General features: G+C 68.8%; 60 protein-coding genes and 1 pseudogene (1 of these 61 running past the window's edge). 45 read left to right on the plus strand and 16 right to left on the minus strand.

Translation table 11 applies throughout. The features are described from left to right. The 8 genes and pseudogenes from WYO_RS15820 to WYO_RS15855 form a co-directional block, all read left to right on the plus strand. A pseudogene (locus WYO_RS15820) lies at positions 1 to 394 on the plus strand (ATPase); the annotation flags it as partial. Between the two features lie 13 nt (positions 395 to 407). Further along, positions 408 to 1,766 carry a hypothetical protein gene (locus tag WYO_RS15825; RefSeq protein ID WP_007564254.1) on the plus strand — a complete coding sequence of 453 codons (1,359 nt, stop codon included), beginning with the start codon at positions 408 to 410 and terminating at the stop codon, positions 1,764 to 1,766. Beyond that, complete coding sequence (locus WYO_RS15830; RefSeq protein ID WP_007564256.1) at positions 1,763 to 3,130, plus strand: peptidoglycan-binding protein; 1,368 nt, start codon at positions 1,763 to 1,765, stop codon at positions 3,128 to 3,130. The genes WYO_RS15825 and WYO_RS15830 overlap by 4 nt, the downstream gene beginning before the upstream one ends. A gap of 12 nt (positions 3,131 to 3,142) precedes the next feature. Further along, positions 3,143 to 4,426, plus strand: a complete 1,284-nt coding sequence (locus WYO_RS15835; RefSeq protein WP_007564258.1) for a hypothetical protein — start codon at positions 3,143 to 3,145, stop codon at positions 4,424 to 4,426. Positions 4,427 to 4,599: 173 nt separating this feature from the next. Continuing rightward, positions 4,600 to 5,232: a cadherin-like domain-containing protein gene (locus tag WYO_RS15840; RefSeq protein ID WP_244424191.1), complete on the plus strand. Its 633-nt coding sequence runs from the start codon at positions 4,600 to 4,602 to the stop codon at positions 5,230 to 5,232. Positions 5,233 to 5,308: 76 nt separating this feature from the next. Next, complete coding sequence (locus WYO_RS15845) at positions 5,309 to 6,436, plus strand: hypothetical protein (protein ID WP_244424192.1); 1,128 nt, start codon at positions 5,309 to 5,311, stop codon at positions 6,434 to 6,436. Positions 6,437 to 6,456: 20 nt separating this feature from the next. Continuing rightward, on the plus strand, positions 6,457 to 6,942 hold the full coding sequence (locus WYO_RS15850) for a hypothetical protein (protein WP_039903096.1): 486 nt from the start codon (positions 6,457 to 6,459) through the stop codon (positions 6,940 to 6,942). Positions 6,943 to 7,102: 160 nt separating this feature from the next. Then, entirely contained in the window at positions 7,103 to 7,441 is a 339-nt protein-coding gene (locus tag WYO_RS15855) for a hypothetical protein (protein ID WP_007564265.1), read from the plus strand. A gap of 62 nt (positions 7,442 to 7,503) precedes the next feature. Here WYO_RS15855 and WYO_RS15860 read toward each other — a convergent pair whose 3' ends face one another. Next, positions 7,504 to 9,693, minus strand: coding sequence for a TonB-dependent siderophore receptor (locus tag WYO_RS15860; protein WP_244424193.1), 2,190 nt, complete (start codon positions 9,691 to 9,693; stop codon positions 7,504 to 7,506). Positions 9,694 to 10,154: 461 nt separating this feature from the next. Between WYO_RS15860 and WYO_RS15865 the strand changes: the two genes are divergently transcribed. The 6 genes from WYO_RS15865 (at position 10,155) to guaA (ending at position 15,753) form a co-directional block, all read left to right on the plus strand. After that, the gene (locus WYO_RS15865; protein ID WP_007564269.1) at positions 10,155 to 11,060 is read left to right on the plus strand and encodes an aldo/keto reductase; all 906 of its coding nucleotides are present in this window, start codon (positions 10,155 to 10,157) and stop codon (positions 11,058 to 11,060) included. Beyond that, on the plus strand, positions 11,050 to 11,793 hold the full coding sequence (locus WYO_RS15870; RefSeq protein WP_007564271.1) for an NADPH-dependent F420 reductase: 744 nt from the start codon (positions 11,050 to 11,052) through the stop codon (positions 11,791 to 11,793). Before WYO_RS15865 ends, WYO_RS15870 begins: the two co-directional genes overlap by 11 nt. 7 nt (positions 11,794 to 11,800) lie before the next feature. Next, positions 11,801 to 13,162, plus strand: a complete 1,362-nt coding sequence (locus tag WYO_RS15875) for an MFS transporter (RefSeq protein WP_007564274.1) — start codon at positions 11,801 to 11,803, stop codon at positions 13,160 to 13,162. A 141-nt stretch (positions 13,163 to 13,303) separates the two neighbouring features. Continuing rightward, positions 13,304 to 13,684 (plus strand): hypothetical protein, encoded by a 381-nt coding sequence (locus WYO_RS29985; RefSeq protein WP_007564276.1) that lies wholly within the window; start codon positions 13,304 to 13,306, stop codon positions 13,682 to 13,684. Further along, positions 13,681 to 14,100 carry a hypothetical protein gene (locus WYO_RS15880; RefSeq protein WP_007564278.1) on the plus strand — a complete coding sequence of 140 codons (420 nt, stop codon included), beginning with the start codon at positions 13,681 to 13,683 and terminating at the stop codon, positions 14,098 to 14,100. The genes WYO_RS29985 and WYO_RS15880 overlap by 4 nt, the downstream gene beginning before the upstream one ends. Before the next feature lie 96 nt (positions 14,101 to 14,196). Further along, positions 14,197 to 15,753, plus strand: coding sequence for a glutamine-hydrolyzing GMP synthase (guaA, locus tag WYO_RS15885; protein ID WP_007564280.1), 1,557 nt, complete (start codon positions 14,197 to 14,199; stop codon positions 15,751 to 15,753). A gap of 81 nt (positions 15,754 to 15,834) precedes the next feature. Here guaA and WYO_RS15890 read toward each other — a convergent pair whose 3' ends face one another. From WYO_RS15890 to tsaA, 5 genes are all read right to left on the minus strand, one after another. Next, a complete protein-coding gene (locus WYO_RS15890) occupies positions 15,835 to 16,260 on the minus strand; it encodes a type II toxin-antitoxin system VapC family toxin (RefSeq protein ID WP_007564282.1) in 426 nt (141 codons plus the stop codon). Beyond that, the gene (locus tag WYO_RS15895; RefSeq protein WP_007564284.1) at positions 16,260 to 16,502 is read right to left on the minus strand and encodes a type II toxin-antitoxin system prevent-host-death family antitoxin; all 243 of its coding nucleotides are present in this window, start codon (positions 16,500 to 16,502) and stop codon (positions 16,260 to 16,262) included. Before WYO_RS15895 ends, WYO_RS15890 begins: the two co-directional genes overlap by 1 nt. 94 nt (positions 16,503 to 16,596) lie before the next feature. Then, positions 16,597 to 17,205: a LysE/ArgO family amino acid transporter gene (locus WYO_RS15900; RefSeq protein ID WP_007564286.1), complete on the minus strand. Its 609-nt coding sequence runs from the start codon at positions 17,203 to 17,205 to the stop codon at positions 16,597 to 16,599. 258 nt (positions 17,206 to 17,463) lie between these two features. Next, on the minus strand, positions 17,464 to 18,156 hold the full coding sequence (locus tag WYO_RS15905; RefSeq protein ID WP_007564289.1) for an SGNH/GDSL hydrolase family protein: 693 nt from the start codon (positions 18,154 to 18,156) through the stop codon (positions 17,464 to 17,466). After that, positions 18,153 to 18,650, minus strand: a complete 498-nt coding sequence (gene tsaA, locus WYO_RS15910) for a tRNA (N6-threonylcarbamoyladenosine(37)-N6)-methyltransferase TrmO (RefSeq protein WP_007564290.1) — start codon at positions 18,648 to 18,650, stop codon at positions 18,153 to 18,155. The genes WYO_RS15905 and tsaA overlap by 4 nt, the downstream gene beginning before the upstream one ends. 111 nt (positions 18,651 to 18,761) lie before the next feature. On the opposite strand from tsaA, the gene WYO_RS15915 reads away from it, so the two are divergent. From WYO_RS15915 to dprA, 23 genes are all read left to right on the plus strand, one after another. Then, entirely contained in the window at positions 18,762 to 20,255 is a 1,494-nt protein-coding gene (locus WYO_RS15915) for an AMP nucleosidase (protein ID WP_007564292.1), read from the plus strand. Positions 20,256 to 20,533: 278 nt separating this feature from the next. After that, complete coding sequence (locus WYO_RS32190) at positions 20,534 to 20,779, plus strand: hypothetical protein (RefSeq protein WP_165486559.1); 246 nt, start codon at positions 20,534 to 20,536, stop codon at positions 20,777 to 20,779. Continuing rightward, positions 20,776 to 21,012, plus strand: coding sequence for a hypothetical protein (locus WYO_RS32195; RefSeq protein WP_007564296.1), 237 nt, complete (start codon positions 20,776 to 20,778; stop codon positions 21,010 to 21,012). Before WYO_RS32190 ends, WYO_RS32195 begins: the two co-directional genes overlap by 4 nt. A gap of 191 nt (positions 21,013 to 21,203) precedes the next feature. Further along, positions 21,204 to 22,505: an SLC13 family permease gene (locus WYO_RS15925; protein ID WP_007564298.1), complete on the plus strand. Its 1,302-nt coding sequence runs from the start codon at positions 21,204 to 21,206 to the stop codon at positions 22,503 to 22,505. 132 nt (positions 22,506 to 22,637) lie between these two features. Continuing rightward, entirely contained in the window at positions 22,638 to 23,039 is a 402-nt protein-coding gene (gene sdhC, locus WYO_RS15930) for a succinate dehydrogenase, cytochrome b556 subunit (protein WP_007564300.1), read from the plus strand. Positions 23,040 to 23,049: 10 nt separating this feature from the next. Continuing rightward, on the plus strand, positions 23,050 to 23,469 hold the full coding sequence (gene sdhD, locus WYO_RS15935) for a succinate dehydrogenase, hydrophobic membrane anchor protein (RefSeq protein ID WP_007564302.1): 420 nt from the start codon (positions 23,050 to 23,052) through the stop codon (positions 23,467 to 23,469). A gap of 32 nt (positions 23,470 to 23,501) precedes the next feature. Further along, positions 23,502 to 25,319 (plus strand): succinate dehydrogenase flavoprotein subunit, encoded by a 1,818-nt coding sequence (gene sdhA, locus WYO_RS15940; protein ID WP_007564304.1) that lies wholly within the window; start codon positions 23,502 to 23,504, stop codon positions 25,317 to 25,319. A gap of 93 nt (positions 25,320 to 25,412) precedes the next feature. After that, positions 25,413 to 26,237, plus strand: a complete 825-nt coding sequence (locus WYO_RS15945; RefSeq protein WP_007564306.1) for a succinate dehydrogenase iron-sulfur subunit — start codon at positions 25,413 to 25,415, stop codon at positions 26,235 to 26,237. Positions 26,238 to 26,402: 165 nt separating this feature from the next. After that, entirely contained in the window at positions 26,403 to 26,984 is a 582-nt protein-coding gene (locus WYO_RS15950; protein WP_007564308.1) for an AprI/Inh family metalloprotease inhibitor, read from the plus strand. A 163-nt stretch (positions 26,985 to 27,147) separates the two neighbouring features. Further along, positions 27,148 to 29,013: an ABC transporter ATP-binding protein gene (locus tag WYO_RS15955; protein WP_007564309.1), complete on the plus strand. Its 1,866-nt coding sequence runs from the start codon at positions 27,148 to 27,150 to the stop codon at positions 29,011 to 29,013. Between the two features lie 203 nt (positions 29,014 to 29,216). Then, complete coding sequence (gene petA / locus WYO_RS15960) at positions 29,217 to 29,810, plus strand: ubiquinol-cytochrome c reductase iron-sulfur subunit (RefSeq protein WP_007564311.1); 594 nt, start codon at positions 29,217 to 29,219, stop codon at positions 29,808 to 29,810. A 13-nt stretch (positions 29,811 to 29,823) separates the two neighbouring features. After that, positions 29,824 to 31,110, plus strand: a complete 1,287-nt coding sequence (locus tag WYO_RS15965; RefSeq protein ID WP_007564313.1) for a cytochrome b N-terminal domain-containing protein — start codon at positions 29,824 to 29,826, stop codon at positions 31,108 to 31,110. Positions 31,111 to 31,128: 18 nt separating this feature from the next. After that, positions 31,129 to 32,040, plus strand: coding sequence for a cytochrome c1 (locus WYO_RS15970; RefSeq protein WP_039903104.1), 912 nt, complete (start codon positions 31,129 to 31,131; stop codon positions 32,038 to 32,040). Between the two features lie 297 nt (positions 32,041 to 32,337). Then, positions 32,338 to 33,213 carry an S-methyl-5'-thioadenosine phosphorylase gene (locus WYO_RS15975; protein WP_007564318.1) on the plus strand — a complete coding sequence of 292 codons (876 nt, stop codon included), beginning with the start codon at positions 32,338 to 32,340 and terminating at the stop codon, positions 33,211 to 33,213. 88 nt (positions 33,214 to 33,301) lie between these two features. Then, entirely contained in the window at positions 33,302 to 33,889 is a 588-nt protein-coding gene (gene hisB, locus WYO_RS15980; RefSeq protein ID WP_007564319.1) for an imidazoleglycerol-phosphate dehydratase HisB, read from the plus strand. 76 nt (positions 33,890 to 33,965) lie between these two features. Continuing rightward, positions 33,966 to 34,445: a DUF2628 domain-containing protein gene (locus tag WYO_RS15985; protein ID WP_039903114.1), complete on the plus strand. Its 480-nt coding sequence runs from the start codon at positions 33,966 to 33,968 to the stop codon at positions 34,443 to 34,445. Between the two features lie 19 nt (positions 34,446 to 34,464). Next, entirely contained in the window at positions 34,465 to 35,124 is a 660-nt protein-coding gene (hisH, locus tag WYO_RS15990) for an imidazole glycerol phosphate synthase subunit HisH (RefSeq protein ID WP_007564323.1), read from the plus strand. 37 nt (positions 35,125 to 35,161) lie between these two features. Continuing rightward, a complete protein-coding gene (gene hisA / locus WYO_RS15995; RefSeq protein ID WP_007564325.1) occupies positions 35,162 to 35,905 on the plus strand; it encodes a 1-(5-phosphoribosyl)-5-[(5-phosphoribosylamino)methylideneamino]imidazole-4-carboxamide isomerase in 744 nt (247 codons plus the stop codon). Positions 35,906 to 35,954: 49 nt separating this feature from the next. Beyond that, the gene (locus tag WYO_RS16000; RefSeq protein WP_007564327.1) at positions 35,955 to 36,440 is read left to right on the plus strand and encodes a DUF29 domain-containing protein; all 486 of its coding nucleotides are present in this window, start codon (positions 35,955 to 35,957) and stop codon (positions 36,438 to 36,440) included. Positions 36,441 to 36,452: 12 nt separating this feature from the next. After that, a complete protein-coding gene (hisF, locus tag WYO_RS16005; RefSeq protein WP_007564329.1) occupies positions 36,453 to 37,256 on the plus strand; it encodes an imidazole glycerol phosphate synthase subunit HisF in 804 nt (267 codons plus the stop codon). Then, the gene (locus WYO_RS16010) at positions 37,253 to 38,557 is read left to right on the plus strand and encodes a dihydroorotase (RefSeq protein WP_007564331.1); all 1,305 of its coding nucleotides are present in this window, start codon (positions 37,253 to 37,255) and stop codon (positions 38,555 to 38,557) included. The genes hisF and WYO_RS16010 overlap by 4 nt, the downstream gene beginning before the upstream one ends. Beyond that, positions 38,557 to 39,162, plus strand: a complete 606-nt coding sequence (plsY, locus tag WYO_RS16015) for a glycerol-3-phosphate 1-O-acyltransferase PlsY (protein WP_007564333.1) — start codon at positions 38,557 to 38,559, stop codon at positions 39,160 to 39,162. Before WYO_RS16010 ends, plsY begins: the two co-directional genes overlap by 1 nt. 37 nt (positions 39,163 to 39,199) lie before the next feature. Further along, positions 39,200 to 40,402: a DNA-processing protein DprA gene (gene dprA / locus WYO_RS16020; RefSeq protein WP_007564335.1), complete on the plus strand. Its 1,203-nt coding sequence runs from the start codon at positions 39,200 to 39,202 to the stop codon at positions 40,400 to 40,402. Here the strand turns inward: dprA and ruvX are convergent. Both ruvX and WYO_RS16030 read right to left on the minus strand, forming a co-directional pair. Next, a complete protein-coding gene (ruvX, locus tag WYO_RS16025) occupies positions 40,392 to 40,886 on the minus strand; it encodes a Holliday junction resolvase RuvX (RefSeq protein ID WP_007564337.1) in 495 nt (164 codons plus the stop codon). The genes dprA and ruvX overlap by 11 nt on opposite strands. A 9-nt stretch (positions 40,887 to 40,895) precedes the next feature. Further along, a complete protein-coding gene (locus WYO_RS16030) occupies positions 40,896 to 41,483 on the minus strand; it encodes an SMI1/KNR4 family protein (protein WP_348270292.1) in 588 nt (195 codons plus the stop codon). 150 nt (positions 41,484 to 41,633) lie between these two features. Here WYO_RS16030 and WYO_RS31600 point away from each other — a divergent pair, with 150 nt between their 5' ends. The 5 genes from WYO_RS31600 (at position 41,634) to gatB (ending at position 45,724) form a co-directional block, all read left to right on the plus strand. Then, complete coding sequence (locus WYO_RS31600; protein ID WP_165486560.1) at positions 41,634 to 41,774, plus strand: hypothetical protein; 141 nt, start codon at positions 41,634 to 41,636, stop codon at positions 41,772 to 41,774. Positions 41,775 to 41,910: 136 nt separating this feature from the next. After that, entirely contained in the window at positions 41,911 to 42,198 is a 288-nt protein-coding gene (gatC, locus tag WYO_RS16040; RefSeq protein ID WP_007564343.1) for an Asp-tRNA(Asn)/Glu-tRNA(Gln) amidotransferase subunit GatC, read from the plus strand. Positions 42,199 to 42,272: 74 nt separating this feature from the next. Next, positions 42,273 to 43,751, plus strand: coding sequence for an Asp-tRNA(Asn)/Glu-tRNA(Gln) amidotransferase subunit GatA (gene gatA, locus WYO_RS16045; protein ID WP_007564345.1), 1,479 nt, complete (start codon positions 42,273 to 42,275; stop codon positions 43,749 to 43,751). Continuing rightward, entirely contained in the window at positions 43,748 to 44,047 is a 300-nt protein-coding gene (locus tag WYO_RS16050) for a hypothetical protein (RefSeq protein WP_007564346.1), read from the plus strand. The genes gatA and WYO_RS16050 overlap by 4 nt, the downstream gene beginning before the upstream one ends. Before the next feature lie 204 nt (positions 44,048 to 44,251). Further along, positions 44,252 to 45,724, plus strand: coding sequence for an Asp-tRNA(Asn)/Glu-tRNA(Gln) amidotransferase subunit GatB (gene gatB / locus WYO_RS16055; protein WP_007564349.1), 1,473 nt, complete (start codon positions 44,252 to 44,254; stop codon positions 45,722 to 45,724). Positions 45,725 to 46,251: 527 nt separating this feature from the next. Here the strand turns inward: gatB and WYO_RS16060 are convergent. From WYO_RS16060 to WYO_RS16080, 5 genes are all read right to left on the minus strand, one after another. Next, a complete protein-coding gene (locus WYO_RS16060; RefSeq protein WP_007564351.1) occupies positions 46,252 to 46,737 on the minus strand; it encodes a DUF3280 domain-containing protein in 486 nt (161 codons plus the stop codon). Positions 46,738 to 46,816: 79 nt separating this feature from the next. Then, on the minus strand, positions 46,817 to 47,872 hold the full coding sequence (locus WYO_RS16065; RefSeq protein WP_007564352.1) for an HlyD family secretion protein: 1,056 nt from the start codon (positions 47,870 to 47,872) through the stop codon (positions 46,817 to 46,819). After that, positions 47,873 to 48,067: a DUF1656 domain-containing protein gene (locus WYO_RS16070; RefSeq protein WP_007564354.1), complete on the minus strand. Its 195-nt coding sequence runs from the start codon at positions 48,065 to 48,067 to the stop codon at positions 47,873 to 47,875. 24 nt (positions 48,068 to 48,091) lie between these two features. After that, positions 48,092 to 50,128 (minus strand): FUSC family protein, encoded by a 2,037-nt coding sequence (locus tag WYO_RS16075; RefSeq protein ID WP_007564356.1) that lies wholly within the window; start codon positions 50,126 to 50,128, stop codon positions 48,092 to 48,094. 119 nt (positions 50,129 to 50,247) lie between these two features. Next, positions 50,248 to 50,541 (minus strand): hypothetical protein, encoded by a 294-nt coding sequence (locus WYO_RS16080; protein WP_007564358.1) that lies wholly within the window; start codon positions 50,539 to 50,541, stop codon positions 50,248 to 50,250. A gap of 236 nt (positions 50,542 to 50,777) precedes the next feature. Between WYO_RS16080 and WYO_RS16085 the strand changes: the two genes are divergently transcribed. After that, positions 50,778 to 51,413: a glutathione S-transferase N-terminal domain-containing protein gene (locus WYO_RS16085; RefSeq protein WP_007564360.1), complete on the plus strand. Its 636-nt coding sequence runs from the start codon at positions 50,778 to 50,780 to the stop codon at positions 51,411 to 51,413. 3 nt (positions 51,414 to 51,416) lie between these two features. Here WYO_RS16085 and WYO_RS16090 read toward each other — a convergent pair whose 3' ends face one another. Beyond that, positions 51,417 to 51,881: a DUF2147 domain-containing protein gene (locus WYO_RS16090; RefSeq protein WP_007564362.1), complete on the minus strand. Its 465-nt coding sequence runs from the start codon at positions 51,879 to 51,881 to the stop codon at positions 51,417 to 51,419. 269 nt (positions 51,882 to 52,150) lie between these two features. Here WYO_RS16090 and ndk point away from each other — a divergent pair, with 269 nt between their 5' ends. Continuing rightward, a complete protein-coding gene (gene ndk, locus WYO_RS16095) occupies positions 52,151 to 52,573 on the plus strand; it encodes a nucleoside-diphosphate kinase (protein ID WP_007564364.1) in 423 nt (140 codons plus the stop codon). 168 nt (positions 52,574 to 52,741) lie between these two features. Further along, positions 52,742 to 53,107 carry a hypothetical protein gene (locus WYO_RS16100; RefSeq protein WP_007564365.1) on the plus strand — a complete coding sequence of 122 codons (366 nt, stop codon included), beginning with the start codon at positions 52,742 to 52,744 and terminating at the stop codon, positions 53,105 to 53,107. 57 nt (positions 53,108 to 53,164) lie between these two features. Here WYO_RS16100 and purN read toward each other — a convergent pair whose 3' ends face one another. Together purN and purM are read right to left on the minus strand one after the other, a co-directional pair. Beyond that, complete coding sequence (gene purN, locus WYO_RS16105; RefSeq protein ID WP_007564367.1) at positions 53,165 to 53,815, minus strand: phosphoribosylglycinamide formyltransferase; 651 nt, start codon at positions 53,813 to 53,815, stop codon at positions 53,165 to 53,167. Beyond that, positions 53,815 to 54,875, minus strand: the 3' portion of a protein-coding gene (gene purM / locus WYO_RS16110) for a phosphoribosylformylglycinamidine cyclo-ligase (protein WP_007564369.1). The gene runs 7 nt beyond the window's last position; the window shows 1,061 of its 1,068 coding nt (coding positions 8–1,068); its start codon lies beyond the right edge, outside the window — the gene reads right to left on this strand; it ends in the stop codon at positions 53,815 to 53,817. Before purM ends, purN begins: the two co-directional genes overlap by 1 nt.

A 54,875-nucleotide genomic window follows, 5' to 3' on the forward strand; every position in this document is an offset into this window, starting at 1 on the left:
CATCGTGATCGTCGCCGGCTATACCGACGACATGGCCCGGTTCATCGATACGAATCCGGGGCTCGCCGGGCGCTTTACCAAGACGATCGAATTCCCCGCCTACGATCCGTACGATTTGGTCGAGATCCTGCGTCTGATGGCGTCGCGGCAATCGTTCCGCCTGCCGCCGCGCTTCGAGACCTTGCTGATCCCGTGGATCGAGCAGCGCGCCCGGGCGCGCGACTGGTCGAACGCCCGCGAGATGCGGACGTTCTTGGAAAAGCTCCGCGAGGCCCAGGCCATCCGGCTGTCGAGCGATCCGCTCGGCGATCACGGGCAATTCGAATTGGTGGATGTCGAGCGCGCCCTGCAGGGCCGCGGCGGCGGCACCGTGTATCCGGCGACGGCGTCGTGATCCGGTCGAAACGATGAGCGTCGCGCGAGAGGATTGGCTCCGCGCGCACGGAGCCTTGTGGTACGGCGATGCCCGCTACCGGCTGGTGTGGTTCGTCCTGCCGCCGGCCGTTACCTGCGCGGTGGCGGGCCTGTGCCTGGCGCTCGCCGCGCACGGCGAATGGGGCCGGCCGGCGACGGCCTCGAAGGCGCGGGTCGCGGAACTCACGGCCCTGCGCGATCGGGCCGGAAAGAACGGCGACCGCAAGGCGTTCGAGGAACTGAGCGCGGCAGCCACGCGCAACCAGATCGACGCGTCGACCAAGCTCGGGACGCTCTACGATCCCCTGACAGCCCCGTATTTTCCGAAGAAGCCGTCGCCGGACGACTTCTCCCGGGCCACCGCGCTCTACGGCCCGGGTGCCGCCGCCGGCGAACTCCTGGCGGTCACGCGTCTCGCCGACGTGCTCCTCGACCCGGCGAATTCCAACGGCGACCTGAAGCGCGGCTGTCGCCTCGCCCAAGCCTGGATCGACGATCCGGAGACGCTCAACCGCACGATCACCGGGGAGGAGCGCCTCACCGTCAAACTGGCCAAGTGCTACGTCCACCCCGAGAGCGGCTTGCCGCAGAACCCGGTCCGGGCGGGCGAATTGGTGACCGCGGTGCTGTGGCGCAAGCATCGGCCGACGATCGACGCCTTCATCAACAATCTCGGCGCGCAGGACCCGGCGCTCATAACCGGCATCCAGCGGCACCTGGCCAAGCAGGGGCGCTACATCGGCCTCGTCGATGGGCGTGCCAACCCGGCCCTGATCACGGCCCTGCAGGTCGAGGCGGGCATCAAGGATACGCTCGCCACCCCGAGGCCGGAACCGCGCCGGGTGACGCCGAGCGGACCGGCTCCCGAGGTGTTGGCGCTCGCCGGCGCGGCCCGCACCGATCGCCAGGCGTTGGCGCGCCTGAAGAGCCTGGCCGAGTCCGGGAATGCCGACGCGCTGATCTTCTACGCCGACCTGTTCAACCCGGTCAGCAACAAGGGCGAGGTCTTCGCGCCGGATGCACAGGTCGCCGTCGCCTATTACGAGCGGGCCGCGGCAGCAGGCCAAGGCAGGGCCGCCTCCCAGGCCGCCGCGATCTACGACGAGGGCTGGGGCAACGTCGCGAAGGATCCCAAGAAGGCCGCAGCGCTCGCGATACAGGCCGTCGATCTCAAGGACTACCAGATGGAATTCTGGCTCCTGTTCGAGGAGGGCAGCAGCTGGAGCGGCGCCTTCTGGGGGGCGCTCCAGGCGGAATTGAAGGCCCGCGGCTTCTACACGCTCCCGGTCGAGAACAAGCGCAACCCCGCCGTCATCACGGCCGTGCGCGCATATCTGAAGGCGAGGTCATGAGCGGCACCGATCGAGTCAGAGCGCACGCGGCGCTCTGGTACGCGGATGCGCGTTACCGCCTCGCCTGGCTGGTCCTGCCTCAGGCCGCCGTCGCCCTCGCGGCCGGCCTCGCCCTCGCGGTCCTGAAGCCGACCGGCGGATGGGGCAAACCGGCCGACAGCAAGGAGGACGAGAAGCTCTACCACGAATTGCTGGATAAGGCCGGCAAGGATGGCGACAAGGCCGCCTTCGACAAGCTGAAGGCCGGGGCGGATGCCGGCAATATCTCGGCGCGCTCGTTCCTCGGGACGCTCTACAATCCGGAATGGGCCTCGCTCTACCCGAAGAGCCCGGTGAAGGCCGACGCGGCCAAGGCCCTGACCTACTACCAGCAGCCCGCCGACCTCGGTTATCCCGGCGCCCAGCGCGGCATGACCGAACTGCTGCTCAATCGCGGGCGCGGTCAGTACGACCTCAAGCGGGGGTGCCGCTACGGCCTCGCCTTCTACGGCAATCCGGCCGCGATCCGGGACAACCACTTCGATTCCTGGTCGACGCTGTTCTGGATCGCAGGCTGCTATATCGACTCGGACAGTGGCGTGCCGCGCGACGCGCAGAAGGCCGCCGACATCTACATGGATACGGTGGCAGCCAAGCTGCCCCTGTCCGTCACGACCTTCACCGACGACCTCGGACGCCAGCCGCCCGATCTCGTGGCGGCGATCCAACACAATCTCGCGCGCCGCGGCTTCTATTCCGGTCCGGCCGACGGATCGGCGACGCCGCAGACGCTCGCGGCCGTACGGGCGTTGGCCGGCAAGGCTGCCGGAACGGGCGGCGGAAACACCGGGAGGCCTGCGGGCAACACGCCGCCGGCACCGCCATCCGGGCCGAAGCCGACCGTCGAGGAACTCATCGCGCTCGCCAAGAGCGCGACCACCAACGCTGCCGACGAGGCGAAGCTCCGCGACCTGGCGGAAGGCGGCACGATGGTCGCGCAGTACCTCTACGCGCAGCTTCTGTCCCCGACCAACACGGTCCAGCGGATCACCGCCCCCGATGCCGCCCGGGCGATACAGTATTTCGAGCGGCTAGCGCGCGAGGCGTCCTTCGCCCCCGCCGCGACCTCGGCCGCCTTCCTGTACGATATCGGCGCCCCGAACCTGCCGCGCGATCCCGAGAAGGCGGCGGACATGACGATCCGCGCCCTCGAGCTGAAGGACGCGGACATCCTGAAGAACATCGAAGAGGACAAATGGGGCACCGGCTTCTGGGCCGCCCTGCAACAGCGCCTCGCCCAGCGAAACCTCTACCAGGGCCGTATCCTCGACCAGCGCAACGACCGGACCGTCCAGGCGGCGCGCAGTCTCCTCGGCAAGCAATAGGCGGCGGGCATCATGGCTCTCGATCGTGTGACGGCTCGGATCCGGACGGCCCGGCATCGGCTCGCCCTGCTGCTCTGTGCCATCGCGGTCGGCCTCCTCCTGCCGGAGGCCGCGCAGGCCCAGATCCGTGTGCGCCAGGCCGATTGCTTCCTCGAGGCCGACGGCAAGACCTACATCGACGGTCCCTGCGAGTTCCTGACCGACCCGCGCAGCTATGGGAATGGCGGCTTCCGCCTCGCCAGCTACGAGAACGGCTATCTGCGCTACGGCGCGGTTGTCACGGTGACGGCTCCCGGTAGCGGCATGGCGACCTGGACCGAGAGGCCCGGATCAAAGCCCGATGATGGCCCCTCCGACATCGTCAGATCCCCCGGCGGCGCCTGCTGGACCGGATCGCGCGTGCGGGCCTGTGCCTGGAAGATCGGGGAAGGCCGGCCGGGCTTCACGGCCGCTGCCGCACCACCCGATCCCGGCACGGCCCGTACCGCCGATTGCCTGCTGGAAGTCGGGGGCGAAACCCGCATCGACGGGCCCTGCCAGTTCCGGCCGGATACCGGACGCGACGGCGGGCGCGGGTTCGAGGTGCGCTCCTATGTCGGCGGCAAGCTGGACATGATCGCGCAGCTCATCCGCGATCCCAAGGCACCGCTGGAGGCCACCGGTTTCTGGAACGGCCGTTCCGGCGCGCTCCGGGCAGCCGATCCCCTCGGCGGCCTATCTCCGAACGGCCCGTGCTGGGAGAACGGCGATGTCCGGCTCTGCGTCTGGCAGCCAGGCCAGCCCCGCGGCGCCTGGAACCGGCGTGCCGGCGACCGGCCGGCCGAGGCACGATCAGCGCCTCCCCCGGCGCCGCCCGCGCCCCGCGACACCGCGGAGGCGAAGGATCCGCCGCCCGGCACGTTCCTGAAGCTGTCCTTCATGGGCCGCTGCGAGTCCCTGGTGATGGACGGGGAGGACCTCACCGCCATCTGCGTCCCGGCGGCACAGAACACCTCCGTCATCGGCAGCGCGAAGGCCGGGTTCATCTTCGGCACCACCGACGGCAAAGCCATGGCCTTCATGGCGTCAACGAAGGGCTTCGTCGAAGGCGGCACCCTGCACCAACCCATCGACGAGCTCGTCTACGCCGAGCGCGACCAATCGACGATCAAGGTCAAGGGCACCTGCGAGATGCCCAACCCGATGGGCGGCCCCGTGGTCATCACCTGCAACGCCCAATCGGCGAACAGCAGCTATGCGGCCCGGTTCCGCACCGACGGCAGCAAGCCGACGCTGGAGCAATCCCCACCGAAGTGAGCGTCCCACCACGGACAGCGAGCACCCCGACCGCGTCACATCCGAGGAGCAAACCCATGGGACGAAGCATCCTGAGGACGGCCGTAGCTGCGGGCGTCTCGGTGGCGCGGTCCGGCCTCGCCGGTGTCCTCGCGCTCAGCCTGACGCTGCCAGCCCAGGCGGAGACCGTGAGCATGAACGCCCGCCCGGGCCAGCGGACCTTCCTCCAGGGCTTCACCCATTATTTCCCGGATCAGGGCTGCCGCTCGCAGGCAGCCTCGATCGAGCTCGTCGCGCCACCGCGGGGCGGACGGATCGAGCAGCGGCGCGAGTTCAAGGTCCTCAGCGGCAAGCTCGATCAGACCGGCGGTTCGATCGACGTCGTGGACGGCTGCGAAGCCGTCAAGAAGGATTCGATGTCGATCTACTATACGGCGCGGCCCGATTTCTCCGGCCTCGACACGCTGTCCGTCGCCGTGACCTTCGGAGACGGTTCGACGGTCCCCTACACGTTCAGGATCAAGGTGGCGGACGTCGAGCGTCGCCAGGCTCCGGCGGTGACGCGAGCGCCGGCCCCGCGCGACGGCGACCCGGGTCGAGCAGCCCAGACGGCGCGCGAAGCCCCTGCGGAGCGAGCGGCCAGCACGGGCGACTTCCTCCGCGATACGGTTCGCCACGCAACGCCCACGTCCAGACCCGCCGCGGCTATCGCGCCTCCGAAGGCAGCCGGCACGACCGAGACGGACGCCCCAATACCGCAGCCTCCTGCACCGCGCGCAATGATGCCGCCCCCGAGCCCCCGGCCGCCTGCCATGCCCCAGCTCTGAAAAGCCCGGACCTGCGCCGGATGACGGGGTCACCACTCAAAGTCCGCGAAGATCGCAAGATCTTGGCCCGACCGCGATGCCCGGGCGGCACCGTAGATGCCGCGCCATCGAATGGCGCCCGGAGATGTCTGCACGCATTCATGGGCCACCGTGCCAGAAGACCGGATGCGAAAGAATGTGGCCGGTCGTCTTCAAACGAGACGCGGCTTTTGCTGTCGTCCTGCCTGACCGGTCCTGCCTGTTCGCGATGCGGCTCGATCTTCAACGGCGAAAACCCATGACGACGATTTCGTGGACGTCTCGACAGAGCGGACGGGTCGAGCGCCAGGGCAAGCAAACGACTCGGGAGGAGGTGACGATGCGATGGTTCGACCGTGGGTCCGGCGCCGCCGTGCTCGGTGCGGTCTTGGCCCTCAACCTCGCCGCCGCGGGGCGGGTCGCCGCGCAGGCGCAGCAATCGGTGCCGCGCGTCGAGTCCGCCGTGACGGATCTGCGCTTCGTCCCTTTGAGCGATCTGCCGCGGGCCCCCGAGCGGCGGGCGATGCCCGACGCGTGCAACGATGTTGCGGTGCCGGCGCGGTCCGAGGCGGCACGATCGGTCGCGGAGCGTGGCTGGTCGATCACGGGGGAGGCTGCGCTTGGCCGCTACCGGGCGGTCAGCTTCGCTGGCCACCTCGGCCGCGGTCCAAGCGGCACCTGCCTGATCGGTGACGGCAATGTCGGCGTGTTCGACGGGCAGCGTCTCGTCGCCCTAATCTACGGACGCGACGGGGCGCAGCGTATCGGCCGTATCGGCGCCCGCGACGACGGCACCGTCCGAATCTGGGACGGTGATGGACAGCGTTTGCCGGTCGGCGACCTGACGATGCGTGCGGACGGAAGCCTCCTGCTGGCTTCGCTCCCGAGCGAAGACACCGTCTGTGGGGGACGCGGATCGGTTCCCGCCATCACCACCATGCCGATCGACAAGGCGCGGGCCGCCCTGATCGCCAAGGGTTGGACGCCAGTTCGCGGCGCACCGAGCCCGGATTCCCGAGAACAGGACCTCGCCCGGCAGGGCATCATCGAGGTCGACAGCTGTTCCGGGACCGGACTGGCCTATTGCGCCTTCGCGTATACCGGCCCGGCGGGCAGGCTCTCGGTGACGACCATCGGCGACGCGGAGATGCCCGAAGTATCCGCCTACGAGGTGACGTGCCGATGAGCCGATCATCCCGCGGCGGGTTGCCGATCCTGGTGACGGCCATGCTCCTGTGCGGCCCCGCCGCAGCCGGGTCACCGGTCCAGCACTATAGCAACGACCGCTTCGGCTTCTCGGTCGATCTTCCGGCCGAACTGATCGCGGAAACACCACCCGATAATGGCGACGGACAGGCCTTCCACGCCCCCGACAACACGTTGCGCGTGACGGTCTCGGGCCTGAACAACGCGCTCGACCAGACTTTGCGGGACTTCATCGCGTCCGACCGCGCACGCTGCCGGCACCAGCCGCCGGACTACCTCCTGGAGCGGCCGGACCGCATCGTCTTTTCCTGCATGACCGCGGACGGCATCCTTTATCAGAAGACCATCCGGTCGGGCCGCGGGACCGACACGGCTTTCGTCAGCCTGCGCATCCGCTACCCTGCCAGCGAAAAAGCCCGGTGGCAGGCGGCGGTGGTCACCGCGTCGAACACCTTCCGGATCCTGGCTCCAGCGCGGGAGCGATGAGGGCGCGACATTCTCAACGGTCGCGCGCGGCTGAAGCGCGTTTGCGATAGGCGACCGACACGCGCCAGGTCCGAAATCCGGCGACATTTTCACCGCCCACCCGGTGACCCCTCCCGCAAATGATGCTTAGGCGGATCATCCCAAGCCGCCGGAGGTGCCGATGAAGCAGATTGAGGCCATCATTGCGTGGACGCCCGCGCGATGGGCGGAACTGAAGCCCGAGACGGCGGGGCAGGTCGTCGTGGTGCCGGTGCCGGACGAAGCCGGCACTTCCAAACGCTACATGATGCGGGCGGGCGCCAGTTCCTCGGCGTTGGCCGCATTGTCGGACGAGGCGCGGATCGCCCGATTGTTCATCGATTTCCAGACGCTCGTGGTCCGCGACGGCCTCGATCCGCAGACGGTCCACCAAGCCTTCCTGGCGATCGACGAGTACCGGTTCCGAATCGCGCCGGACACCGAGGGCGCCGAGTTCGAGGACCCGCCCGAGGAGGATTGAAGGCGCCGGTGAGACCGCGGTCGGACTGGGCCGCTGCGCGGTCTCGGCGGCAGCCGACGGTTTCAGAGGTCGGCCGTCAGCGACAGTTTGAAGGTGCGCGGCATGCCAAGGATCAGTTTGCCGGCGCCGGTCGAGGCGTAATAATCGCGGGCGGCGACATTCTCGACATTGAAGCTCGCGATCAAAGGTGTGTCGTTGATCGCGAACCGATAGCGCATACCCAGGTCGAAGCGCGTCCAATCCGGGATCTTCTGGGTGTTCGCCTGGTCGTAATACTGCGCAGCCGTGTAGAGCACCCGACCCGCCAGCGAGGCACCTGGAAGCAGATGGCGCGGCAGGTCGACCTCCGCGGTGAGGTTGAGTTGCACCGCCGGAACGCCGGGCGCAACCTTGCCGTCGAACGCACCGCCGGCGGTTTTGACCAGCCGGCCGTCGAGCAATGTGATGCCGCCCAGGAGGCGGATGCCATCGACCGGCGAGCCGAAGACGTTGAAATCGATACCCTTATTGTGCTGCTCACCGGTCAGCCCGTAGATGCGGGTGACCGGGTCCAGGAACGGTGACGGCAAGGCGATGTCGTAGAAGGCGAGCGTCAGGCCGAGTTCGCCGAGATCGAACTTGGCGCCCGTCTCGAGTTGGGTGGACACGGTCGGCGGGAAGACCGCGCCGGCATTCCGGGCGTCGCTGGGCGCCGTCGGACCGAGGCTCAGACCTTCGGCATAGCTGGCGTAGAGCGACATCCACGGCACGGGTTTGACCACCAGGCCGGCGAGCGGCGTGACGGCACTCTTGGCGTAGGTGGACGCCAAAGCGGCCGTGACAGGATCGTAATTCCGGTTTTCGACGGATTGCCCGCGGACCCCGACGATCAGATCGATGACGTGCGGGACGACCGATACGGTGTCGACCGCCGCCAATCCCTTCAGCTCAGCCGGTTGCTGCGCGACGATTCTCGGAATGTAGGCGAAGTTCGGCGGCAGGCTCGCCAGGGGCCTGTAGAGGTTGGAGACCACGGACGGCCCGAGGCCGGACGCGTATGGATTGTCGTTGCTGTACGCCGTTCCCACGATGGCGACCGCATGGTGGACGGTGCCGGTGTCGAAGCTGCCGCGGATTCCAGCCTCGGCCGTGAGCTGCGACTGTCGATCCGGGAAGAGGATCGTCCGCCCGTTCAAGTCCCCGCGGGCATTGGTGATCGTGAAGGTGGGATAGGTGAAGAACTCGCTCGTCCGTGAGCCGCCGCCGGCCGCGAAGAGCGTCCAGTCCGGCGCGACGTCGTATTCCGCCCGGGCCACGGCAAAGCCGGACTCGGAATCCGTGAAAGCCCAGCGCGGCTGCTGGTTGATCGTGAGGTCCGGCGCCCGCGGGACCGCTATGCCGGGCAGGATGCTGAAGGCTCCCGTCGGGCTGCGGTAGGCGAGGTTGTGATAGCCGGCATCCAGGCTGAAGCGGAACGCCTCGCCCCGGTAATCGAGCCCCAGCGTGGCGCCGCCGTTCCGGATCGCCTGCTGATCGATCGGGGTCTGGCCGTCGCTGTAGAACGCGTTGAGACGCACGCCCAGCGCATTGCCCTCGCCGAACCGGCGACCGACATCGACCTGGGTGCCACCGTTGGCGCGCGACATGTAGGTCGTCGTGACCCGCGTGACCGGGACGTCGCCCGCGCGTTTGGGGATCAGGTTCACGACACCGGCAACGCTGCCGTTCGGCGGAAATCCATACAGGAACGCCGCCGGGCCGTGTTGAACCTCGAACCGCTCGATGCCTTCGATGATCGGCTTACGCGCATCGCTGATGCCGTAGAGGCCGTCGAAGGCGAAATCGCGCGAGTTCAACACGACGCCGCGGACGAAGACGATGTCCTGGCTGCCGAACGGGGGTTGGGCTGTGCGGACCGCGGGGTCGTTGGCGAGCACATCGGCGACGGTGCGGGCACCTTGGTCGCGGGCCAGCTCGGCCGCGTAATTGTTCTGCGTGAACGGCGTCTCGAAGATGCTTCGGTTGCCGAGCAGGCCGACGCGGCCTTGCACGGCGACCTGCCCGCCCGCGTAGAGCGGCGACGGCTGACCGATCGTGCCGGAGGGTGGCGGCCGGCCGATGCCCGTCTGCGTCACGCTGAGCTCGTCCAGCGTCACCGCGTCTGCAGGCTCCTGCGCGACAGCCGGCGTGGCAACGGTCGCCCCGACAAGTATCGCGCACGCCGACGCCATCGAAACGAGATATCCGTGTCGCGATCCAGGTTCCGCAACCATCATGATTCTTGATACTTCGTAATTTGGAGTAAAACGCGCGGAACCGTCGAAATAATTGATCGAACATGCTCGCGGCATGGCGGCGATATCGCGATCGATATGAAATGAGTCAAGAATTTTATTCGTATTATTGAGTTAGAAAATTTCTAATTATCTGATAATCATGAGTTAATTAGGGTAAAATGTGTATTATAACCGATCAAAAACATAAGCCTTCTATCGAAAACATGATCCTGAGTACATGAGTTGCAACGTGCCGATATTTACTGCCGATATTTACTGAAGCCGCGCTCTATATCCCGTGGCTCGGGTCGTGCAGCGCACATGTCGTCATCGGATCTCGCAGCGGCTTCACGACCTCCTCGCAGCCGACGCTCGCGCAAGCGTGAGAATAACGAATACACTTCTCCCGAGAACCGCCCTATCTTCCGGTTGTGTCCTGACACCGCCGGAGGCCGGCCATGCCTGTATCCCGTCGTGCCGTCATCGCGGCCGCCGCCCTCGCGCCCCTCGGGGGGCGCCTGACCTGGGCCGCGGAGCCGCTGATCCGGCGGCCGATCCCGTCCAGCGGCGAGATGCTGCCGGCGATGGGGATCGGGACATCCCGGCGCTACGAGGTCGAGCCCAATGCCGAGGCGGTGGCGCCCCTGAAAGCCGCGGTGCAGAGCTTCGTGTCGCTCGGCGGCTCGGTGATCGACACCGCGCCGAGCTACGGCACGGCCGAGGACGTGCTCGGCCTGATCCTCGCCGAGCCCGGCCTGCGCCAGAAGATCTTTCTGGCCAGCAAGGTCGACACCCAGGGCCGCGACGCGACGCTCGCCGAGTTCGAGCGATCCCTGAAACGCATGAGGGTCGAGAGCCTCGATCTCGTGGCGGTCCACAACCTGATCGACGTGAACGAGAATCTGGCGGTCCTGCGCGACCTCAAGCGGGACAAGCGGATTCGCTATGTCGGCGTCACCGTCTGGCGGGACGGCCAGCTCGACGCGCTCGAAGCCGTGATGAAGCGCGAACCCCTCGACTTCATCCAGGTAAACTACGCCATCGACAACCGGGCCGCGGCCGAGCGCGTGCTGCCGCTCGCCGCCGAGAAGGGCATCGCCGTGATGACCAACGTGCCCTTCGGCCGCGACCGCCTGTTCAAGGCGGTGCAGGGCAAGGAGCTGCCGCCGGTGGCGAAGGATCTCGGCTGCACCAGCTGGCCGCAGGTGTTCTTGAAATACGTGCTCGGCCATCCGGCCGTGACCTGCCCGATCCCTGGCATGGCGAAGGTGGCCTATGTCGAGGACAACCTCGCCGCCGCCCGGGGGCCGCTGCCGGATCCGGCCCAGCGCAAGCAGATGGAGACCTTCATCGATGCGGTCTGATCGCACCACGCGGCGCGTTGCGCTCGCCCTCGCCGCCGGCCTCCTCACGGCTTCCGCCATACCGGCCCTGGCGCAAGACAATCCCAAAAAAATTCGGATCGGGGTGATCGGGGCCGGGAATATCGGCGGCACGATCGGGACCCTCTGGGTGAAAGACGGCCACGAGGTGATGTTCGCCTCGCGCCATCCCGAGACCCTGGCGCCGCTGATCGCCGAGCTCGGGCCGAAGGCCAAGGCCGGGACGCCCGACGAGGCGATCAAGTTCGGCGACGCGGTGTTCGTTGCGGTGCCGTACAAGGCCTATCCGGACCTCTCCAAGGACCTCGCCTCCGCGCTCTCCGGCAAGGTCGTGCTCGACGCCGGCAATGCAACGCAGAAGCGCGACGGCGCGCTCTACGACGAGGTCCAGGCGAACGGTATCGGGGCGACCTCGGCCAAGTATCTTCCCGGCGCCAAGCTGGTCCGGGCGTTCAACGCCGCCAACTACAAAGTGTTCGCCAAAGCCGGCGCCGATGGCGGCAAGGACCGGCCCGGCGGCCGGATGGCGATCCCGATCGCGGGTGACGATCCGGCCGCGCTCAAGGTGGCCGAGGGCCTCGTCCGCGATGCCGGTTTCGACCCGGTCGTGGTCGGTTCGCTGAAGGACGCCGACAAGTTCGCCATGGGCTCCCCGGGCTTCGGCCACGAGGCGACCGCGCCGGAACTGCGCGAGAAGCTCGGGCTGGGGAAGTAAGGGGCGCGTGGCCGAGGCTTCGACTCCCCGCGGCCCACTGGCGCGCCTGATCGACATCCGGCCCGGCGAGGGCCAGGCGCTCGCCTGGTCCTGGGCCTACATCTTCTCGATCCTGGCCGCCTATTACGTGCTGCGCCCGATCCGCGACCAGATGGGCGTGGCCGGGGGCATCGAGAACCTGCCCTGGCTCTTCACCGCCACGCTGGTCGGCATGCTCGCCCTCAACCTGCCCTTCGCCTACCTGGTGAAGCGCATGCCGCGGGCGCGGTTCGTGCCGATCACCTACCGGTTCTTCGCGGCCAACATCGTCGCCTTCGCGCTGACCCTGTACCTGGCGCCTCCCGATTGGGGCATCTGGATCGGGCGGGTATTTTTCGTCTGGCTGTCGATCTTCAACCTGTTCGTGGTCTCGATCTTCTGGGCCACCATCGTCGACGTGTTCTCGAACGACCAGAGCAAGCGCCTGTTCGGCTTCATCGCGGCCGGCGCGACGCTGGGCGCCATCGCGGGCTCGGCCACCACGGCGATCCTCGCCAAGAACGTGCCGACCTGGGGGCTGATGCTCTGCGCGGTGGTGCTCCTCGAAGTCGCGGTGTTCTGCATGCGCGGGCTCGCCGCCCTGTCGGCGCGGCTCCACGCGGTGCCGGGCAGCGCCGACATGGCCCATGACGGCCAGGACCGCACCATCGGCGGCAGCGTGCTGGCCGGCGTCACCCGCACCCTGGCGTCGCCCTACCTGCTCAACATCTCGCTGTTCCTGCTGCTGTTTTCCGTCACCTCGACCTTCCTGTATTTCGAGCAGGCCGGCATCGCCAAGAACAGCTTCCCGGACCGGGGCGCCCAGACCGCGTTCTTCGCCAGCGTCGACCTCGCGGTGAACGTGCTGACTTTGGGCGTGCAGCTGTTCCTGACCGGACGGATCGTGAAGCGCCTCGGCGTCGGAGTCACGCTGGCGCTGCTGCCGGCCTTCAGCGTGCTGGGCTTCGCGGCCTTGGCCGTCTCGCCGACCATCGGGGTGATCGTGGCGTTCCAGGTCCTGCGCCGAGCCGGCAATTTCGCCATCGCCCGCCCGATCCGGGAGGTGCTATTCACCGTGGTCCCCCGGGAGGACCGCTACAAGGCCAAGAGCTTCATCGACACGGTGGTCTACCGCCTCGGCGATCAGGTCGGGGCGTGGTCGTTCACGGGTATCCAGGGGCTGGGCTTCGGCAGCACCGGCATCGCCGGCGTGGCGGTGCCGCTCTCCGTGGCCTGGCTGCTCAACAGCCTCTGGCTGGGCCGCGCCCAGGATCGGCGGCGGGCGGCTCTAGACGTCGATGGCACCGAGCCCGCGCCGGTGCCGGTCACGACGCCGCGCCCCGCGATCTAGCGGGTCTCATTGCGGCCCGTTCAGGCGTCGGGGCGGGTGTCGACGGCCCGCCGGATGCGCCATACATCGCCAGGATGTTAAGCGGCGGTTTACCATGAGGCGCGAGGTCTCCGGATCGGCTCAGCGGGGGGCGGGGACGGCATGACGTGTGCGGCGCAGCCGGTTGCAGGCCCGAGATTGCGCGCCCTGGCGCTCCTCGCGCTTCTGGCCGCCACCCCGGTTCCGGCCGTCGCGGAGGAGCCGCTGTTCATCCGCATCCGTCCATCCCCCGAGGGCGAGCGCGCCGCCCGGGAAGCCCTCTGGGCGCGCCGTCAGGCCCATGCCCGGGCGGTGATCGAATCCGTCTGCACCGGCTGCCTCGGGGCCTGGAAACCGGAGCCGGCGCCGCCGCCGGCTGCGACGCCGGGTCCCGTGCAGGCCAGGATTGCGGACCTGACGGCACCCGCAGGGCTTGAAACCGACACCGGCTCCGGGGCATCCGGGCCAGCTTCCGATCCATCGCTTCCCGAGAGCCAACCATGACGCAAGCGCACCCGACCAGCGGCGCCGAGCCCGAAGTCGATTGCCCCGTGAGCCTCGAGGTTCTGGGCGAGGTCTACCGGGCCGATGAGTTCGACCTGCCGATGATCCTGGAGCAGATCCCGCCGCTCAAGCGCGCCCAGCTGGCCGCCTACCTCTACGGCAAGAGCCACATGCACAAGCTCGGCCTCAAGGTCGCCCGGTCCTGCGACCGGGAGGACCTGATCCGGGTCGCCGGCGAGATCGGCTCGGTGATCCACGGCCAGGCCCATCTGAAGCCCGCCAAGCCGGCGCCGGCCGCCGCCCCGGAGCTGCGCGCCAAGACCCTGCCGGGCCAGAAGAAGGTCAGCCTCGCGGGCGCTCCGGCTAAGCCCGCGATCAGCCTCGGCGGCTCGGCCAAGGTCCGCAACTTCGACTGACCGTACCCGCGTCTGGCGCGGGCCTTGCGCGGCGATCCCCAGCCTGAGACGGGCGCATGCGTTGCGTGCGCCCCGACCTTCGGATAATCGCCCGCGATGAACACCGACCACGACAAGATCCTGATCGTCGATTTCGGCTCTCAGGTGACCCAGCTCATCGCCCGACGGGTGCGGGAGGAGGGGGTCTATTGCGAGATCGTGCCCTTCACCAAGGCCGAGGCCGCGTTCCGCGAGCAGAAGCCGAAGGGCGTGATCCTCTCCGGCGGCCCCGAATCGGTGACCGTCGAGGCGAGCCCCCGGGCACCGCAGCTTGTGTTCGAATCGGGCGTGCCGGTCTTCGGCATCTGCTACGGCCAGCAGACCATGGCGGCCCAGCTCGGCGGCGCGGTTGAGGGCGGGCACCATGCCGAGTTCGGCCGGGCCGAGGTCGAGATCCTGGCCGATTGCCCGCTGTTCAACGGCGTCTGGCACAAGGGCGAGACCTACCCGGTCTGGATGAGCCATGGCGACCGGGTTACGAAGCTGCCGGACGGCTTCACCACCGTGGCGATCTCGAAGAACGCGCCCTTTGCGGCCGTGGCCGACGCGGCACGCAACTACTACGCGGTGCAGTTCCACCCCGAGGTGGCCCACACGCCCCACGGCGCCCTGCTGATCCGCAACTTCGTGCGGGACATCGCCGGCTGCTCCGGCGACTGGACCATGGGCGCCTATCGCGAGGAGGCGATCGCCAAGATCCGCGAGCAGGTCGGCTCCGAGAAGGTGATCTGCGGCCTGTCCGGCGGCGTCGATTCGGCCGTGGCGGCGGTGCTGATCCACGAGGCGATCGGCGACCAGCTCACCTGCGTGTTCGTCGATCACGGGCTGCTGCGCCTCGGCGAGGCCGAGCAGGTCGTGGCCCTGTTCCGCGACCACTACAACATCCCGCTGGTCCATGTGGAGGCGAGCGGCATGTTCCTCTCGGCGCTGGACGGCGTCAGCGACCCGGAGGTCAAGCGCAAGACCATCGGCCGCCTGTTCATCGACGTGTTCGAGGCCGAATCCAAGAAGATCGGCGGGGCGGCCTTCCTGGCGCAGGGCACCCTCTACCCGGACGTGATCGAGAGCGTGTCGTTCACCGGCGGCCCGTCGGTGACGATCAAGAGCCACCACAATGTCGGCGGCCTGCCCGAGCGCATGAACATGAAGCTCGTGGAGCCGCTGCGCGAGCTGTTCAAGGACGAGGTTCGGGTGCTGGGCCGTGAGCTCGGCTTGCCGGACGCCTTCGTCGGCCGCCACCCGTTCCCGGGCCCGGGCCTGGCGATCCGCTGCCCCGGCACGATCACGCCGGAGAAGCTCGAAGCCCTGCGCAAGGCGGATGCGATCTATCTCGACGAGATCCGCCAGGCCGGCCTCTACGACACGATCTGGCAGGCCTTCGCGGTGATCCTGCCGGTCAAGACGGTGGGCGTGATGGGCGACGGCCGTACCTACGACCACGTCTGTGCGCTCCGCGCCGTCACCTCGGTGGACGGCATGACCGCCGATTTCTACCCGTTCGACATGGCCTTCCTGGGCCGCGTCGCGACCCGGATCATCAACGAGGTGAAGGGCATCAACCGGGTGACCTACGACATCACCTCGAAGCCGCCCGGCACGATCGAGTGGGAGTGACGGGCGGGCGCCCTTGATTCGGATCACCTCGGCTGCAGCCGCGAACGTGTGATGCAATCTTATGCGTCGGGGCGGCTCGGTTCACGCCAACAGTTGAGTCGGAATGCCGAGCGCCGGCCCGGCAGCGGCTAACCGTTGGTCGAGCATATGCACCGTGGCGCCGTGCTCCGACGCAACAGCGAGGTGCAATGCGTCGCCGCCCCGAAGTCCGAGGGAGTACTGGTCCGCGAACTTCGCTGCCAAGCGGAAATGGCTGCTCGTCACGCCAAGGACAGTGAAACTCTCGGCGAACAGTTGGGCGAATATGGCGAGTGCCGCCGCACGCTGTTCCAAGTTGACCTGTTTCGTCCGCACCTTGATGGCCATGGCCGAGGACATTTCGGTGATAGTCCAATCACTAATCAGAAGCTCGGCTTGGTTTTGCTCGGCCAGCCACGTCTGAACACGGGACGTCATCGCTTCATTCGAGAGCGCCGCGACGATCAGCGACGTATCGAGATAGATCATCAGTATCGGTCGCTGTCCCGCATCGACCGCACGAGATCGACGGCGCTCTCGGATTGTGGCGGCATCGCTGCCGTCAGCGCTTGAAGCAGCGCGAGGTCGATCGGCTTCCGCGGCTTCGTTACGGCTGTCAGTCGAGCAACCGGCTTGCCGCGACGGGTGATCTCTATCGAATCGCCTGCCTCGACCCGGTCGACCAGGGCGCTCAGTCGGGCCTTGGCATCTGCCAGCGTGATCGCGTCCATGCCGTGCTCCTGCCTATCGCAGTTCAAGTAGCGTGTTGCGCTTCGCAATTCGAGCAGGCCTGATCAGAGCCTGTCCGGAAAGTGCGACCTGTCGTTACGGCCCGCTCAGCAGCAACTCGGCCGCGATCACCCACATGGTGAGCGCGATCACGCCTTCGAGCACGCGCCAGGCGACCGGCTTGGCGAACAGGGGCCGCAGGATGGCCGCGCCGTAGCCCAGCGAGAAGAAGAACGCGACCGAGGCCGTCATGGCACCGGCCGCGAAGGCGGGTTCCTGGCCCGGGAAGCGCGTCGAGATCGAGCCGATGAGCAGAAGGGTATCGAGATAGACGTGCGGATTGAGCCAGGTCAGCGCGAGGCATGTCGCCAGCGTCCGTCCGAGGCCGGCCGCGGATCCCGGCGCGGGTCGCAGCGCCTCGGTGGCCGCGAAGGCCGACCGGAGGCTGCGCGCCCCGTACCAGATCAGGAAGGCCGCCCCGGCATACAGCATCGCCGGCCTCAACCAGGGGGCGAGGACGACGAGGCTTCTGAAGCTGGTCACGCCCACCAGGATCAGGAGTGCGTCGGAGGCCGCGCAGGTGGCGCAGACCAGCGCGACGTGCTCACCGCGCAGGCCCTGCCGCAGCACGAAAGCGTTCTGCGCGCCGATCGCCAGGATCAGCCCGGCGCTGACGGAGAAACCGGTCAGGTAGACTTCGAACACGCGCTGTCGCTCATCGAGGGTCGAAGGTTGACGCCGTCATCTCTTCACATCGTCATCGCCAGCGCGCCGAAGCAGACGAGGGCAGCACGCGATCGCGGGACGTAGCGCCACACGGGGTTGCTTCGCTGCGCGCGCAATGACGGTGAGAACGGCAGATCTCTCAAAGCCAAGGCCGCAGGGAAAGCACGATCGCGTCCGGTGGGCCGGCACAAGCGGTCGCTCTGCAGCCCGACGCCCTGCGCGCTCTGCACGCATCGCTCACGGCCCGCATAGGACCGGCTCCAGGGCTGCCATGGCCGGCCGGTAGGCGGCGAGGTGCAGGCCGTCCCGGAGCGCGCCGGGCTTGGCGTACCCGGTGTCGCCGTCGCGGAGCATCGCGAACGGGTCCGCAAAAATGCAGCCGAGGCGGGTGCACAGGGTGTGCAGGCGTTGCGAGTAATCCGGTACGGCCGCGGCATCGAGGAAGCGAGCGCTCTCGCGGCCGATGGGGGGGAGGGCGGTGACGACCACCCGAGGGCTCAAGGCCTGCAGGCGCTTCACGATCGCTTCCGCACTCACCGCGAAGCGTGCCGCCGCCTCGGCCGAGCGCGGATTGTTCTTGAGCAGGATGTCGTTGGTCCCGATCGTCAGCGCAGCGACTTTCGGATCGTGGCGGAAGGTCAGGCCGGCGAGGTGATCCTGATAGGCCGCGGCAGTCGCACCGCTGAAGCCGCCATTGATGAAGTCCAAACCGCAGGGTCGCTGGCCGCCGGGCTGCAGCTCCACCTGGGAGTCGCCGGCCCAGAACATGTAATCGGCCGGCGCCTCATCCAGGCTGACTTGGACGGCGATGCCGCGCATCACCGCGTAGGCGCGGGCATCCGCGGCGGGCTTGTGCAGGTGCCATCCGGCAAGTCCGCCGAGCGCCAGCAGAACCAGGCCCGCGAGGATTGTGAAAAGGAGCCGCCTCACGGTTCGGCGCCGGCGCGGTCGACTTGCGCCTCGGGCCGCGAATCCGTCGTCGCGTAATACGGCTTGATGTCGAGGAGCGGCGTTCCGTCCAGGCAATCGAGCCCGCGCACGCGTAGAAGATCGCCCTCCCGGGCGATCAGCTCGACCACCGACAGGGCGATCGGGTTGGGCCGGGCCGGGGAGCGCAGCGAGAAGGTCCCGCGCGGTCCGTCGGCGTGGCGCGGCTGCTGCACGATCAGGCCCCGGGTGGCCTGGTCCATCCAGTAGAGCAGGATCAGATGGGTGCAGCCCGTGATGGAGCGCAGGCCGGGCGCGTAGGCCGCATCCACCTCGACGGTGCAGACAGCATCGCTCTGCAGGCCGTTCTTCGGGCAGTCCTGCCGCGCCTGCCAGGGGGTGCGCAGCCGGCCGATGAAGTACAGGCCGGCGTCGAAGCGCGCGGGCAGGGCCGCCATCTCCTCGCCGGGACGGATCCCGAACTCGTCCGTGCCCATGCATCCTCGCTCCAAGAACGCCGGGTTCTCGGGCAAGCGCCGTCTGGCCGCAAGCCCGGGTCGCGCGGCCGGGCGGGGCGGTGTAGATCCGGGCCGGGGACGGGAGGGTTCATGATCGAGCGGGAATTGCGTCCGATGCGAGCCGTCGCCGATGCCGGCAGCGCGGTCGACCGTCTGGCCGAGCTCTATGACGGCGCCGCCGAGGCCCTCCGGCAGGCGCTGGAGCGCTACCTCGCGGGCGGTCCGCCGCCGGACGCCACCGAGCGGCTCGCCTTCCGCTATCCCGAATTGCGGATCAGCTACCGCCCCGCCGGCCCGCTGCCGCGGGTGCGGCGGGCGACTGCCAAGCTCCAGGCGGCCGGAACCTACGCCACCACGGTGACGCATCCGGCCTTCTTCCGCCATTACCTGACCCGGCAGCTCCAACCGCTGATCGACGATTACGGCATCCAGATCGAGGTCGGCCTGAGCGCGCAGGAAATCCCCTATCCCTACGTCCTGGAGTCGGGGCTCGATGCGCGCGGGAGCGCGGTGGACGGCGCCGAGCTCGCCACCTACTTCCCCGTCCCGCTCCTGTCGCTGGTGGGCGACGAGATCGCCGACGGCACCTTCGATCTCGCCCAGGGCGAGCCGCTGCCGCTGGCCCTGTTCGACGCCGTGCGGGTCGATTACTCGCTGCGCCGCCTGGTCCATTACACCGGCTGCGACTGGCGCGAGGTCCAGCCCTGGATCCTGCTGACCAACTATCACCGCTACGTCGACCAGTTCGTCCGCCACGGGCTTGAGCGCCTGGCCTCGGGCGAGGAAGGCTTCGAGCGGCTGGTCCTGCCCGGCGGCATCTCCGTGAGCCGCGCGGAGGCGGCCACGGCCGATCCCGCTGCGGTGATCGCCGCCTCGCCGTGGCACCGGCACCAGATGCCGGCCTATCACCTCGTCGCCCGGGGCGCCGACGGGACCATGCAGGGCACGAGCCTGGTCAATATCGGGGTCGGCCCTTCGAACGCGAAGACGATCACCGACCATCTGGCGGTGCTGCGCCCGGATTGCTGGCTGATGGTCGGCCATTGCGGCGGCCTGCGCCAGTCGCAGACCATCGGCGACTACGTGCTCGCCCACGCCTATCTCCGCCGCGACCGGATTCTGGACGAGCTGGTGCCGCCGGACGTGCCCGTGCCGGCGCTCGCCGAGGTTCAGGTCGCGCTCCAGAGCGCCGCCGCCTCGGTGACCGGCGAGCAGGCCGACGCGCTCAAGCGTCGCCTACGGACCGGCACGGTGGTCACCTACGACGACCGCAACTGGGAGCTCCGGTTCAGCCAGGAGCGTCGGCGGATCAACCAGTCGCGCGCCATCGCGGTCGATATGGAGAGCGGCACCGTGGCCGCGCAGGGCTTTCGCCTGCGCGTGCCGTATGGGGCGCTGCTCTGCGTTTCCGACAAGCCGCTTCACGGCGAGATCAAGCTGCCCGGCGCCGCCAACGCGTTCTATGACCGGGCGGTCTCCGAGCATCTGCGGGTCGGTCTGGCGGCCCTCGACGCGCTGCGGGCCGACCGGCACGGCCTGCATTCGCGCAAGCTGCGCAGCTTCGACGAACCGCCGTTCCGGTAAAGCGCGTTCCCCCGCGCATACGGACAAGCTTTCGCGGCCTTTCGGTGCTGCATTGTCGAACAGCGACGGACTGACACGCCACGATCAATCATCGAACGTGGATACGTGGGATCGATGGCACGTTGAAAAGTCATACTCCTCTCGAGGATTGGACTTTTCAATGAAGCGCTTTGCTCTCGCATCGACGGCACTTTTGGCCGCTTTCGCCTTCGTTCCCGCGAGCGCCGACGCCCGCGGGTTCGGCGGCGGCGGCGGGTTTCACGGCGGCGGGTTCGGCGGTGGCGGCTTCCATGGTGGTGGATTCGGCGGCGGCGGCTTCCGGGGCGGCGGACTGGGCGGTGGTGGACTTGCTGGTGGCGGTTTCCGCGGCGGCGGTCTGGGTGGCGGCGGATTCCGCGGTGCCGGTCTCGCCGGTGGCGGGTTTCGTGGCGCGGGTGTCGGGGCACCGGGGATCGGTGTCGGCCGGGGCTTTGGCGGTGGCGGTTTCCAGCGCGGCGGTGCTGTCTATGGCGGGCGCGGCGTGATCGGAAACCGCGGCTTCGCCGGTCGGGGCTACGCCAATCGCGGCTATTACGGGCGGGGCTATGGCGGCGGCTACGGGCGCGGCCTCGGTTACGGCTTGGCCGGCGTCGGACTTGGGCTGGGCGTCGGCTACAGCCTGGGTGGTTTCGGCTACGGCTATGACGATAGCTGCGCCGGCGGTTACGGCTACGGCTACGATCCGGCCTATTGCAGCACCTACGGTTACGGCTACTGAGCGCCGCACCTCTTAAAGTGGCCTCTCGACGGAAAAGCCTGGCCGGCAACGGCCGGGCTTTTCCTTGTCCGCCTCAGGTCTCCGGACCCGTCAGCCTTCGTCTGCGGCGAAGGCAGCGTCGTGGACTCCCGAATTGCGAACCATTCCAAACCGGCCCATGCCTGCGGCCGCACGTGGAGCCGGGGGCGTGGATGAGCGGGGCGGCGATTATTCCGGCGACAGCGGCGCTGCTGGTCCTATGCATGGGTCTGTGGGCGACCGCGCTTCTGCCCGAGATCGTCACCGCGCTGGCCTTCTTCGGGCTGGCAATGCTGCTGCGTCTCGGCAGCGCCGCCACGGTGTTCTCCGGCTTCTCGGCCGCAGCCTTCTGGCTGGTCCTATCCGGCATGGTGGTGGGTCAGGGCATGACCCGCACGGGCCTCGGCGCCCGGATGGCCCGGGCGCTGGCCGGGCGCCTCTCCGGTTCCTACGCGTATTTCATCGCCGGTCTGGTGACCTTGAGCTTCCTCATCGCCTTCGTGATGCCGTCCAATCTCGGCCGGATCGCCCTGATGATCCCGGTGACGCTGGCGCTCTGCGACGGGTTCGGGCTGGTGCCCGGCCGGCCGGGGCGGACCGGCGCCGTCCTGGCGGTGGGCGTGGCGACCCCGATCCTGTCGGCGGCGATCCTGCCGGCCAACGTGCCGAACCTCGTCATGGCCGGCTCGGCCGAGCAGGTGCTGGGCCTGCACCTCTCCTACCTGTCCTATTTCCTCCTGCACGCGCCGGTCCTGGCCCTGGTCAAGGGCGTGATGCTGGTGGTGCTGATCGTGCGCCTGTTCCCCGACCGCCTCAGCCACGGCGCCCAGGCCCTTCCCGTGCTGCCACCCGTCTCCGCGGCGGAGCGGCGCCTGGCCGTGATCCTGGCCTGCACCCTGGCCCTCTGGGTCACCGACAGCCTGCACGGCCTCGCCCCGGCCTGGGTCGGGCTCGCGGCCGCCGTGATCTGCCTGCTGCCACGGATCGGGGTCCTGCCGCCCGAGTCGTTCCAGCAGGTGAACCTGCGGACCTGCTTCTATATCGCGGGGCTGCTCGGCTTGGTCGCTCTGGTCAACGAGACCGGCCTCGGGGCGCGGTTGGGCCATGGGCTGCTCGCGGTGGCGCCGCTCACCCCCGATGCGCCGACCCAGAACTTCGCGGTGTTGACCGGCATCAGCACCCTCATGACGCTGCTGGTCACCGCCAACGGCGCGCCGGCCCTCTACACGGCGCTGGCGGGAGAGATGGTTCAGGCCAGCGGTCTCTCAGCGCTCGCCGTCGTGTCGGTCCAGGTGATCGGCTACGCGACGCTGTTCTTCCCCTACCAGGCCCCGCCCATCGTCTTCGCCAGCGAGCTCGGAGGCGTGCGCCTGCGGGATGCCACCCGACTCACCCTGGCCTTCGGCCTGGCCTCGCTCCTGGTCGCCGCCCCCCTCGATTACGCCTGGTGGCGTCTGCTGGGGCAACTCAAGTGACAGATCCGCCGCTCTATCAACACGCCCTCTGCATTGCGCCGCAGCATGACACATTGCGGCTTGCCGCCGGAGGCACTAGCGCTACCACCAGATTAGAGACGGTCCAGTTCGCAGCTGCGAGGCTTCAACCCAATGGCACCCACCGCGCGCCCGACAGTGGCACAGCCGCTTTCACCGCATCTCCAGATCTATCGCTGGACCTGGACGATGGCGATGTCGGTGTTTCACCGTATTACCGGCACCGCGCTCTATGGCGGGACTGCGCTGGTGGCGATCTGGCTCGTCGCGCTTGCATCCGGGCCGGTCGCCTATTCCTACGTGGCCGGCTTCTTCGGCTCGATCTTCGGCCGGCTGATCTTGTTCGCCTACACCTGGGTGCTGATGCACCACATGCTCGGCGGCCTGCGCCACCTGGTCTGGGACACCGGCGTCGGGTTCGACCGGGAGAAGCGCCTGAGCATGGCGCGCCTGACGCTGATCGGGTCCGTCGCACTCACGATCGTCATCTGGGCGGTCGCCCTTCTGGTCCGCTGAGGAGGCCGGCATGGCTAAGGAAGAAATCCGCCAGGACACCCGCGTTTCCATCCGCACCCCGCGCGCCCGCGTCCGCGGCCTCGGCGTCGCCCATCACGGCGCCGGCCATTGGTGGCAGCAGCGGGTGACCGCGGCGGCGAACGTCGTCCTGATGCTGGCCTTCGTGGTGATCGTCGCCAGCATGGCCGGCCGGGGCTACGTCGAAGCGACGCACCTGATTGCCAAGCCCCTGGTCTCGATCATCCTGATCCTGGCGCTGCTGTCGGTGACCATCCACATGCGGATCGGCATGCAGGTGGTCATCGAGGATTACGTGCACGGCCAAGGCACGAAGATCGCCGCGGTGTTCGCCAACAACGCCTACGCGGTCCTGGTGGCCGTGGCCTGCCTCTACGCGGTCCTGCGCATCGGCTTCGGACAGCCGGCCTGAACCCCGCCATCACGCATTTCGAGGAGCCGACCATGGCCGCCAACGGCACAAACGGCAGCGGGCCTGCCTACACCATTCACGATCACGCCTTCGACGTGGTGATCGTCGGCGCGGGCGGCGCGGGCCTGCGCGCCACCGTCGGCTGCTCCGAGGCCGGCCTGCGCACCGCCTGCATCACCAAGGTGTTCCCGACCCGCTCGCACACCGTGGCGGCGCAGGGCGGCATCTCGGCCTCGCTCGGCAATATGGGCCCGGACGATTGGCGCTGGCACATGTACGACACCGTGAAGGGGTCGGACTGGCTCGGCGACCAGGACGCGATCGAGTACCTCGTCCGCAACGCGCCGGCCGCCGTCTACGAGCTCGAGCATTGGGGCGTGCCCTTCTCGCGCACGGAAGAGGGCAAGATCTACCAGCGCCCGTTCGGCGGCATGACCACCGATTACGGCAAGGGTACCGCCCAGCGGACCTGCGCGGCGGCCGACCGGACCGGCCACGCCATGCTGCACACCCTCTACGGGCAGGCGGTGAAGAACCAGACCGACTTCTTCATCGAGTATTTCGCCCTCGACCTGATCATGGACGAAGAGGGCCGCTGCCGCGGCGTCATCGCCCTCGACCAGGCCACCGGCGAGATCCACCGGTTCCGCGCCCAGCAGACCATCCTGGCCACGGGCGGCTATGGCCGCGCCTACTTCTCCGCAACCTCGGCCCATACCTGCACGGGTGACGGCAACGCCATGGTGCTACGCGCCGGGCTGCCGCTCCAGGACATGGAGTTCGTGCAGTTCCACCCGACCGGCATCTACGGCGCCGGCTGCCTGATCACCGAGGGCTCGCGCGGCGAGGGCGGCTACCTGACAAATTCCGAGGGCGAGCGCTTCATGGAGCGCTACGCCCCCTCGGCCAAGGACCTCGCCTCGCGCGACGTGGTCTCGCGCTCCATGACCATGGAGATCCGCGACGGCCGCGGCGTCGGCAAGAACAAGGACCACATCTACCTGCACCTCGACCACCTCGACCCGAAGATCCTGCACGAGCGCCTGCCGGGCATCTCGGAGAGCGCGAAGATCTTCGCGGGCGTCGACGTGACCAAGGAGCCGATCCCGGTCATCCCGACCGTGCACTACAACATGGGCGGCATCCCCACGAACTATCACGGCGAGGTGCTCACCCTCCGCGACGGTAACCCCGACACGGTGGTGCCGGGCCTGATGGCGATCGGCGAGGCGGCCTGCGTCTCGGTCCACGGGGCCAACCGCCTCGGCTCCAACTCCCTGATCGACCTCGTGGTGTTCGGCCGCGCCGCCGGCAAGCGCTGCGCCGAGATCGTCGAGCCGAACGGCCGGGCCCAGGAACTGCCCAAGGGCGCCACCGACAAGGCGCTCGAGCGCCTGGACCGCTTCCGTCACGCCAACGGCTCGACGCCGACCGCCGAGCTACGCGCCGAGATGCAGAAGACGATGCAGAACAACTGCGCCGTGTTCCGCACCGGCGAGGTTCTGGAGGAGGGCAAGGGCCTGATCCACAAGGTCTGGAACGCCGCCGCCGACGTGAAGATCACCGACCGGTCCATGATCTGGAACACCGACCTCCTGGAGACCCTGGAGTTCGACAACCTGATCGGCCAGGCGGTGGTGACGATGGAATCGGCCGCCAACCGCAAGGAATCCCGCGGCGCCCATGCCCGCGAGGATTTCCCTGATCGCGACGACAAGGAGTGGATGAAGCACACCCTCTCCTGGCTCGATGAGGGCCGGCACCAGGTCAACATCGATTACCGACCGGTGCACACCTACACGATGTCGAACGAGATCCAGTACATCGAGCCGAAGGCGCGCGTGTACTGAGGCCAACCATCACGATGCACGTGCCGATGCGCGGCGCGTGCATCCCCTCAGACCGGTTTCCGGTTCTGACCGATATTGCCGGATATAATCGCAATGGCCCAGTTCAACCTTCCGAAGAACTCCCAGATCACGCAGGGCCGCACCTGGGCGCCGCCGCCCGGCGCCAAGAACCTGCAGACCTTCAAGATTTACCGCTGGAACCCGGATGACGGGGCCAACCCGCGGATCGATACCTATCAGGTCGATCGCGACGATTGCGGCCCGATGGTGCTCGACGCGCTGCTGTGGATCAAGAACAAGGTCGACTCGACCCTGGTCTTCCGCCGCTCCTGCCGCGAGGGCATCTGCGGCTCCTGCGCCATGAACATCGAGGGCCAGAACGCGCTGGCCTGCACGATGGGCATCGACGAGTGCAAGAGCCCGGACAACGCCCTGCCGGTGATGACCCGCAAGGACAAGGACGGCGCGGTCCGGATCTACCCGTTGCCGCACATGCCGGTGCTGAAGGATCTGGTCCCCGACCTGACCAACTTCTACGCCCAGCACGCCGCGATCGAGCCCTGGCTGCAGACCGAGACGCCCGCCCCCGAGAAGGAGTGGCGCCAGACCCCCGAGGATCGGTCGAAGCTCGACGGCCTGTACGAGTGCATCCTGTGCGCGTGCTGCAGCACGTCCTGCCCGAGCTACTGGTGGAACGGCGACAAGTTCCTCGGCCCGGCGGCCCTGCTGCAGGCCTATCGCTGGCTGATCGATTCGCGCGACGAGAATACCGGCGACCGGCTCGATGCCCTGCACGATCCGTTCCGGCTCTACCGCTGCCACACGATCATGAACTGCGCCAACACCTGCCCCAAGAGCCTGAACCCGGCCAAAGCCATCGCCGAGATCAAGAAGATGATGGTCGAGCGGGTGGTCTGACCGCATACCGGTGAGGCGCCCCGGCCACACCGGGGCGAAAAGGCCGCTCCTCCGCAGCGGAGTCGGGGGCGGCCCAGGCGGCCGCCTTGCGGTCAGCGCATTTGGCACGGAGTCAGGGGTGAAGCGCCATCGCGCGCGACCCCAAGCCTGATCCGAAGTGGTCCGATGCTGCGCCCGAGCCTGCCGATCTTCGCTGCCCTCTGCCTGAGCGCCACCCTCGGCGCCTGTGCGACGACCCGTCTGGAGAGCCCGAGGGGCCGGGCGCCGTCTCAGGCGTCCCTGGATGCCGTGCAGGCGGTCCCGTCGGGGACCGTGACGGCGGCGCCGCTCGCGCCCCCGCCCGGTGCGAGCGCGAGCCCCGACGCGCCGCCCCCACCCGGCGCTCAGGCGAATGCCGCGCCGAACGGGCCGACGGTGATCGCTGAGCCGGTGGCGCCCCCCGCGCCGCCGCCGCCGGTTGTCACGAGCGGCCGCGCCTCGGTGGTCGGCAGCTGGGATGCCAAGGACGCCACGGGCGCGAGCTGCAAGGTCACCCTGTCCAGCGCACCGGCCCTCGACCTCTACAAGGCCTCGGCCTCCGGCTGTCCCAACAAGGACCTGGCACGGGTCTCGGCCTGGGACTTCCGCGACGGCGAGGTCTATCTCTACCAGCCGGGCGGCACCGTCGCGGCGCGTCTGCGCCAGGGCAGCGGCGCACTCGAGGGGGCGCTGACCAAATCGGGCGCCACGCTCGCTCTGGCGCGCTGAGCCGGACGGCGCGGCCACGCACGTGGAGAGGGATCGGCCGCGACGGGCCGGTCCTGCATAAGGAATATGGTCTGGATTTCCGGCGCCGCGACGACCGCGCGCGCTTGGCGGCCAGCGCACCGCCCTTACATCAGGGCTTCCCACAGCGGTGCGCCCCAAAAATATGTTTTTGAATTGGCTTGAGCGCCGGGTCGATCCGTTCGCGCCCTTCGACGAGACGCGAACCCCGCCGCAGACGGTCCTGGGTTTCGCCGGCTTCTACCTTCGCCCGATTCGGGGGGCCCTGGCGGCCCTGTTCGTCATCGCGGTGGTGGCCGGGACGGTCGAGGCCTCCCTCTACCTCGTGATGCGCTGGTTCATCGACCTGCTCGCCACGGCCGACCGGGCCACCGTCCTGTCCGACCATGCGGTCGGGCTGGGCCTGGTATTCCTGCTGATCGCCCTGGTCCGGCCGCTCTCGATCTGGCTGCACGAGGTGCTGTCCAACCAGCTGATCGTGCCGCAATCGACCAGCCAGATCCGCTGGCGGGCGCATCTCTATACCCTGGGGCACGCGCTCTCGTATTTCCAGGGCGACTTCTCCGGTCGGCTCGCCAACCGGGTGGTGCAGGTCGGCCCGGCGGTGCGGGAGCTGGCGGTCGTGTTCATCGACACGCTGCTCTACGTGGCGATCTACGCCGTGACGGCGGTCGGCCTGTTCGGCTCGATCTCGCCGTGGCTCGCCCTGCCGGTTCTGATCTGGATCGCCGCCTACGCCGCCCTGACGACCTGGTTCGTGCCCCGGGCCCGCGCCCGCTCGCACAAGACCGCCGACACCCGCTCGGTCCTGATCGGCCGGATCGTCGACAGCTACACCAACATCCTGACGGTCAAGCTCTTCGCCCGTGACCGCGAGGAACGGGCCACGGTGCGCGACGCGGTCGAGGTCCATACCGACGCCTACCTGTACCAATTCCGGCTGGTGACCCTGACCACCAGCCTGCTCGGGCTGCTGAACAGCACGCTGCTGATCGCCACCGGCGCGGCCTGCCTGATTCTCTGGCGCGACGGCGGCATGACCACCGGCGAGGCCTCGGCCGGGCTGGCCCTGATCCTGCGGCTCATCGCCATGTCCGGCTGGGTGATGCAGACGGTCCGCGGCGTGTTCGAGAATGTCGGGGTGATCCAGGAGAGCATGCAGACCATGGCGCGGCCGCACGCGCTGGTGGACGCCCCGGAGGCCCGGGACCTCGTGGTGAAGGGCGGCGAAATCCGATTTGAGAATGTCGGATTCCATTACGGCCGCGGCGACGCCACCGTGATCGAGGATTTCAGCCTGACGATCCGCCCCGGCGAGAAGGTCGGGCTGGTCGGGGTCAGCGGTGCGGGCAAGTCCACCTTGGCGAGCCTGCTGCTGCGCCTCTACGAGGTCGAGAGCGGGCGCATCCTGGTCGATGGCCAGGACATCGCCACGGTGACGCAGCAATCCCTGCGCGAGGCCATCGCCATGGTCAGCCAGGACACGTCGCTGCTGCACCGCTCGATCCGCGAGAATATCGCCTACGGCCGTCCGGGCGCCACGCAGGAGCAGATCGAGCGCGCCGCGAAACTGGCCCATGCCGACCGGTTCATCGCCGATCTCATCGATCACAAGGGCCGTCGGGGTTACGACGCCCAGGTCGGCGAGCGCGGGGTCAAGCTCTCCGGCGGCCAGCGCCAGCGCATCGCCATCGCCCGCGTGATGCTGAAGGACGCACCGATTCTGATTCTCGACGAGGCGACCTCGGCCCTCGACAGCGAGGTCGAGGCGGCGATCCAGGACTCGCTCGACACGCTGGTGGCCGGCAAGACCGTGGTGGCGATCGCCCACCGCCTGTCCACCATCGCGGCGCTCGACCGCCTCGTGGTGATCGACCGCGGCCGAATCGTCGAGGAGGGCACCCATGCCGAGCTGGTCGCCCGCGGCGGCGTCTATGCCGGGCTCTGGGCCCGCCAGTCGGGCGGCTTCCTGGACGGCGGAGCGGCGCAGTTCGACGACGCCGTGGCGTAGCGATGCGGCCGAACTGGCATTCGGCAACATATGACAACGATCGTGACCTAACCGCCTCGCGAGGCCCTCTCTGGCAGCTTGACTTGGGGGTGGCACACGGTCTCATTGCTCAGATTAGAACGATAATGCTTTGATCGCGGCCCGGCCGGGAAATCAGGGCAGGGCACCTGCGGCCCTCACGCCAACGCACGGAGTTCCGAATCTTGGCGACCACCTCCGCCACTGCTCCCGCGACCCGGGATGGCAGCGCCCGAACGGACGGCCCCCACGAGGGCAGCCGCCGTGATTTCCTGTTCCTCGCCACCGGGGCCGGACTCGCGGTCGGGGCCGCCGCTACGGTCTGGCCGCTGATCTCGTCCATGGCACCCGATGCCGAGACGATCGCGGCCGGCGCGCCGATCGATGTCGATCTGACACCGATCCAGGACGGCCAGATCATCAACGTGTTCTGGCGCGGCAAGCTGATCTTCGTGCGCAAGCTCACGGCCAAGGAGGTGACCGACATGCAGTCGGTCCCGCTCACGGCCATGATCGACCCCGCGCCCTTCCCGACGCGGGTCAAGAACGGCCACGACCAGTGGCTGGTCGTCTACGGCAACTGCACGCATCTCGGCTGCGTGCCGATCGGCCACCAGGGCAATTTCGAGGGCTGGGCCTGCCCCTGCCACGGCTCGCAGTTCGACGCCGTCGGGCGCGTCCGCCACGGACCGGCACCGATCAACCTGCCGATCCCGCCCTACGCCTTCGAGACGGATACCAAGATCCGGATCGGCGAGGGTGGCAAGGAAGCGGCGTGAGAAGGACGCGGACATGAGCGGAACTGCCAGCACCTACGTCCCGAAGAGCCGCGTCGCCAAGTGGTTCGAGGCCCGGCTGCCGATCGCCGGGCTCGTGCACTCGTCCTTCATCGCCTATCCCGTCCCGCGAAACCTCAATTACTTCTGGACCTTCGGGGCCATCCTGGCCGCCTTCCTGGGGATCCAGATCGTCACCGGCGTCTGGCTGGCGATGCACTACGAGCCCTCGGCGACGGGCGCGTTCAATTCCGTCGAAAAGATCATGCGCGACGTCAATTACGGCTGGCTGCTGCGCTACGCGCACGCCAACGGCGCATCGATGTTCTTCGTCGCCGTCTATCTGCACATGTTCCGGGCGCTGTATTACGGGTCGTACAAGGCCCCGCGCGAGGTGCTCTACATCCTCGGCGTGATCATCTACCTCCTGATGATGGCCACGGCCTTCCTCGGCTACACGCTGCCCTGGGGTCAGATGAGCTTCTGGGGCGCCACGGTCATCACCAACATCCTGGCGGCGATCCCGGTGGTGGGCGACACCATCCAGACGCTGCTCTGGGGCGGATACTCGGTGGGCAATCCGACCGTGAACCGCTTCTTCTCGCTGCACTACCTGCTGCCCTGGATGATAGCCGGCGTGGTCGTGCTGCACGTCTGGGCCCTGCACGTCACCGGCCAGAACAACCCGGCCGGCATCCCGATCAAGTCGGGCAAGGACGCGGTGCCGTTCACGCCCTACGCGACCATCAAGGACGTGTTCGCGACCTGCGTGTTCATGATCCTGTTCGCCTGGTTCCTGTTCTACCAGCCGAACTATCTCGGCCATGCCGACAACTACATCGCGGCCAACCCCGCGGTGACGCCGGCGCACATCGTCCCCGAATGGTACTTCCTGCCGTTCTACGCGATCCTGCGCGCGGTCCCGAGCAAGCTCGGCGGCGTCATCCTGATGTTCTCGGCGGTGCTCATCCTTGCCTTCGCGCCGTGGCTGGATACGTCGCGGGTTCGGTCCTGCAACTACCGGCCGATCTACCGGCAGTTCTTCTGGGTGTTCATCGGCGCGACGCTGCTGCTCGGGTGGCTCGGCTCGCAGCCGCCGGAGGGGGGCTACGTCCTCGCCGCGCAGGTCTGCACGGCCTACTACTTCGCGCACTTCCTGATCGTGATGCCCCTCTGCGGCCTGTTCGAGACGCCGAGGGCGCTCCCCGGGTCGATCCTGGAGAGTGTCACGGGGCCGGGCAAACAGGTGAGTGGATCGGGTATGCCGGCGGGCGCCGCCGCCGCTCCGACCACCAAAGGCTGACGGGCTGACGACGGAACCATGATGATGACCCGCGTCTTCTCGACCACCGCCGCCGTCGCTCTCGCGGCGCTCCTGTTCGGCGCCGCGCCGGCCTCCGCGGAGGACGGGCATGGCGGCCCGATCCCGGGCCGCGTGAACTGGAGCTTCGCCGGCACGTTCGGCCGGTTCGACACCGCGCAGCTGCAGCGCGGCTTCCAGGTCTACAAGGAGGTCTGCTCCGCCTGCCATTCGATGAAGCTGGTCGCCTTCCGCAATCTCGCCCAGGAAGGCGGCCCGCATTTCTCCGCCGCGCAGGTCAAGGCCCTGGCCGCGACCTATCAGGTCAAGGACGGTCCGAACGATGCCGGCGAGATGTTCGACCGGCCCGGCCGGCCGGCCGATACGTTCCCGCCGCCTTTCCCGAACGACCAGGCCGCGGCGGCCGCCAACGGCGGCAAGGCGCCGCCCGATTTCTCGGTGATCGCCAAGGCGCGGACCTATTCCCGCGGCTCGCTCTACTTCCTGACCGACTGGCTGCCGTTCGTCGGCTATTCCGAGCACGGGCCCGACTACATCCATGCCCTGCTCAACGGCTACGAGGAGCCGCCGAAGGACTTCTCCGTTCCCGATGGCGGCCACTACAACAAGTACTATCCCGGCCACATCATCGCGATGCCGCCGCCGATCACGGACGGGCAGGTCACCTACGCGAAGGGCGAGGACGGCCAGCCCGTGGTCCCCGAGACGGTGGACCAGTACGGCAAGGATGTCTCGGCCTTCCTGATGTGGGCGGCCGAGCCGCACATGATGGACCGTAAGGCCCTGGGCTTCCGGGTCATCCTGTTCCTGATCGTCATGTCGGGGCTGCTCTACTACGTGAAGAAGAAGATCTGGGCCGATGTCGGCGGCGAGGTCCACGGCCTCCAGCCGGAGCTGCACAAGACCTTCTGAGCCGGCTCCGCACCGACTTTGCCGGATGGGCCTCCTTCGGGAGGCCCATCTTTTTTGGGCGGGGGCTGCGTGCTACCGCTCGGCGAGCGCGGCCGTCCGCCTTCCGGCGGGGCAGATCCCATTCCCCCCTCATCCAGAGGTGCCCGCGCCGGCGGGCCGCGAAGGAGGGGTCCAGGGATCGCTTCGCGCTATGGAGGCTCCTTCGCGGCCTCCGCTTCGCCCCGGCACCTCAGGATGAGGTGGCGGATGGGACATCCGACGCCCCGGCGGCGGCGCCACGACAGTAGGACAAGCGGCATGACGGCAGCGGTGCTCGGGGTGATGGGCGGGTCCGGCGTCTACGATCTGCCGGGGCTCGAGGACGTGCGCGAGGAACGCGTCGCCTCGCCCTGGGGCGAACCCTCGGACGCCCTGCGCATCGGGCGGATCGGGAATACCCGGATCGTGTTCCTGGCCCGCCACGGCCGGGGCCACCGGCTGTCGCCGTCCGGCATCAATTACCGCGCGAATATCGATGCGATGAAGCGCGCCGGCGTCACCGACCTCGTGGCGCTCTCGGCCTGCGGGTCGTTTCGCGAGGACTTACCGCCGGGCCTGTTCGTGCTGGTCGACCAGTTCGTCGACCGGACGCATGGGCGCGCCTCCTCGTTCTTCGGCGACGGCTGCGTCGCGCATGTCTCCGTCGCGCACCCGGTCGGCCCGGCGCTGCAGGCGCGGATCGCCACGGCCGCCAAGGCCGAGGACATCGCGGTCCATCGCGGCGGCACCTATGTCTGCATGGACGGGCCGCAATTCTCATCGCTCGCCGAATCCCGGGCCTACAAGGCGCAGGGCTTCGACGTAATCGGCATGACCAACATGCCCGAGGCCAAGCTCGCCCGCGAGGCCGAGATCACCTACGCCACGATCGCGATGGTCACCGACTACGATTGCTGGCACCCCGGCCACGATGCCGTGGACGTCGCCGCGGTGATCGCGGTCGCCCGGACCAATGCCGACAAGGCGGCCCGCTTGGTGGCGCGGCTCGCCCGCGACTTCCCGGCCGAGCGCGAGCCGTGCCCGGCGGGCTCGCACCGCGCCCTCGACGGCGCGATCATGACCGCGCCGACCGCCCGCGATCCGGCGCTGCTCGCCAAGCTCGACGCGGTGGCGGGGCGGGTGCTCCAGGGATAGGGCGGCTTCGCCCTTTCCATTCCGGACGAACTCACACTAGAACGCGCTCGCGGCCCCTGGCCGGCCCCGACGCAAAGTCCGAAACAAGATGCGCAGCGCCTCCATCAGCCGGAAGACCGCCGAGACCGATATCGCGGTCAGCGTCGGCCTCGACGGGACCGGGCAGTCGAAGATCGCCACCGGCATCGGCTTCCTCGACCATATGCTCGACCTGTTCGCCCGGCACGGCCTGTTCGATCTGGAGGTCAAGGTCGACGGCGACCTGCATATCGACCAGCACCACTCGGCCGAGGATTGCGGCATCGCGCTGGGCCAGGCCTTCGCCAAGGCGCTCGGCGACAAGCGCGGGGTGACGCGCTACGCCGACATCCACCTGCCGATGGACGAGGCGCTGACCCGGGTCTGCGTCGACATCTCGGGCCGGCCGTTCCTGGTGTTCCGCACAACCTTCCGGGTCGAGAAGATCGGCCAGTTCGACACCGAGTTGGTGCGCGAGTGGTTCCAGGCCTTCGCGATGAATGCCGGGCTGACGCTGCACGTCGAGACCCTGTACGGCGACAACGCGCACCACATTGCCGAGAGCTGCTTCAAGGGGCTGGCCCGCGCCTTGCGGAAGGCGGTGGCGATCGACCCCCGCGAGGAGGGGCGCGTTCCCTCCACGAAGGGCTCCCTGTAGACCAAGGTTTCGTCGCGCTCCCGAATGGCCGTTCCGGCCGTCGGCGAACGCTCTCACCGGGAGTTCCGCGATGCGGATGCGCAGCTACACGCTCCACCTGCCGGCCGATGCGCGGCCGGGCGAATCCATTGGCCTGGAGCGGGCGCTGCTCGTGCGGGACGGATTCTCCTGGCCGGCCTTCGCGTTCAGCGTGCTCTGGTTCCTCTATCACCGCCTCTGGATCGCGGCACTGATCGTGCTCGCCGGCCTGATGGCGCTCGCCGGCCTCGGCCATGCCCTCGGGCTGCCCCCAGGTATCGCCACCCTCGTGACCCTGCTGGCCTCCTGGCTGATCGGCCTCGAGGCGTCGAGCCTGCGCCGCTGGACGCTGGCGCGCCGGGGATGGCCGGCGCGGGACGCCGTCATGGCCGCCACCGCCGAGGAAGCCGAAGCCAAGGCGCTGGGCCGCTGGCTCGACGCCACCGCGCCGGCGCCCCGCCCGCCGTTCCCGGCCGGCCCGACCCGTCGCAGCGAGCCGGTGATCGGCCTGTTCCCCGCCCAGGAAATTGCCCGGTGAGTGGCAGGTCGAGACGCGCATGAGCACCGAGACGGTCGCGATCATCGATTACGGGTCGGGCAACCTCCATTCGGCCGCCAAGGCGTTCGAGCGCGCAGCCCGTGAGGCCGGGCGCGACGCGCGCATCCGTCTGACCTCCGACCCGGCCGTCGTGGCCGCCGCCGACCGCGTCGTGCTGCCGGGCGTCGGCGCCTACGCGGATTGCCGGCGCGGGCTCGATTCCGTCCCCGGCATGGTCGAGGCCATGACCGAGGTGGCGCAGGTCGCCGGCCGGCCGTTCCTCGGCATCTGCGTCGGCATGCAGCTGCTTGCGAGCCGCGGGCTGGAATACGAGACGACGCCCGGTCTCGGCTGGATCCCGGGCGATGTCGCGCCGATCCGCCCATCCGACCCGGCGCTCAAGATCCCCCATATGGGCTGGAACACCCTCCGGATTGCGCGCGACCACGCGTTGCTCGCCGGCATTCCCACCGGTGAGGACGGGTTGCACGCCTATTTCGTGCACAGCTTCGCGCTGGCCGCGGAACGCCCGGAGGATGTCGTCGCCCAGGCCGATTACGGCGGTCCCGTCACCGCCATGGTCGCCCGCGGCAACGTCGCCGGCACACAGTTCCACCCCGAGAAGAGTCAGCGCCTCGGCCTGGCGCTCATCGCGAATTTTCTGACCTGGCGCCCCTGAACGCGCTACGGATTCGGCGAGAAGGAAGACAGCACCCGTGATCCTGTACCCGGCGATCGACCTGAAGGAGGGACGCTGCGTCCGCCTCGTCCAGGGGGACATGGCGCAGGCCAAGATCTTCGGCGACGATCCGGCCGCGCAGGCCGCGACCTTCGAGGAGCAGGGCTTTCCCTGGCTCCACGTGGTCGATCTGGACGGCGCCTTCGCGGGCGCGCCGCGCAACGCCGCCGCAGTGGACGCGATCCTGGCCCGGGTCGGCATCCCGGTGCAGCTCGGCGGCGGCATCCGCGAGATGAAGACGCTCGAGGGCTGGCTCGCCAAGGGCGTCGCCCGGGTGATCATCGGCACGGCCGCGGTGCGCGATCCCGCCTTCGTCCGCGAGGCGGCGCGCCTGCATCCCGGCAAGATCGCGGTGGGCATCGACGCCAAAGATGGGCGCGTGGCCGTCGAGGGCTGGGCGCAGACCTCCAGCATGACCGCCGAGGAGCTCGGCCGCCGCTTCGAGGATGCCGGCGTCGCGGCGATCATCTACACCGACATCGCCCGCGACGGCATCCTAAAGGGTCTCAACGTCGAGATGACCCTGGCGCTGGCCCAGGCCGTGCGCATCCCGGTGATCGCGTCGGGAGGCCTCGCCTCCATCGACGACGTGCACCGGCTGCTCCAGCCCGATTGCGCCCTCATCGCCGGCGCCATCACCGGACGGGCCCTCTATGACGGCCGCATCGACCCGCAGGCGGCGCTCTCCGCCATCGCGCGGGCGCGCGGCCCGGCGGCGTGATAGGATCGCCCCTGGATTGCTTGTAAGCGGGATTCCTTGAGAGGCGCCGATGAGTGCGGCAAAGGTGGCGGCCCGCGCCGCCGCAACCGGGACTACCTACGACGACGATTTCTATACCTGGACGCGGGAACAGGGTGCACGTCTGCGCGCTCGCGACTTCGGTGGTCTGGACCTCGATAACTTGGCCGAGGAGATCGAAAGTTTGGGCCGCAGCGAGTTCAATAGCCTTGTTAGCGCTTGGCGTTTGATCCTGCTGCACATGCTGAAATGGGATCACCAGCCGGATCGCAGGACGCGCAGCTGGATGATTTCAATCCGAACCCATCGCAACAGGGCGGCGGATCTGTTGGTGGATAACCCAGGGCTTAAGAGCCGTCTCCAGCAAGCGTTGGAACGCGCCTATCGGGATGCGAGGGACGAAGCTTCGGTCGAGACGGGCTTGCCGTTGCGCGCCTTTCCGAAAGAGTGCCCCTATAGCTGGGATGAGATGGCGACCCGAATCTTCTCGATCGATTCCGAAGACACGCTCGGCTGATAGAGTCATCCTGTGCTCAAAACCCGCATCATCCCCTGCCTCGACGTGAAGGACGGCCGCGTCGTGAAGGGCGTCCGCTTCGAGGGGCTGCGCGATGCCGGCGATCCGGTGGAGGCGGCGAAGGTCTACGACGCGGCCGGCGCCGACGAGCTCTGCTTCCTCGACATCACCGCGAGCCGCGAGGCCCGGGGCACGCTGCTCGATATCGTCAGCCGCACCGCCGAGGCCTGCTTCATGCCGCTAACCGTCGGCGGCGGCGTGCGCACCGTCGAGGATGTGCGCGCGCTGCTGCTCGCCGGCGCCGACAAGGTCGCGATCAACACCGCGGCCGTGAAAGACCCGGACCTCGTCGCCCGGGCGGCGGAAAAATTCGGCGCACAGTGCATCGTGGTGGCGATCGACGCCAAGCGGGTCTCCGGTCCCGGAGAGCCCGCCCGGTGGGAGATCTTCACCCATGGCGGCCGCGACCCGACCGGGATCGACGCCGTCGCCTTCGCCCGCCTCGTCGCCGAGAAGGGCGCCGGAGAGCTGCTGGTGACCTCCATGGACAAGGACGGCACCCGTTCCGGCTACGACTTGGCTCTCACGCGGGCGATCAGCGACGCCGTGACCGTGCCGGTCATCGCCTCGGGCGGGGTCGGCGGCCTCGACGACCTCGTGGCCGGGGTGGCCCAGGGCGGGGCGAGCGCCGTGCTGGCCGCATCGATCTTCCATTTCGGGCAGGCGAGCGTCGCCGAGGCGAAGGCCCATATGGCGGCCGCCGGCCTCGCGATGCGACTCGACGGCCCGGCATCATCCGCGAGGGCGCCCCTGTGACCAGCATTCTTCTCGCCAACGCGACCCTCCTCGATCCGGCGACGGGGCGCGAGACGCGCGGTGCCGTGCTGGTGCAGGACGGCCGCATCGCCGACATGGCCGAGGGCGCCGCGCCCGGGGCTCCGGCGGACGCCGCCCGGATCGACTGCCGCGGGAGAATCCTGACCCCGGGCCTGATCGATATGCGCGCCTTCGTGGGCGAGCCGGGGGCCGAGCATCGCGAGACGCTGGCCTCGGCCAGCGCCGCGGCGGCGGCAGGCGGCGTCACGACCCTGGTCTGCATGCCCGACACCAACCCGGTGATCGACGGCCCGGCGATCGTCGATTTCGTGCTCCGCCGCGCGCGCGATACCGCCTGCGTCCATGTCCTGCCCGCCGCCGCGATCACCAAGGGCCTGGCCGGCAAGGAGATGACCGAGTTCGGCCTGCTTCAGGAGGCTGGCGCGGTGGCCTTCACCGACGGGCTGCACGCCGTGGCGAACGCCCAGGTGATGCGCCGCGCCCTGACCTACGCCCGGGATTTCGACGCCCTGCTGATGCAGCATGTCGAGGATGCCGACCTCGTCGCCGAGGGCGTGATGAACGAGGGCGAGCTCGCCTCGCGCCTCGGGCTGATGGGCATCCCCCGCGAGGCTGAGACCGTGATGCTGGAGCGCGACATCCGCCTCGTGCGGCTGACCGGCGCCCGCTACCACGCGGCGATGATCTCGACCGCCGATTCGGTGGAGATCCTGCGCCGGGCCAAGCAGGACGGGTTGCCGGTGACCTGCGGCGTCTCGGTCAACAACCTCGTGCTGAACGAGAACGATATCGGCCATTACCGCACCTTCTGCCGGCTCTCGCCACCGCTCCGCGACGAGGCCGACCGGCACGCCATGGTCCGGGCGCTCGACGAGGGCGTGATCGACGTGGTCGTCTCCGACCACAATCCGCAGGATGTCGAGACCAAGCGCCTGCCCTTCGCGGAAGCCGCCGACGGCGCGCTCGGGATCGAGACCCTGCTCGGCGCGTCCCTGCGCCTGGTCCATACCGGCGACCTCGCGCTCAACAAGCTGATCGCGGCGCTGACCGTGAACCCGGCCCGGATCCTCGGGCGCGAGGCCGGACGCCTGGCGGTCGGCGCGCCCGCCGACCTCGTGCTGATCGATCCCGATCTGCCCTACGTGCTCGACAAGCGCCGGCTGAAGTCGCGCTCCAAGAACTCGCCCTTCGACGAGGCGCGGCTCCAGGGTGCCGCGGTGCTGACCCTGGTTTCCGGGCGGATCGTGCACGCGATCGACGATCTCGCGGCGGCGGCCTGATGCTGGCCGATCTCGCGACGCCGGCCGCCCTCGGTGGCCTGGCCCTCGGCTACGCCCTGGGCTCGATCCCGTTCGGGCTGATCTTCACGCGCTTCGCCGGCCTCGGCGACGTCCGGGCGATCGGCTCGGGCAATATCGGCGCGACCAACGTGCTGCGCACCGGTCGGAAGGGCCTCGCCGCCGCAACCCTACTGGGCGACGCTCTGAAGGGGACGGCCGCCGTGCTGATCGCCCGTCAGCTGGGCGGCGAAGGCCCGGTGCTGGCCGCCGGGCTCGGGGCCTTCCTCGGCCATCTCTTCCCGGTCTGGCTCGGGTTCAAGGGCGGCAAGGGGGTGGCGACCTTCATCGGCGTGCTGCTGGCGTTCAGCCCCCCGGCTTTGGCCGCCTTCGCGGTGATCTGGCTCGGCCTCGCCTTCGCGTTGAAATACTCGTCGCTCGCCGCTTTGGCGGCCTCCGCGGCGACGCCGTTGGTGCTGTGGGCGCTCGGCTTGCCGACGCAAGCTGCGCTGTTCCTGCTGCTCGGCGTGCTGTTATGGTGGAAGCACGCGCCCAACATCCGGCGACTCGCGGCCGGCACCGAGGGGCGCATCGGCCAGAAAGGCTGAGCGTACGCGCCGGATGGCGTGATCCCGGGGGTGCGTCATGCAGCTCACCGATGCGCAGCGCCTCGACTGGCTGCGCCTGATCCGGACCGAGGGTATCGGCCCGCGCAGCTTCCGCTCTCTGATCAACCGGTTCGGCGGCGCGGCGGCAGCGCTCGAGGCGCTGCCGGATTTGAGCCGTCGTCAGGGCCGGCGCATCGAGCCGTTCAGCCGGGCGCAAGCCGAGGACGAAATCGCCGCCCTGGCGCGCCTCGGCGGGCACCTGCTCGCCACCGGGGAAGCGACGTATCCCCGTCTGCTCCAGCTCACCGACGCGGCGCCACCACTGATCGCCCTGCGCGGCGCGCCACAGATCCTGAACCGGCCTTCGGTGGCGCTGGTCGGATCGCGCAACGCCTCGACCGCCGGGCTCGCCTTCACGGAGCGGCTGGCCCGGGGCCTTGGGGAAGCCGGACTTGTCGTCGTGTCGGGCCTCGCCCGCGGGATCGATGCACGGGCGCACAAAGCCACCCTGCAGACCGGCACCATTGCCGTCATGGCCGGCGGCCAGGATCGGATCTACCCGGCGAGCCATGTCGGCCTGGTGGACGCGATCCTGGGGGAGGGCGGGGCGGTCCTGGCCGAGATGCCGATGGGCTGGGAGGCGCGCGGCCGCGACTTCCCCCGGCGCAACCGGATCATTTCCGGTTTGGCCTACGGTACGATCGTCGTGGAGGCGGCGCGCCGGTCCGGCTCGCTGATCACGGCGCGCTACGCCCTGGAGCAGAATCGCGAGGTCTTCGCGGTCCCGGGCTCGCCCCTGGACCCGCGGGCCGAGGGCACCAACGACCTGATCCGCCAGGGGGCAACCCTGGTGGCCGACGTGCATCACGTCCTCGACGTGATCGGCCCGATCATCGAGCGCGGCCCCGATCCCGACGCCGCCCCCGCGCGGCAACGGCCCGACCTCGCCGAGCAGCCGGATTTCTGGGACGAGATCGATCTGGAGGGACGGGCGAGCCTGCTGAACGATGGCGCAGACCCGGATCGCGTTTTCGACGCCCCGGTCGTCGAGCCGGACGAGCCCGCGGACGACCGTCAAAAAATCATCGCCCTGCTGGGGCCGAGCCCGGTCGGCACCGACGAGCTCGCGCGCAGTGCCGGCGTCGGCGCCCGCGTGGTGCAGACCGTGCTGCTGGAGCTGGAGCTCGACGGCCGCATCGAGCGGCACGGCAGCGGCGCGGTCTCGCTGGTCAGTCGCTGACCGGGTCCGCGTCGGAATCGGCGAGGTTGCGCATCACGTCGAGGCAGCCCTGCAGGATGTAGGCGGCGGCGAGCTTGTCCACGAGCTGGCCGCGCCGCGCCCGGGACGCATCCGCCTCGATCAGCGCCCGGGTCACGACGGCGGTGGACAGGCGCTCGTCAAAGAACACGTGCGGGATGTCGATGATCGGCTTCAGGTTGCGCACGAAGGCACGGGTCGACTGGACGCGAGGCCCCTCGCTGCCATCCATGTTGAGCGGCAGGCCGATCACCAGCCCGCCGACCGCGTGCTGCCGGCAGAGCGCGGCGAGGCGCTGGGCGTCGGGGGTGAACTTCACCCGGCGGATCGTCTCGAGGGGCGTGGCGATCTGGCGGCCCAGATCCGACAGGGCGAGCCCGATCGTCTTGGTGCCGAGATCGACCCCGATCAGGCGCGCGCCGCCCCGCGAGGCGGCCGCGAAGGTACGGATCTCGTCGAAATTCATGGCCTGGCCCTACGCCAGCCCGGCGCCCCGCGCCAGCGTCGCCTCCGCGATCCCGTCGAACCGGGCCGGAAGCGGCGTCGCGCCCGGACCCAGGACGATGGCGGCGGAGGGTCGGGTCACGCGGTCGAAGAAGTCGGCCAAGTTCTCGCCGCCGAAGCGCACGGTCTCGAGATCGGGGGCGAGCAGCCAGATGTCGTACTCGTCCGTCGCCCCGGCGACGTCCCAGAACAGGAAGCTGCCATCCTCGCCCGCGCCGAAGAAGCAGGCGCGCTCGATCACCGCCGGGTCGCCGTCCTCGACGTCGAAGCGGTGCGGTTCGCCGCCACCCTCCAGCATCGCCACCGCGTTGCCGACGCTCACGGCGATCACCCCGGCCTGGGTCGCGAGATCGCTGGCCTCGAACGGGGCCGGCACGGCGATCCGGAACTGCGCGGCCGCCAGGCCGATGCCGCAGGTCTCGCAGAAGCTCCGGTAGGAGGCCGGCAGGGGAAAGCCGAGCTCCGCGGCGGCGCGGTCGAGATCCGCCGGTTGTGCCAGGAAGCCCGCCGACAGGCTCGTGAACGCCTGCTCCCACATCAAACCCGCTCCCTCGTCCACAGCGTTAACGCTCTCCGCAGATCGACCCAGATGCACCCGGATCCGTTCGCGAATAGGTAGGTTAAAACTTCGTTAATCCACGTTTCGGGTATCGCCATGCCGACGATAGGCCAGCCCAGCGCCCCACGCCCGTCCCGCCGCAAGCAGCCCATGACCCGCAAGCAGTGCTGGATGCTGGTCTTGGCCTTCGAAGTTCTGGTCTTCGGCGTCTCGCAATCCGTCTTCCGGCCGGCGCGTCAGGCCGGGATCACGATCGAGATGTCGGTGACGCCGAACCACGTGGTGACCTGATCCCCGCGATCTGACCGGATCTCTTCCCACGGCGCGGCCATGCAGACCACAGCCCGCGTTGCGGCGCGTCGAAGCGCAGTGCTATAGCCCGGCCCGGCGCCGGGGCTGCCTCCCGGGCAGGGACGAACGGGACGGCATGTCGGTCGATGAGAAGACGGTTCGGCGCATCGCGCATCTGGCGCGGATCGCAGTCACCGACGACGAGGTCGGTCCGCTGCAGGGTGAGCTGAACGCGATCCTGGCCTTCGTCGAGCAGCTCGGCGCGGTGGACGTGTCCGGTGTCGAGCCGATGACCTCGGTCACCCCGATGGCGATGAAGAAGCGCGAGGACGTGGTCACCGAGGGCGGCCGCGCCGCCGACGTGGTCGCCAACGCCCCCGAGACCGAAGACAATTACTTCCTGGTTCCGAAGGTCGTCGAGTAGGCTGCTTCCGGCCTTCGGCGAAGCATGAATTCTGGCGGCATGCGCGCGGCGGCGCGCGCGAGGACGTGAACAGCGTGGATCCGAACGAACTCACCCTGGCCGAGGCGCGCGACGCCCTCAAGGCGAAGCGGATCTCGGCCCGCGAGCTGACCCAGGCGCATCTCAACGCGATGGCCAAGGCCCGCGTGCTGAACGCCTTCATCCGCGAGACGCCCGATCACGCCCTCAGGATGGCGGACGAAGCGGACAAGAAGATCGGCGCCGGCGAGGCCCGCCCGCTGGAAGGCATCCCGCTCGGGATCAAGGACCTGTTCTGCACCGACGGCGTCACCACCACGGCCGGCTCGAAGATCCTCGAGACCTTCGTGCCGCATTACGAATCCGCCGTCTCGGCCAATCTGTGGCGCGACGGCGCGGTGATGCTGGGCAAGCTGAACCTCGACGAGTTCGCCATGGGCTCGTCCAACGAGACCAGCGCCTACGGCAACGTCGTCTCGCCCTGGCGGCGCAAGGGCTCGGACGCCCAGCTGGTGCCGGGCGGATCCTCCGGCGGCTCGGCCGCGGCGGTCGCGGCGCGGCTCTGCCTGGGCGCCACCGCCACCGATACCGGCGGCTCGATCCGCCAGCCCGCCGCCTTCACCGGCACGGTCGGGATCAAGCCGACCTACGGCCGTTGCTCGCGCTGGGGCACGGTGGCCTTCGCTTCCTCCCTCGACCAGGCCGGCCCGATCGCCCGCACGGTGCGCGACTGCGCGATCCTGCTCGGCTCGATGGCCGGCCCGGACGCCCGCGACACGACCTGCGTCGACCTCCCGGTGCCGGATTTCGAGGCCGCGGTCTCCCGCGGCGTGAAGGGCCTGACCATCGGCATTCCCAAGGAGTACCGGGTCGACGGCATGCCGGCCGAGATCCAGAAGCTCTGGGACGACGGCGCCGCCTGGCTGAAGGCGGCCGGCGCGACGATCAAGGAGATCTCGCTGCCGCACACCTCCTCGGCGCTGCCGGCCTATTATATCGTCGCCCCGGCAGAGGCCTCTTCGAACCTCGCCCGCTACGACGGCGTCCGCTACGGCCTGCGCGTGCCCGGCAAGGACATCGCCGGGATGTACGAGAACACCCGCGCCGCCGGCTTCGGCCGCGAGGTCAAGCGCCGGATCATGATTGGCACCTACGTCCTCTCGGCCGGCTATTACGACGCCTATTACGTGCGCGCCCAGAAGATCCGCACGCTGATCAAGCGCGACTTCGAGCAGGCCTATGCGGCCGGCGTCGACGCGATCCTCACCCCGGCGACGCCGTCCTCCGCCTTCGGGATCGGCGAGAAGGCCTCGGCCGACCCGGTGGAGATGTACCTCAACGACGTGTTCACCGTGACGGTGAACATGGCCGGGCTTCCCGGCATCGCGGTCCCGGCCGGGATCGACGGGCAGGGCCTGCCGCTCGGCCTCCAGCTGATCGGCCGGCCGTTCGACGAAGAGACGCTGTTCGCGGTCGCCCAGGTGATCGAGGAGGCCGCAGGCCGGACGGTGCTGCCCGAGCCCTGGTGGGCATGACGGTCCCGTTCTATCCCTGGACGGTCTGGATCTGGGCCGCGTTCGATCCGGCGCTGATCGTGGTGGCGGTCTATCTCGGCTGGACCGCCAGCCAGTTCGGCAAGGTGTTCATCGCGGCGATCGCGGCGCTCGGCTTCTCGGTGCTGTTCTCCTGGGCGGTGAGCGCGGCCGGGATCCCCTGGCCGGCCCCGATCACCCATGACGGCCCGACCTTCTTCCCGGTGCGCGCGGTCGCCGCCCTGCTCTGGGCGATCTTCGGCTACGGCGCCCGGCGGGCCATCGCCCGGCGCGCTTGATTCTTGCGCGGGGCGACCCGTAAGTGATTGGACGACACCTGCTCCTACTCGCGCCCTCATCCTGAGGTGCCCGCGCGAGCGGGCCTCGAAGGAGCCTCCAGCGGCCGCGCGATCCCTGGAGCCCTCCTTCGAGGCCGCTTCGCGGCACCTCAGGATGAGGGTGGGAATGGAAGCCCCTGACAAGCCTTTCCGGCCCGGACGACCATGAACGCACCTGTCGATCCCAAAAAACTCATCAAGGGCGGCCTGCACGACTGGGAGGTGATCGTCGGCATGGAGGTCCATGCCCAGGTCTCCAGCCGCGCCAAGCTGTTCTCCGGCGCCTCCACCGAGTTCGGCGGCGAGCCGAACGACCACGTCTCGCTGGTCGACGCCGCGATGCCCGGCATGCTGCCGGTGATCAACGCCGAATGCGTCGCCCAGGCGGTGCGCACCGGGCTCGGGCTGAAGGCCCAGATCAACCTGCGCTCGGTTTTCGACCGGAAGAACTACTTCTACCCGGACCTGCCGCAGGGCTACCAGATCTCGCAGTACAAGGACCCGATCGTCGGCGAGGGCGAGGTGCTGGTCGACATGGCCGACGGCACGTCGATCACCGTCGGCATCGAGCGCCTGCATCTGGAGCAGGATGCCGGCAAGTCGCTGCACGACCAGGATCCGACCAAGAGCTTCGTCGACCTCAACCGCTCGGGCGTGGCGCTGATGGAGATCGTCTCTCGGCCGGACCTGCGCTCGTCGGAGGAGGCCAAGGCCTACGTGACCAAGCTGCGCACGATCCTGCGCTATCTCGGCACCTGCGACGGCGACATGGAGAAGGGCTCCCTGCGCGCCGACGTGAACGTCTCGGTGCGCCGCCCCGGCGAGCCGCTCGGCACCCGTTGCGAGATCAAGAACGTCAACTCCATCCGCTTCATCGGCCAGGCGATCGAGACCGAGGCGCGCCGCCAGATCGCGATCCTGGAGGATGGCGGCAAGATCGACCAGGAGACCCGCCTGTTCGACCCGGGCAAGGGCGAGACCCGCTCGATGCGCTCCAAGGAAGAGGCGCACGATTATCGCTACTTCCCCGATCCCGACCTGCTGCCGCTCGAGTTCGACCAGGCCTATGTCGACGCCCTCGCGGCCGGCCTGCCGGAACTGCCGGACGCCAAAAAGGCGCGGTTCGTCAAGGATTACGGCCTCTCGCCCTACGATGCCGGCGTGCTCGTGGCCGAGCGGGCCTCGGCCGACTACTACGAGGCCGTGGCCAAGGGCCGTGACGGCAAGGCCGCGGCCAACTGGGTGATCAACGAGCTGTTCGGGCGCCTGAACAAGGAAGGCCTCTCGATCGAATCGACACCGGTCTCCGCCGACCAGCTCGGCGCGATCGTCGACCTGATCGGCGAGGGCGTCATCTCCGGCAAGATCGCCAAGGACCTGTTCGAGATCGTCTGGACCGAGGGCGGCGACCCGCGCGCCATCGTCGACAGCCGCGGCATGAAGCAGGTGACCGATACCGGCGCCATCGAGGCCGCCATCGACCAGATCATCGCGGCCAACCCCGACAAGGTCGCCCAGGCGAAGGAGAAGCCGACCCTGCTCGGCTGGTTCGTCGGCCAGACCATGAAGGCCACGGGCGGCAAGGCCAACCCGGCGGCGGTCAACGCGCTGCTCAAGGCGAAGCTCGGGATCGCCTGACCCGCGCTCGGATCGCGCCACGATGAGATCCCGCCGCGGCTCAGCCGGGGCGGGTGATGGCAGAGCGGGTCCTGACACAAGAAACCGTAGCGGCAGCAGCTTAAGGTGGGGCCTTTCGCGTCTTCGAAGACGTGCCGTATCGGCCGCTTCTGCGCCCCTGGAGCTGCCTTCCGTCCGGTTGTTCGTTCAATGCCGCTAGGTTCCGGGCCGAACCTGTCCCTGAACCGTCTCAGCGGCGTCACGCTGCGGTGGAGTCATGCCTGTCTCCTCCAGCTTCGGATGACCGTTCAACACCAGCACATCCCTGATGCGCTGAAATATTGATCCGGTCCGTGTCCGCTGTCGCTGAACACATCCGAAGACTGCGCCGGCTTCGGAGTCGCGTCAACTCGGAATTTCCGGCCACGCTCGCTTTTCTCTGCTTTCGTCCGGCGGCACCGCAGTGCGGCGTCGCCGGATCAAACGCTTATGGCGGCCGGCACGGCAGCGCAAAAATTTAGCTCGCGCCCATCCGGATCGGCCGCATCCTACTTGCCGGCGCCCATGTTGTTCTCGACGAGAAACCGGATCCCGCGCGCGAAGGACTCGTCGGTGTCGCCGCGCAGGTCGACGCTGTAGGCCTTCTCCGGGACGTTGCCGGAGAGCTGTTTGACGTAGACGTTGAGGTTCAGGATCAGGTTGGACACCTTCTGAACCTCGCCGGTGATCGCCACGTCGGCGCCGAGCTTGCGCGCGAAATCCTCGGCGCAGCCGTTGCAGCGACGCAGATCCGCGCTCTTGGCGACCTCCTCCTTCACCGGATCGGTCGGCACGACCTCGAACAGGCCCTTCTTCGCGAGAAGATCGCGCAGCTGGGCGCTGGTGCGGTCGAGCCGCGCCCGGTCGGCCTCGTCGCCCGGCACCGGCGAGAGGTTGGAGAACTGAAAGTCGAACACCGCGGCCCTCTCGGGAGCGGCGACAGCCGGGCCGGCCGCGAGCAACAGGGCGGCCGCGCAGAAAGCGGTCCGGAACATGGGCGTCTCCTCGTCGGCGCGCAGGCGGCGCCGTAGAGAGCCAACGCGGCAAGGCGCGGCGATGTCCCGGCGGCCCCGATCAGCGCCGATCGGCTTCGACCTGCCCATCGGCGGCCCTGGCGGTCGGGCCAGCCACCCGATCGCGCAGATCCATGAACCATGTCGGCAACGGCGCCCGGCCGGTACCCACCACCACGGTGGCGGTCATGCCGGCCACCAGCGGCACGTCGTCGGGCTTGTGGTCAATCCGGACGCGCACCGGCACGCGCTGGGCGAGCCGCACCCAGGTATAGACCGGGTTCACGTCCGGCAGCCCCTGGGTGCTGGCGGCGGCGTTGGCCGTCGAGATGCCGAGCGTGATGCTCTCCACCGTCCCGGTCAGGTGCGACGCGTAGCCCATCAGCTTGATGTCGGCGGCGTCGCCGACATGGACATTGGCCATCTTCGTTTCCTCGAAATAGCCGTCGATCCAGAACGAATCCGTATCGACGACGCTGATGTTCGAGGTGCCGGTGCGGGCGTAATCGCCGACGCGCATCAGCAGGTTGGTCACGCGGCCGTTGACCGTGGATTTCACCTGCGTGCGCTCGAGATTGACCTTGGCCTGGCGCAGCTGCGCCTGCGCGCTCTCCAGCGACGCCTCGGCGATCTTGGCAGTGCCGGCATATTGCTGCTTCTCCTCCACCGAGGTCGAGACGGTGGTGAGCGCTTGGCGGCGGGCCGATTGCGCATTCTTGACCTGAAGGTCGGCCTCGCGATTCTTCACCTCGGCATCCGCCGACGTGACCGCGACCTCGAAATCCACCGGGTCGATGACGTAGAGCAGGTCGCCCTTGTGGACGAACTGGTTGTCCTGGACCCGCAGGTCGACGATCTGCCCGGACACCTGCGGGGCGATGTTGGCGACCTGCACGCGCACCCGGCCATCCCGGGTCCACGGCGCCACCACGTAGAAGTCCCACACGAACACGGCCGCCACGAAGGCGACGAGCAGGATCACCCCGGTGGCAGCCAGGCGAACGACCTTCGCCCTGCGGCCGCGACGCGCGGTCAGCCGCGGCGGATCGGCCTGGCTCTGCGCGTCCGTGCGGGAAGCGGCCTTGGGATCGTCCTCATCGGCGGTTGTGGCGGGCATCTAGATGAACGCAATCAGGAGGGCGAGGACACAGACGTAGATGCCGGCCTCGGCCAGCGGGGCGTTGGCGACGTAACGGCTGAAGCGAATGCGGGCGAAGAACCACCGCAGGCAGATGAGGATCCCGAAGGCGATGAGCGCATAGGCGACGAACGAGGAGATCAGCACCCCGCCGATGTGGATATCCTCGTACATGCCGGTCCCGAGCTAACCTCTAAGTCAGAAGCGTGCGATGTTGAGCCGACGCAGGAAGCGTCGATGGCGCGCGATGGTACGCGCTGCCGTCACCAGGTCGCTGGCAGCCCGCGCCGTGGTGAGCCGCACAATCCGGTCCTGCTGTGATGTAGCCCGGATGAGATCCCGCGCACCGGTCTCGAGAACGCGATCATCGCCGGCGGCCAGCCCGGCGCCGGCTCGCTGGATCGCGTCGCGCAGCGGCTCCACCGCCCAGAGCCGCCGAAGCTCGGCATGGGCCCGGGCGGCGGCCGCCTCCAGGCGGGCCAGCGCGAAGGCATGCGAGAGGCTGGCCCGGCGCACGGCGCCGCTTCCGGAGCTATAGCCAGCGAACTGGAGCAGCCGGTCGGCGTTCAGGCTCGTGCGCGTCGTCGCGTCGCCACCCTCGCCGACCAGGGCATCGGCCAGGGCGCGCTGCGCCGAATCGAGGGCATAGACGCGCTGCCGCTCGCGCGTGGTCGGCAGCACCAGGCGCACCACGATCGACAGGATGGTGGCGGCCACCACCACGAGGAACGCGTTCAGCAGGAAGCTCTGCGCATCGTAGCTCTGCGGATTGGACGGGCCGAGCAGCACCGGGAAGAACACGATCACGATGAAGCCGATGCCGAAGGTCTTCGGGTTCAGCGACAGGAAGCAGCCGAAGAAGATCACCGGCGCCATCACGATGGCGAGCATCGGGAAGCCCTGGACCCCGTCGAGGAACACGAACCGGGCGATGCCCGCGAAGGTCGCCGCCAGCGTCATGCCGATCACGACGCCGTTGGCGAATTTCTTCGGATCGGGTGTGGTGGAGGACAGAGCGGCGGTCGCGGCGACCTGCACCAGCGCGAAGGACGCCTGCGGCAGGCCGAGCGCCACGAAGGCGGCCGCCGTGATCGCGAAGCCGATCGCGACCCGCAGGGCCCCGCGCAGGGCGACCGGAAAATCCCGATGCGTCGGCAGGGTCGCGTCCCGAAGCGGCCGATGGCCGTCGGCCACCGCCCGCATGCCGTCCTGCGCGAAGGCCGCCGCACAGACCACGTCGAGGGCGCGCTGGAGGACGACGACCTCGTCGAGAGGCCGGTCGCCGTCGCGGATCGCGTCGTCGATGAGGGCGCGCAGGCGTTCGTCGTCCCGTTCGAGGGTCTCGGAATCGGGATCCTCGGTGACGCGGTGGCAGATTTGAAGCGCCTCCTCGACCGCAGGGCTGCGGGTGGGCAGGCACGCGGCCGCCGCCGCGACCGCACGGATCGCCGCCGCCAGGACGTAGAAAGCCGCGATGCAGCTGCGCGCGCCCGCGGCCCGCCAGGGCCCGTCGTCGAGTTCCCCGGCGATCGCGTTGGCGTCCGGCCGCATCGGCGCGATCGTCCGGATCAGCGCGGCGGTGCGGGACGCGCCGAGATCGCCGTTGGCGAGGGTCTCGCGCGCGTAGGCGCGCGTGTCGTCCCAGGCCTTTCGGAGCTGCGGGAGCAAGGTCCGCCACGTGCTCGGAGAGACGAGGGCATCGTTGATGAAGGTGATCACGATGATGCCCAGCACGATCACGGCGACGCGGGAGACCGCCGCGTCGAAGGTGCCCTGCGGCTCGTCGATCTGGCCCAGCGCGATGATCGCCACCGTGTAGCCCGACAGCATCGCGCCGTAGGCGCGCGTGTCCTGGAGGTATTGCGCGGTGAACACGCACAGGCCGAGCCAGGTCGTGAACGAGACCAGCAGAAGGACCCGGTCCTGTCCGAACAGCGCCATGAACACGATCGACACGGCGGCACCGATCAGCGTGCCGAGCAGGCGGTAGACGGCCTTCGAGATCGCCTGCCCGCGCTTCGGCTGCGCCAGGATCGCCACGCAGGTTGCCGCCGACGAGGCGCTGTCGAGCTGCAGCCAGAAGGCCGCAGCGAGCGCCAGCATCATGGCGATCCAGATGCGCAGGGCGAAAGCCCAGGCCGCCGGCTTGGGCACCCAGGCGTCGAGAAAGCCGAGCAGACGATCGAGAGCCGGGGCGGGGAGCGCAGGCCCGTTCGCGGCGGATGTCTCAGACATGCCGCAAGAGGCCCGTCAACGGCCAAGACCCTTGCCGATCCGCCATCTTCGCAACGGGTCCCGTTCCTGCTCGATACAAATCCAGCAACGAACGAGAAGCGCGGCGGTTCGCGTGAAAGTCAGGCTTTATCGCCGCCTTTCAAGCGCTTGTTGCAGCTGCTCCAGAATTGCGGCCATTTGGGTCCCTGCGCACTCTTCTGAGCATCGGTGAGCGCACGCCACTCGGCCCCGCACTTCTTCTGCCGCTCCCGTGCCGCGCTCTGCCCGGCGCTCGGCGCCTTCGCAGCCGGCTCCTTGGCGGCTGGCGCCTCGCTGGTGGCCGGAGCACTCGCCGGCGCCTCCTTGGCGAGGAGCGGCTGAACCATGAAGAGCGGCGCGCTCAGCACCGCGATCCGCACAAGACGGTCGATCATCGAGAATCCCCCCGGTATCGCAACGCTTCCGCACCGCAGTCTCGCCGCACGGTCGCGCTTCAGACAAGAGCGTGGCGGTTTTCGCCAACAGGTCCGGGGCTCGCTCTCCGAAACGTGAGCCGCGCTCGCGCGCCGCCCTTGAGCGCGGCCGGGAAATCGTCTTCACTGCCGGGATTGTCCGAGATCGGCGGGGGATCGCCGCGCCGCCGTGTGATCGGTCGAGGAGCAGGTAGATTATGGCAGCGGTGTCGGGGCGGCCGATCGACGTCCATACCTGGAGCACGCCGAACGGCTGGAAGATCCCGGTGATGCTCGAGGAGTGCGGACTCCCGTACCGGGTCGTCCCGGTCAATATCGGCAAGAACGAGCAGTTCGCGCCGGATTTTCTGGCCATCTCGCCGAACAACAAGATTCCGGCGATCGTCGATCCGGACGGCCCGGGCGGAGAGCCGATCACGGTGTTCGAATCGGGGGCGATCCTGCAATATCTGGGTCGCAAGACCGGCCAGTTCTACCCGACGGACGAGCGCGCCCGGGTGGCGGTGGACGAGTGGCTGTTCTGGCAGGTGGCGGGGTTCGGCCCGATGCTCGGGCAGACGCACCATTTCAAGATCTACGCGCCGGAGAAAGTGCCCTACGCCATCGAGCGCTTCACCGCCGAGGCCAACCGGCTCTACGGGGTGCTGGAGCGCCGGCTCGAAGGACGGGACTACCTGGCGGGCGCGTATTCCATCGCCGATATCGCGACGGTGACCTGGGCGAAGCTGAACTTCAAGCAGGGCGTCGACATCGCCGCCCTGCCGAACGTCGCGCGCTGGCTCGAGACCGTCTTGGCGAGGCCGGCCGTGCAGCGCGGCCTCGCGGCGATCTGAGCCTCAGTTCTTGTTGGCGGCCTGCTGGTTCACGTCCGGCACGCGCGTCCAGGTCTGGGACCCGCACAGCACCTTGAGCATGCAACCCGAGACGCTGAGCTCGGCCTCACTCTCACGCTCCAGGCTGACGGTATAAACCTTGCCTTCCTCGATGTTGTAGAGTTCGCCGGTGAACTTCTCCTCGTCGGGCTTCAGGCCATCGATGAGCTGCAGGCCGATCACCGGGCGGTTGCGCTTCTTCGGATCTGGATTCTTCAGATCCGTCTTGGCGGCGCCGTTCTCCGCGGTCGGCGCCTTGAGCCACACGACCTTGCCGCAGACGAGCTTCTGACCCGGGCCGCACCGGTCGATCCGGATCTTGGCGCGGCCATCTCCGGTGAGCCAGGTGCCGGACGGATCCTTCCCGGTATCGGCGGAGGCGGTGGAGAGGCCGGCGAGCAGCAGGGTGGCGGACAGGGCGAGGCGCATGGTTCGTCTCCGAGTTTTGGGCACCGAGGGCGCCTGAGAGGCTGACGAAATCGGCTTGCGGCGACTGAGCCGTCGCAATCAGGCGATTTTTCGGCGGTGTTGCGGCGGAGCCACGGCCACGCTTGTTTCATAGCGCGAACGCGCGCAGCTTGAGGCCCAGTAGGGCGCCCGCTATAAGCCTGCCGCCGAAGCGAAATTTTCGCGCCTGAGATGCGCCCGGCAGCCCGGCGCGCACCCTCCGCCTTTTCCACAGACAGACCGGACAGACCATGGCCACCGAGCGCACCTTCTCGATCCTCAAGCCCGATGCCACCCGGCGTAACCTGACCGGCGCCGTGAACGCGGTGATCGAGGAGGCGGGCCTGCGCATCGTCGCCCAGCGCCGCATCCGCATGACCAAGGAGCAGGCCGAGAAGTTCTACGAGGTCCACAAGGAGCGCCCGTTCTTCGGTGAACTCGTGAGCTTCATGACCTCCGGCCCCGTGGTGGTGCAGGTGCTCGAGGGCGAGAACGCCGTCGCCAAGTACCGCGAAGTCATGGGCGCCACGAACCCGGCTCAGGCCGCCGAGGGCACCATCCGCAAGCGGTTCGCCGAGTCGGTCGGCGAGAACACCGTGCATGGCTCGGACAGCGCCGAGAACGCCAAGATCGAGATCGCGCAGTTCTTCAAGGATTCCGACTTCGCCGCTTGAGGCGGATGCCGGGGTGGCGGGCCGGGCACACCGTTCCGCCATCCTGCCACGGCGCCCCCGCGGCGGGGTGAATGCCGCCCTGTGTGTCCGGTCCGCCATTGACGGATCGGCGCCCGGCGGCGTCCAACGGCCAAGGTTACTTGAACCTCAGCCCGGACCCCCAAGACCATGACGATGCGCCGCCTGCCCCTGCTGATCGCGACCGGCCTGATCGCGCTCGGCGCCACTGCCGCTCTCGCGGGCGGATCCCCGGCCCCGTTCCAGCAGTACGAGCCGGATCCGGCGCTCAAGACCGCCACGAAGGGCAATCTCGAGGGCCGCGTGCGCCACGCCTGCACGATCGTCCAGGCCCGGCTGACCAGCGCCCCCGAGGCGTCCCTGGAGCGTCCCTGCGGCTGCTACGCCAAGCAGACCCTGCGCAGCCTCGACGAGTCCGAGATCGAGGCTTACCGGGCCACCGGCTATTTCAACGATTCCGCCCGCGCCAAGGCCCTGTCGGCGCTGGACAGCTGCAAGCTGCAGCGGCCGATCTGATCATTCCGGGGCGCTGCCCCGGACCCGGCCGAAGGGACTCGTCCCTTCGGAATCCCTTTACAGGCTGAACAGGACGCCGTCCGGTGCCGCGTCGGCGATGACGACGCGGTCGCCATCCAGGCGGGCGCGGCCGCCGGCCACCAGGGCCAGCACCTCCGGATAGAGCCGGCGCTCCTGGACGATCACCCGATCGGCGAGGCTGTCCGGGTCGTCGCCCTGGCGCACCGGGATCGCGGCCTGCGCCACGATCGGCCCGGCATCGAGCTCCGGCACCACGAAATGCACCGTGCAGCCGTGGAGCCGCACGCCGGCTTCCAGCGCCTGAGCGTGCGTGTGCGTGCCCTTGAACAGGGGAAGCAGCGAAGGATGGATGTTGAGCATCCGCCCCGCCCAGCCAGCCACGAAGCCCGGCGTGAAGATCCGCATGAAGCCGGCGAGGCAGACGAGGTCGATATCGGCGGCCCGAAGCTCCGCATCGAGGGCGGCGTCGAAGCTGGCGCGATCCGGGAAGGCCTTGTGGTCGATCGCCCGGGCCGGGATCCCGGCCTCGGCCGCCCGGGCCAGGCCGGCGGCGTCCGGCCGGTTCGACAGGACCAGCACGATCTCGGCCGGGTAGGCGGGATCCTTCGCGGCCTCGATCAGCGCAACCATGTTCGAGCCGCGCCCCGAGATCAGGACCGCGACGCGAGTCTTGCCCGTGGTCGCCATCAGAGCGCGAGACGCCCGCTGAAGGTCACCGGCTCGGGCCCGCGCGCGGTGATCCGGCCGAGGCGCACCGGTGCCTCGCCGGCCCGGGTCAGGGCCTCGTCGACGTCGTCGACCGCGTCGGCGGCGGCGATCACCACCATGCCGATCCCGCAATTAAACGTCCGCAGCATCTCCGCCTCGGCGACGCCGCCCTCTCGGGCGAGCCAGCCGAACACCGGGGGCGGGGTGATGGCGTCGAGGTCGATGGCGATGCCGACATCGTCCGGCAGGACGCGGGGCAGGTTGTCCGGGAAGCCGCCGCCGGTGATGTGGGCGAGCGCGCGGATGCCGTCGGTCGCCTCCAGCGCGGCCAGCAGGGGCTTCACGTAGATCCGGGTCGGCTCCAGCAGGGCGTCGCCGAGACTGCGCGAGGGATCGAACGGCGCCGGGGCGTCCCAGCCGAGGCCGGTCTTGGCGACGATCCGGCGGACCAGCGAGAAGCCGTTGGAATGGACTCCGGAGGAGGGGAGGCCGAGCACCACATCCCCGGGGCGGATGCCGGGTTTCGGCAGCAGCGTACCGCGCTCGGCGGCGCCCACGGAGAAGCCGGCGAGGTCATAATCGGAGCCGTCGTAGAGGCCCGGCATTTCCGCGGTCTCGCCGCCGATCAGCGCGCAGCCCGCCTGCCGGCAGCCCTCGGCGATCCCGCGCACGATGTCGGCGCCGACGCCCGGCACCAGCTTGCCGGTGGCGTAGTAATCCAGGAAGAACAGCGGCTCGGCGCCCTGGACCACCAAATCGTTGACGCACATCGCCACCAGGTCGATGCCGATCGTGTCGTGCCGGCCGGTCTCGATGGCGATCTTGACCTTGGTGCCGACGCCGTCATTGGCCGCCACCAGGATCGGGTCGCGGAAGCCCGCGGCCTTCAGATCGAACAGGCCGCCGAAGCCGCCGATCTCGGCATCCGCCCCCGGCCGGCGCGTCGAGCGCACCAGCGGCTTGATCGTCTCGACCATGGCATTGCCGGCGTCGATATCGACGCCCGCTTCCGCGTAGGTCAGTCCCTGTCCGTCCTTGG

Source organism: Methylobacterium sp. GXF4 (assembly GCF_000272495.1).
Classification (GTDB): Bacteria; Pseudomonadota; Alphaproteobacteria; order Rhizobiales; family Beijerinckiaceae; genus Methylobacterium; species Methylobacterium brachiatum.

What these genes read in the sequence shown, in the direction of transcription:
- WYO_RS15825 (WP_007564254.1), top strand. Translation starts at nt 408, where the DNA reads ATGAGCGTCGCGCGAGAGGATTGGCTCCGCGCGCACGGAGCCTTGTGG.
- WYO_RS15830 (WP_007564256.1), top strand. Translation starts at nt 1,763, where the DNA reads ATGAGCGGCACCGATCGAGTCAGAGCGCACGCGGCGCTCTGGTACGCG.
- WYO_RS15835 (WP_007564258.1), top strand. Translation starts at nt 3,143, where the DNA reads ATGGCTCTCGATCGTGTGACGGCTCGGATCCGGACGGCCCGGCATCGG.
- WYO_RS15840 (WP_244424191.1), top strand. Translation starts at nt 4,600, where the DNA reads ATGAACGCCCGCCCGGGCCAGCGGACCTTCCTCCAGGGCTTCACCCAT.
- WYO_RS15845 (WP_244424192.1), top strand. Translation starts at nt 5,309, where the DNA reads ATGCCCGGGCGGCACCGTAGATGCCGCGCCATCGAATGGCGCCCGGAG.
- WYO_RS15855 (WP_007564265.1), top strand. Translation starts at nt 7,103, where the DNA reads ATGAAGCAGATTGAGGCCATCATTGCGTGGACGCCCGCGCGATGGGCG.
- WYO_RS15860 (WP_244424193.1), bottom strand. Translation starts at nt 9,693, where the DNA reads ATGGTTGCGGAACCTGGATCGCGACACGGATATCTCGTTTCGATGGCG.
- WYO_RS15865 (WP_007564269.1), top strand. Translation starts at nt 10,155, where the DNA reads ATGCCTGTATCCCGTCGTGCCGTCATCGCGGCCGCCGCCCTCGCGCCC.
- WYO_RS15870 (WP_007564271.1), top strand. Translation starts at nt 11,050, where the DNA reads ATGCGGTCTGATCGCACCACGCGGCGCGTTGCGCTCGCCCTCGCCGCC.
- WYO_RS29985 (WP_007564276.1), top strand. Translation starts at nt 13,304, where the DNA reads ATGACGTGTGCGGCGCAGCCGGTTGCAGGCCCGAGATTGCGCGCCCTG.
- WYO_RS15880 (WP_007564278.1), top strand. Translation starts at nt 13,681, where the DNA reads ATGACGCAAGCGCACCCGACCAGCGGCGCCGAGCCCGAAGTCGATTGC.
- guaA (WP_007564280.1), top strand. Translation starts at nt 14,197, where the DNA reads ATGAACACCGACCACGACAAGATCCTGATCGTCGATTTCGGCTCTCAG.
- WYO_RS15890 (WP_007564282.1), bottom strand. Translation starts at nt 16,260, where the DNA reads ATGATCTATCTCGATACGTCGCTGATCGTCGCGGCGCTCTCGAATGAA.
- WYO_RS15895 (WP_007564284.1), bottom strand. Translation starts at nt 16,502, where the DNA reads ATGGACGCGATCACGCTGGCAGATGCCAAGGCCCGACTGAGCGCCCTG.
- tsaA (WP_007564290.1), bottom strand. Translation starts at nt 18,650, where the DNA reads ATGGGCACGGACGAGTTCGGGATCCGTCCCGGCGAGGAGATGGCGGCC.
- WYO_RS15915 (WP_007564292.1), top strand. Translation starts at nt 18,762, where the DNA reads ATGATCGAGCGGGAATTGCGTCCGATGCGAGCCGTCGCCGATGCCGGC.
- WYO_RS15925 (WP_007564298.1), top strand. Translation starts at nt 21,204, where the DNA reads ATGAGCGGGGCGGCGATTATTCCGGCGACAGCGGCGCTGCTGGTCCTA.
- sdhC (WP_007564300.1), top strand. Translation starts at nt 22,638, where the DNA reads ATGGCACCCACCGCGCGCCCGACAGTGGCACAGCCGCTTTCACCGCAT.
- sdhD (WP_007564302.1), top strand. Translation starts at nt 23,050, where the DNA reads ATGGCTAAGGAAGAAATCCGCCAGGACACCCGCGTTTCCATCCGCACC.
- sdhA (WP_007564304.1), top strand. Translation starts at nt 23,502, where the DNA reads ATGGCCGCCAACGGCACAAACGGCAGCGGGCCTGCCTACACCATTCAC.
- WYO_RS15945 (WP_007564306.1), top strand. Translation starts at nt 25,413, where the DNA reads ATGGCCCAGTTCAACCTTCCGAAGAACTCCCAGATCACGCAGGGCCGC.
- WYO_RS15950 (WP_007564308.1), top strand. Translation starts at nt 26,403, where the DNA reads ATGCTGCGCCCGAGCCTGCCGATCTTCGCTGCCCTCTGCCTGAGCGCC.
- WYO_RS15955 (WP_007564309.1), top strand. Translation starts at nt 27,148, where the DNA reads ATGTTTTTGAATTGGCTTGAGCGCCGGGTCGATCCGTTCGCGCCCTTC.
- WYO_RS15965 (WP_007564313.1), top strand. Translation starts at nt 29,824, where the DNA reads ATGAGCGGAACTGCCAGCACCTACGTCCCGAAGAGCCGCGTCGCCAAG.
- WYO_RS15970 (WP_039903104.1), top strand. Translation starts at nt 31,129, where the DNA reads ATGATGATGACCCGCGTCTTCTCGACCACCGCCGCCGTCGCTCTCGCG.
- WYO_RS15975 (WP_007564318.1), top strand. Translation starts at nt 32,338, where the DNA reads ATGACGGCAGCGGTGCTCGGGGTGATGGGCGGGTCCGGCGTCTACGAT.
- hisB (WP_007564319.1), top strand. Translation starts at nt 33,302, where the DNA reads ATGCGCAGCGCCTCCATCAGCCGGAAGACCGCCGAGACCGATATCGCG.
- WYO_RS15985 (WP_039903114.1), top strand. Translation starts at nt 33,966, where the DNA reads ATGCGCAGCTACACGCTCCACCTGCCGGCCGATGCGCGGCCGGGCGAA.
- hisH (WP_007564323.1), top strand. Translation starts at nt 34,465, where the DNA reads ATGAGCACCGAGACGGTCGCGATCATCGATTACGGGTCGGGCAACCTC.
- WYO_RS16000 (WP_007564327.1), top strand. Translation starts at nt 35,955, where the DNA reads ATGAGTGCGGCAAAGGTGGCGGCCCGCGCCGCCGCAACCGGGACTACC.
- plsY (WP_007564333.1), top strand. Translation starts at nt 38,557, where the DNA reads ATGCTGGCCGATCTCGCGACGCCGGCCGCCCTCGGTGGCCTGGCCCTC.
- dprA (WP_007564335.1), top strand. Translation starts at nt 39,200, where the DNA reads ATGCAGCTCACCGATGCGCAGCGCCTCGACTGGCTGCGCCTGATCCGG.
- ruvX (WP_007564337.1), bottom strand. Translation starts at nt 40,886, where the DNA reads ATGAATTTCGACGAGATCCGTACCTTCGCGGCCGCCTCGCGGGGCGGC.
- WYO_RS31600 (WP_165486560.1), top strand. Translation starts at nt 41,634, where the DNA reads ATGACCCGCAAGCAGTGCTGGATGCTGGTCTTGGCCTTCGAAGTTCTG.
- gatC (WP_007564343.1), top strand. Translation starts at nt 41,911, where the DNA reads ATGTCGGTCGATGAGAAGACGGTTCGGCGCATCGCGCATCTGGCGCGG.
- WYO_RS16050 (WP_007564346.1), top strand. Translation starts at nt 43,748, where the DNA reads ATGACGGTCCCGTTCTATCCCTGGACGGTCTGGATCTGGGCCGCGTTC.
- gatB (WP_007564349.1), top strand. Translation starts at nt 44,252, where the DNA reads ATGAACGCACCTGTCGATCCCAAAAAACTCATCAAGGGCGGCCTGCAC.
- WYO_RS16060 (WP_007564351.1), bottom strand. Translation starts at nt 46,737, where the DNA reads ATGTTCCGGACCGCTTTCTGCGCGGCCGCCCTGTTGCTCGCGGCCGGC.
- WYO_RS16065 (WP_007564352.1), bottom strand. Translation starts at nt 47,872, where the DNA reads ATGCCCGCCACAACCGCCGATGAGGACGATCCCAAGGCCGCTTCCCGC.
- WYO_RS16070 (WP_007564354.1), bottom strand. Translation starts at nt 48,067, where the DNA reads ATGTACGAGGATATCCACATCGGCGGGGTGCTGATCTCCTCGTTCGTC.
- WYO_RS16075 (WP_007564356.1), bottom strand. Translation starts at nt 50,128, where the DNA reads ATGTCTGAGACATCCGCCGCGAACGGGCCTGCGCTCCCCGCCCCGGCT.
- WYO_RS16080 (WP_007564358.1), bottom strand. Translation starts at nt 50,541, where the DNA reads ATGATCGACCGTCTTGTGCGGATCGCGGTGCTGAGCGCGCCGCTCTTC.
- WYO_RS16085 (WP_007564360.1), top strand. Translation starts at nt 50,778, where the DNA reads ATGGCAGCGGTGTCGGGGCGGCCGATCGACGTCCATACCTGGAGCACG.
- WYO_RS16090 (WP_007564362.1), bottom strand. Translation starts at nt 51,881, where the DNA reads ATGCGCCTCGCCCTGTCCGCCACCCTGCTGCTCGCCGGCCTCTCCACC.
- ndk (WP_007564364.1), top strand. Translation starts at nt 52,151, where the DNA reads ATGGCCACCGAGCGCACCTTCTCGATCCTCAAGCCCGATGCCACCCGG.
- WYO_RS16100 (WP_007564365.1), top strand. Translation starts at nt 52,742, where the DNA reads ATGACGATGCGCCGCCTGCCCCTGCTGATCGCGACCGGCCTGATCGCG.
- purN (WP_007564367.1), bottom strand. Translation starts at nt 53,815, where the DNA reads ATGGCGACCACGGGCAAGACTCGCGTCGCGGTCCTGATCTCGGGGCGC.